We start from the raw sequence: 57,321 nt of genomic DNA on the forward strand, positions 1-57,321 counted from the left end.
CCGCCAACACACCCAACGAGATCCGATCGGTCAACCGAACAGCCGACGAATCAACGACACCACCACGAACCTGCACCACGCGAGCCACCCGAAAACAATAGCAGCTCCTTGCTTAAGTTAGTGGCATTGGGCCGGAGGCGCGCCGAGGTCCATTCTCAGCGGCGGAAGGTGACCTGGAGCGTTGGGGTCGTGGTGCCCGCGAAGAAGTCGTTGCCCTTGTCGTCGACCACGACGAAGGCCGGAAAGTCCTCGACCTCGATCCGCCAGACGGCTTCCATGCCGAGTTCCGGGTATTCCAGGACCTCGACCTTCTTGATGCAGTCCTGCGCCAGCCGGGCGGCGGGGCCGCCGATCGAGCCCAGGTAGAAGCCGCCGTGGGAGTTGCAGGCGTCGGTGACCTGTTTGGAGCGGTTGCCCTTGGCGAGCATGACCAGGGAGCCGCCCGCGGCTTGGAACTGCTCGACGTAGGAGTCCATGCGGCCCGCGGTGGTGGGGCCGAAGGAGCCCGACGCGTAGCCGTCCGGGGTTTTGGCCGGGCCCGCGTAGTAGACCGGGTGGTCCTTCAGGTACTGGGGCATCGGCTCGCCCGCGTCCAGCCGTTCCTTGATCTTGGCGTGCGCGATGTCGCGGGCCACGACCAGCGGGCCGGTCAGGGACAGGCGGGTCTTGACCGGCAGCTCGCTCAGCGTCGCGCGGATCTCGTCCATCGGGCGGGTCAGGTCGATGCGCACGACCTCGTCGGAGAGGTCCCCGCCCTCGACGTCCGGCAGGTAGCGGGCCGGGTCGCGCTCCAGCTGCTCCAGGAACACGCCGTCGGGGGTGATCTTCGCCTTGGCCTGGCGGTCGGCCGAGCAGGACACCGCGACGCCGACCGGGCAGGACGCGCCGTGCCGGGGGAGCCGGATGACGCGCACGTCGTGGCAGAAGTACTTGCCGCCGAACTGGGCGCCGATGCCGAACTCGCGGGTCATGGCCAGCACCTGCTGCTCGAGGTCCACGTCGCGGAAGGCGTGGCCGAGCGGGGAGCCCTCGGTCGGCAGGGTGTCGAGGTAGCGGGCGGACGCGAGCTTGGCGACCTTCAGGTTCTGCTCGGCCGACAGCCCGCCGACCACGATGGCCAGGTGGTACGGCGGGCAGGCGGCGGTGCCGAGGCCGCGCAGCTTCTCGTCGAGGAAGGAGGCCAGCCGCTTGGGGTTCAGGACGGCCTTGGTCTCCTGGTAGAGGAACGTCTTGTTGGCCGAGCCGCCGCCCTTGGCCATGAACAGGAACTCGTAGCTCGGGTCGGTGCCCGGCTTGGTGTTGATCTCGATCTGCGCGGGCAGGTTGGTGCCGGTGTTCTTCTCGTCCCAGAAGGTCACCGGGGCCATCTGCGAGTAGCGCAGGTTCAGCTCCTGGTACGCCTGGTAGACGCCCCTGGCCAGGGCTCGCTCGTCGGCGCCGCCGGTCAGCACGGTCTCGGTGCGCTTGCCCATGACGATCGCGGTGCCGGTGTCCTGGCACATCGGCAGCACGCCACCGGCGGAGATGCAGGCGTTGCGCAGCAGGTCCATCGCGACGAACCGGTCGTTGCCGCTGGCCTCGGGGTCGTCGACGATCGAGCGCAGCTGGGCGAGGTGCGACGGGCGCAGCAGGTGCTGGATGTCCTTGATCGCCTCGCGGGCCAGCAGGGTCAGCGCCTCGGGGTCGATCTCCAGGAACCGGCGCCCCGCGCCCTCGACGACCCGCACACCGTCCGCGCTGACCAGGCGGTACTCGGTGGTGGTGTCCTTGCCGAGCGGCAGGACGTCGGTGTACTCGAAGTTCGTGGTGGCGGTCACGTCAGCGGGCTCCCTTGCGCGCGTCCAGGATTCCGCCAAACGTACCCCCCGCCCCGGCACCCCAGCAGCCGTCACCGCCGTGGTGCTCCCCACGCCCCGGCCCGGCCTGCCACCCCCCCAGCGGGCCTCCACGCGGCCTACCCCCGGCTCCTGCCCACCTCTACCCATGTGGCTTTCATGCGCTCCGCGCATCGCCCTTCCGTCCCCCGCCCACGTCTCCCATGTGGCTTTCATGCGCTCCGCGCATCGCCCTTAGGGCTCTTGTCCGCGTCTCCCAATGTGGCTTTCATGCGCTTCGCGCATCGCTTTCCGGCTCTTGCCCGCGTCTCCCGGTGTGGCTTTCATGCGCTCCGCGCATCGCCGCGCCTTCCGCACCGAGGGGGATTCAGGGGGCTCGGCCCCCGGATGGATACGCCTTCCGGCACTTCGGCGAGTGCGCTCCACGAGCAGGGGGTGGCATGCCGGAAGGTCGGGGCGGCCCCCGGCCGTCCCGACCTCCCGTCGCGGGTGGTGTGCCCTGGTTGCTGACCGCACCACCGAAGTTCGCCGCGCCGCCAACGTTTGTTGGGGACTGCGAGTTCGTGCTGACTACGCTGCCGTGACTGGGGTCACATGTCAACGCCGCTATCAGTGTGACGTCGTCGAGTGGCCGATGTCGGGTTCGGTCCGGTTTCGGTTTGGTTGACCCGGCTCAGCTGGCGTAGGCGCGCAGCTTCTCGGCGCGTTCGCCCTGGCGGAGCTTGGACATGACCTCGCGCTCGATCTGGCGGACGCGTTCGCGGGAGAGGCCGAAGCGCTTGCCGATCTGGTCGAGGGTGCGGGGCTGGCCGTCGTCGAGGCCGTAGCGGAGGCGGATGACGGACTGCTCGCGGTCGTCCAGCGTGGCCAGCACGCGGCGCATGTCGTCCTGCAGGAGGCCGGAGATGACGGCGCTCTCGGCGTCGGTGGCCTCGCCGTCCTCGATGAAGTCGCCGAGGGGGGCGTCCTCCTCCGAGCCGACCGGCATGTCCAGGCTCACCGGGTCGCGGGCGTGGTCGAGCAGGTCGGCGACCTTCTGCGGGGTCAGCCCGGCCTCCTTGGCCAGCTCGTCCTTGGTGGCCTCGCGGCCGAGCTGCTGGTGCAGGTCGCGCTTGATCCGGGCCAGCTTGTTGACCTGCTCCACGAGGTGGACGGGCAGCCGGATGGTGCGGCCCTGGTCGGCCATGCCCCGGGTGATCGCCTGGCGGATCCACCAGGTGGCATACGTGGAGAACTTGAAACCCTTGGTGTAGTCGAACTTCTCCACCGCGCGGATCAGACCCAGGTTCCCCTCCTGGATCAGGTCCAGCAGCGGCATGCCGCGGCCGGTGTAGCGCTTGGCCAGCGACACCACGAGGCGCAGGTTCGCCTCCAGCAGGTGGTTCTTGGCGGTGTGCCCGTCGGCGATCAGCGCGCGCAGCTCGGCGCGGCGCGCGGGCGACAGGTCGGGAGCGGTGTCGAGCATGTGCTGCGCGAAGACCCCCGCCTCGACGCGCTTGGCCAGCTCCACCTCCTGCGCCGCCGTGAGCAGCGCGGTGCGCCCGATCCCGTTGAGGTAGACGCGGACCAGGTCCGCGGCGGGTCCCTGGGCGTCGAGGTCGGCTTCGTAGGTGAGCTGCTCGGGCTCGCGCTGGTGCGGGACCGTCATGGTGCTCCCTCCCCCTGTCACTGTGGTACTGCCTGTCAAACGTCGCGGGGGCGGGATTCGTTCCCGATCCCCACACTGGTGATGACGCCACCCGTGCGGGGATCGTTGCTCAGGTTTACCTGAGCTTTCGCTGAGAAGTCCGGCACCGGTCGCTGGGCCCACGTTCGCAGCGGGGAACGGCCTGGCGCATCAACCTTTGGGTGGACTCGCGTGTCAGTCGTGTGGGTGAAGGCAACCGTCTCACTGCGACTGTCGTTGAGCCTTCCTCGACTAGATGTCGAGCAGCACGGTGAACGGACCGTCGTTCACGCTCTCCACCGCCATCATCGCGCCGAACCGGCCCGTCTCGACCCGGGCGCCGCGGGCGCGCAGCTCGGCGACCGCGGCGGCCACCAGCGGCTCGGCGTGGTCCGGTCGGGCGGCGGCGGTCCACGAGGGGCGGCGACCCTTCCGGGTGTCGCCGTAGAGTGTGAATCGGCTCACTACGAGTAAGGGTGCGTCCGCGCTGGCGCACGATTCCTCGTCGCGCAGCAGCCGCAGTTCGTGCAACTTGCGCGCCATGGTCGCGGCCTTGTCCGAAGTGTCATCGACGTGCACGCCGAGCAGCACCAGCAGTCCCGGCTCGTCGATGCGGCCGACGACCTCGTCGCCGACGGTGACCGTGGCGCGGGTCACCCGCGCCACGACCGCCCTCACGCCAGTTCCTCGGGCAGCAGCATGCCCCGGGTGACCAGGTCGGCCACCACGGGCAGCGCGGCGGCCACCACGGCGTCGGCGGTGAGGCCGTTCGCGGCGGCGAGCAGGGCCAGCAGGTCGGCCAGCGGCAGGTGGCCGCGGCAGCCCGCGAGCAGCGCGGTCACCAGCTCGTCGGTCTCCTGCTGCCAGCCGGGGCCGTCGGTGCGGTGCAGCCTGCGCACGACCTCGCGCCAGCCGTCCGCGGCGGGCTCGGACACCCGCTCCAGCACGACCGTCGGCGGCACCACGAAGGTGGCGGCCAGCAGCCGCTTCGGGTCGGCGTGCGCGCGCAACCAGGCGACCCGGTCCAGCCAGCCGCCCGCCTCCGGGCCCAGCGGGTCGTCGAAGGCGTGCCGCAGGTCCTCGCAGGCCACCTCGGTGTCGGTGTCGGTCGAGCGCAGCGTGACGAAGCCGAACCCGATGCCCTCCACCTCGTGCTCGGCGAACCAGTCGAGCCAGGCCGCGGCCTGCGCCGAGCCCTCGGCCGAGCGCGGGTCGATGCCCGCGTCGCGCAGCCAGGTGCCCACGTACAGGGCGGGCTCGGCCACGTCGCGCTGCACGAACCACGCGTCGACGCCCTCGTCCGGCAACCACGCGGCGACCCGGTCGGCCCAGTCCTCGCCGCGGCGGTGCAGCCACGACGCCAGCAGCTGGCCGACGCCGCCCGGGGCGAGCACGTCGGGCAGCCCGCGGACCACCAGCGCGCTAGCGTCGTCGCCCGCCAAACCGGAGTCGCGGTAGACGTAATCCACCCGCGGCGGCCCCACCACGAACGGCGGGTTGCACACCACCTGGTCGAACCGCCTGCCCGCGACCGGCTCGAACCACGACCCGCGCGCGGTCTCCACCTCGACGCCGTTGAGCCGGAACGTGGCCGAGGCCAGGGCCAGGCAGCGCGCGGACAGGTCGGTCGCGGTGACCCGGGCCGCGTGCCTGGTCGCCTGCAGCGCCTGCACGCCGCAGCCGGTGCCCAGGTCGAGCAGCGTGCCGACCGGCCTGCGCAGCGTCGCCCGCGCCAGGCTCAGTGAGGCGTGCCCGATGCCGAGGACGTGATCGGTGCCGACCGGCGCGCCCGCCTGGTCGGCGTCGAGGTCGGCCACCACCCACCACGAGCCCAGGTCGTCGCCGAAGGGCCGCAGGTCCAACCCGGCGCGGGTGGTGTCGCCGGACACCCGCACCAGCCCGGTCGCGGCGGCCTCGTCGAGGTCGACCCCGGACAGCGCCCGCCGGACCAGGGCCGTGGGCTGCTCGTCGCCGACCAGGAACAGCCGGATCAGCGTCTCGACCGGGGAACCGCCCGCGGTCGCCCGCCGAGCGGGCTCCGGCTCCCCGCGCCCCAACGCCGCGTGCGCGGAGTCGCCGAGCACCGCCACCACCCCGTCGGCGTCGTACCCGGCGGCGGAGAGGGTGTCGCGCAACCGCGCGCAGAACTCGTCAGAGAAATGGGGGATCACGCCCGAATGCTCGCACGCACCTGACTTGGTCACCGCGTTCGGCCTGGGTGGTGTCAGGAGTTGACGTGGTGCGCGGTGTGGGTGGACGACGTCGAGGAAGGGGAATCGCGCACGGCGGAGGGCACAAGAGGTACCGCACCCGGTAGATGACGGCGGCGAGCCAGAACAAGAGAAGGGAAGGGGGAGACGAGTGGAGAGAGAAAGAGCGGGAGAGTGCGAGGTGGGTGCGCTGAAGAGAGGAGACAGGTCGCGGAGGGGACGCGCCTTTGGGGATTCGGTTCGGTGCCATGAACACAGGTTCGCAGCGGAGGTGTCAACCCCGCTCGGAGTTGTCCACAGGCAAGATCAGACCCGGGCCACCAGGTGGTAGTGGCCGGGCAGGCGGTAGCGGGCGACGACCTCCGCGCCCAGCGCGGCGATGGCGTCGCGGGCCTCGGCGGCGGCCACCAGGGGGCCGATCACCGACAGCAGGCCGCCCGCGCGTAGTGGGGCCGTGGCGGCGCGGAGCAGGCTCACCGGGTCCTCGGCGTAGTGCAGCAGGTCGTGGCACAGGACGACGTCGAAGTCGGCCGCGCGGAACAGGTCGGGGGCGTCCTCCGCCGTCGCCTGGACCACGAGCACGGTCACCCCGCGCGTGTAGGCGTGGGCCAGCGCGTCGGCGAGCATCGCGCCCGCGGGGTCGAGGATGGTGACCTCGTGGCCCAGTTCGGCCAAGGGCACGCCGTCGTCGCCCCGCCCGCCCGCGACGTCCAGGACGCGGGACGGGCCGGTCAGGTGCCGGGCGAGGTTCACCCCGGCCAGCAGGTGGCGGGTCGGTGCCTGGGGTCCGTCGACCGCGAATCCCGTCATAACCCTCTTCTTACCGGCTGGTCGCGTGATCTTTGCCCAGATCTACCCGGATGGCGCAGTTGGCCGCCGGAAGTGAGAGGATGGTGGGCGGAGGTGGTGTCGTGAAGGGCTCCGAGCGGGACGACACCCCGGTTCTGATCACCGAGGCCGAGCCGTCGTACGAAGAGCAGTTCGCCGCGCGCAAGCGCAAGTACATGATCATGATGGGGCTGCGGCTGCCGTGCCTGCTGCTCGCGGGCATCTTCTACCAGACCTGGTGGCTGGCCCTGGGCTTCGTGGCGCTGTCGGTCCCGCTGCCGTGGGTCGCGGTGCTCGTCGCCAACGACCGGCCACCGCGCAAGGCCGAGAAGGTCAACCGCTACGAGCGCGAGGCCCGGGCCATCGAGGGCGCGAACCGTCAGGTCATCGACGGCTGAGCCCCCACCCGCCGCACGGCCAGCGCGCCCGCGGCGGTCCCGGCGGCCAGCGCGGCGCGGGGTTCCGCGCCGTCCAGCCACGCCGCGAGCAGCCCCGCGTTGAACGCGTCGCCCGCGCCGGTCGTGTCCACGCACGCCACGACCTCGGCGGGCACGGACACCGACACCGACCGGTCCACCCACCGCGCACCTCCGGCCCCGTGCGTCACGGCGACCGCGCGCACCACTTCAAGGACACGCGCACCACCCAGCGCGGTGAACTCGTCCTCGTTCGGTAGCAGCAGATCGATCTCGCGCACCGCGTCCAGGAACGCGGTCCCGTCACCGACCAGCGCCGCCGACTGCGGGTCGACCGACGTCGTCAACCCGGCCGCTCTTGCGCCGCCAGCACCTCTATGCCCGCTTGGCGCGTCCCGCTGTCCGTGAGCACATAGCCGGAAAGGTGCAGGTGTTGCGCGGACGACAACACCGCCGGTGGGACGTCGGTACTGCGCAAGAGGGCGTTGGTACCGCGGTCGGGGAACATCGTCCGTTGGCCCGTCTCGTCAACCAGGACCACTACGCACCCGGTACCGGCCGTCTCGTCCACGGTGAACTCGCACCGCACCCCGCGCGCGGTCAGCTCCTCCCGGGCCTGCGTGGCCGCCGCGTCGCTCCCCACCCGGGACACCAGCGTGACGGACGCGCCGAGCCACGCCAGCCACGCCGCGGCGTTCGCCCCGGCGCCACCCGCGTGCATGCGGATCCGGGCCAAGGTGTCGTCCCCGCGCGCGATAGGTCCCGAATGTCGGGTGACGACGTCAAGCGCCGTATCGCCGACCACCACCACAGCCGCCATGACACCACCCGGATAAAGGATTCGCGCTCCTGCCGCCATTAGGGTAGAAAACCCAACCGGTCGCCGCGTCCGCGACACGAGCCCCAACCCGCCGAGGAGCAGGTATGCGTGTGCCGCGCGCGCTGATCGTCGCGGGTTTTCGGCGCTACGCCACCTATCGGCAGGCCACGGTCGCCGGGGCCTTCACCAACGTCGTCTTCGGTTTCCTGCGCTGCTACATCCTGCTCAGCATCGCCGAGTCCGCCGGCGGGTCGATGGTCGGCTACGACCCCACCCAGTTGGTGAGCTATGTCTGGTTGGGGCAGGGCATGCTCGCCGTGGTCAACTCCTGGACCATGCTCGACCTGGCCGAGCGGGTGCGCTCCGGCGAGGTGGTGTCCGACCTGCTGCGCCCCATCGATCCACTGTGGACGTACATGTGGACCGACCTCGGCCGGGGTGGCTTCGCGATGCTCACCCGCTTCCTGACCCCGTTGGTGGTCGGTGAGCTCTGCTTCGGCGTCTACGTCCCGGACAACCCGCTGACCTACCCGCTGTTCCTCTTGTCGGTCGTCGCCGCCCTGCTGGTGGGATTCGCCTGCCGCTACCTGATCGGCCTGTGCGCGTTCTGGCTGCTGGACGTGCGCGGCGTGTCGATGATGTGGGTGTTCTTCTCCGGCGCCGCCAGTGGTCTCTACTTCCCGCTGGCCGTCCTGCCGGACTGGCTCGCCACGGCACTGTGGGCCGTCACGCCGTTCCCCTCGCTCATGCAGGCGTCCCTGGACATCGCGGTCGAGCGCGGCGGCCTGGCGCACGGCCTCCCGGCGTTCGGGGCCCAGGTCGTGTGGGTCGTGTTGTCGCTGCTCGCCTGCCGCTGGGTGCAGACCCGCGCCGTCCGGAGGTTGGTGGTGCAGGGTGGCTGAGTTCGCCGCGAAGGTGGGGATCATCGCCCACATGGTCCGCGCGCAGGTGCGCGGCCAGCTCCAGTACCGCGTCTCGTTCGTCATGGAGCTCATCGGCAGCATGATGACCAACGCGCTCGACGTGGCCACCGTGTTCGTGTTGTTCTCCGTCGGGGGTGGCCTCGGCGGGTTCGGTGGTCCCAACGTGCTGCTGATGGCCTCGTTGTCCGCCGTCGCGTTCTCGGGCAGTGACCTCGTAGTGAGCAATGTCGACCGGTTGCGCGAATACGTGCGCACGGGCATGTTCGACTCACTGCTGCTGCGGCCCTTGTCGTCCTTGGCGCAATTGATGGCTATCACATTCGCCCTGCGCCGGGTGGGACGGTTCGCGCAAGCAGCGGTCTTGTACGTCATCGCGCTTTTCGTCGCCGACATCGACTGGACCGTGGGGCGCGTGCTTTTGGCCGTAGTGGCGCCGTTCACCGGTGTTGTCTTCTTCAGCAGCCTCTTCGTCGCGGGCGCCACGGTCGCGTTCTGGTGGGTGGAGTCCGGTGAGGTCGCCAACGCCTTCACCTACGGCGGCCGCGACTTCACCTCGTACCCCATCACCATGTACGGCGGCTGGTTCCGCGACCTGTTCGCCCTGGGCCTCGGTTTCGGCTTCGTCGCCTACTACCCCGTACTCGCACTGGTGGGCCTCCCGGACCCGTTGGGTGTCCCGGTCTGGTTGCACTGGTGCTCGCCGTTGGTCGCCTTCCTCGCCGCCGGGCTCGCCGCGCTGTTCTGGCGCGTCGGCGTCCGCCACTACCGGAGCACCGGATCATGATCATCTCAGCGCGCGGGCTGCGCAAGGACTTCACCGTCACCCGCAAGGTCGGCCGCTTCCGCCGGGAACGCCACGTGGTGTCCGCGGTGGACGGCGTCGACCTCACCGTGGAACGCGGTGAACTCCTCGGCTACATCGGCCCCAACGGCGCCGGGAAGTCCACCACGCTCAAGATGCTCACGGGAGTGCTCTACCCGAGCGCGGGAGAGGTCACCGTGTGCGGTGTGGAGCCGGTGGCCAAACGCACCACCCTCGCCAAGAGGATCGGTGTGGTCTTCGGTCAGCGTTCGCAGCTCTGGTGGGACCTACCGCTCGGTGAGTCCTTCGCGCTACTACGACACATCTACCGCGTCCCCGACACAGACCACGCCGCGCGCCTCACGCGCTGCACGGAACTCTTGGGCCTCGACGAGTTCATCCACACCCCGGTCCGGCAGCTCTCCCTGGGCCAGCGCATGCGGGGCGAACTCACCGCCGCCCTCCTGCACGGCCCCGAGGTCCTGTTCCTCGACGAACCCACCATCGGCCTCGACGTGCTCAGCAAGCAGGCCGTCCGCGACTTCCTCGGCGAACTCGACCAGCGCGGCGACACCACCGTCGTGCTCACCACCCACGACCTCGCCGACATCGAGAAGCTGTGCCGCAGGCTCGTCGTCATCGACCACGGCCGGGTCGTGCACGACGGCACCCTCGACGAGCTGCACACCCGCTACCGCTCCCGCCGCGTCGTCGTCGCCGACCTCGACGCCCCGTGGCCGACCGACCTGACCTTGCCCGGCGCCGAGGTCACCGCCGTGGAAGCTGACGGCCACCGCGTCACCCTCACCCTCGACGGCATCGCCGCCGGTGAGGTCGTCGCCGCCCTCGCCCGGGCCGTCCCACTACGGGACCTCTCCGTGCAAGAACCCGAGATCGAGGACGTCATCGCCCGCCTCTACCGCAGCGAGGCCTGACTCCGCGACAACGCCACCGCGCTCGCAGCGGCCACGCGGGTGTTGTCCGCCACCAACTCCACGTTCGCGGTCAGACTCGCCCCACCGCTACCCGAGTGGAAGTGCGACAGCAGCGCGGGCGTGATCGCCTTGCCCCGGATCCCGCGCTCCCGCAGCATCGCCATCCCCTCCGCGAGCAGCCGGTCGTGCAGCTCCCGGTCGACCTCGTACGCCTCCGGCACCGGGTTGACCACCAGCACCCCCGCCGACCCCGGCACCTCCCGGTGCGCGGCCACCACCTCGGCGACCTCCGAGGGGCTCTCCACCCGCCACGGCACGGAAAAAGCCGTCTCCCGCCGGTAGAACCCGGGGAAGGAATCCGTGCGGTACCCGAGGACCGGCACCGACCGGGTCTCCAGGACCTCCACCGTCGCCTCGACGTCCAGAATGGACTTCACCCCGGAGCACACCACCGTGACCGGCGTGAACGCCAAGACATCCAGATCGGCCGAAACGTCCCAAGAGGCCGCTCCCGTCGGTTCCGCCAAGTGCACCCCACCCAGGCCTCCGGTAGCGAAAAACCCGATACCGGCCTGGTGAGCCAAAGCGGCCGTCGCGGCGACCGTAGTAGCGCCATCACGCTTCGCCACGTACGCGGGCCCCAGATCCCGGCGCGACAGCTTCACCAACCCGGACTCGGCCGCGCACACCCGCGCCAACTGTTCCCCGGTAAGCCCCACCCGCGCCTTACCGTCCAACACCGCGATCGTCGCCGGGACGGCACCCGCCTCCCGCACCACGCGCTCCAGCCGCAGCCCGACCTCATGGTTGTGGCCCGGGGGCAGCCCGTGGGCCAACAACGTGCTTTCCAGCGCTACGACCCCACGCCCCTCGGACAGGGCGTCGGCGACCTCTTCGGACACAGCGAGATAGGTGCTCACCGCACCATCTTCGCCCACTACGGGAAAACTCTCAGTCGAAGATGCCCCGGGGCGCCGCCACCTGCCGCAGCCAGCCCTCGATCCGCTGCTCCCAGTCCGACCGGCCCACCTCGTTGGCCGCCACGATGAAGGACCCGACGGTCGAGACCCCGCGCTGCCCCAGCCCGCCGCCCTTCACCACGCGCACCTTCTTCACCACGTCCAACACCACCCGCACCTGCTGCGGACCGGCCAGGAAGGTGACCGCGACCTCGGTGAACGCCGCCGCGAACGCGGGGGACGGCGCGAAGGTGACCTCCTGGTAGAACGGCAGCTGCTGGTCGACGCCGTCGATCCGCTCGCGCTCGAGGTTCGCGGCGCGGAAGGTGAAGCCCAGCCTGCTCAGCGCGTCGAGCACCCGGTGCTGCGGCGGCAGCGGCTCCACCGACACCGCGTCCACGTCGTGCGGGTCCACCACGGCCCCGGCCAGCTTGAGCTTGGTCTGCAACCCCACCGCCATGCCGGTCAGGTGCTTGCCCAGCACCGAGGTGATCGGCGCCTCCCACGGCAGCCGCACCTCGAACGGCACGGTCAGCCGCGACCCCGCCCGCACCAGCTCCCGCCCGGCCAGGTTCACCTCCTGGAACGGCAGGTCGCGCGGCCCCTCCGGGGTGTCGACGCGGGCCAGCAGGGTCACACCGAGCGAGTCGACCTCTTGGTCGACCTGCCCGCCGATGAGGTGCACCTCGCCGCGCAGCGCGCCGCCGGGGCGGACCGCGTGGTCGAGCAGGCGGGCGTCGACCTTGGCCGCGCCCGCCCCGAACGACGCCAGGACCTTGGAGAACATGCGCGCATCCTGCCGGCCGGGCGTCCTCCCGAGGACCCCTTGGCCGACATCGGTGTCAGAATGGACGGGTGAGCGCACCGACCCAGACTCGTCCGGACGTCGACACTCGGCCCGAGGGCACCGAGACCACGAGTGACGACACGCCCAAGATGTTCCACTACGTCCGCAAGGACAAGATCGTCGAGAGCGCCGTCATGGGCAACATGGTGGTCGCGCTCTGCGGTGAGGTCTTCCCGGTGACGAAGTCCGCGAAGCCCGGTTCCCCCGTGTGCCCGGACTGCAAGAAGATCTACGAGCGCATGAAGGCGTGAGATCCACGCGAGAAGGGGCCGTGCCGGATCTCTCCTCGGCCCGGCCCCTTCTCGCGTTTCAGCAGGTCACACGTGCTGCAGCGTGGGCTCGCCCGCGTCCCGCCGGGCGTGCTTGGCGGCCCGCTTGGCCCGCCGCTTCTCCTTGCGGTTCTCCACCATCGTGTACAGCGTCGGCACCAGCACCAGGGTCAGCAGCGTCGAGCTGACCAGGCCGCCGATGACCACCAGGGCCAGCGGCTTGCCGATGAACCCGCCGTCGCCGGTGATGCCCAGCGCCATCGGCAGCAGCGCGAAGATGGTCGCCGCCGCGGTCATCAGGATCGGCCGCAGCCGCCTGCGACCACCCTCGATGACCGCCTCCCGCACCCCCATGCCGTCGGCCCGGTACTGGTTGACCAGGTCGATCAGCACGATCGCGTTGGTCACCACGATGCCCACCAGCATCAGCATGCCGATCAGCGACGGCAGGCCCAGCGGGGTGCCGGTGGCCAGCAGCAGGCCGATCGCGCCGGTCGCCGCGAACGGGATCGACACCAGCAGGATCAGCGGCTGCACCAGGCTGCGGAAGGTCGCCACCATGATCAGGAACACGATCGCGATGGCGGCCAGCATGGCCAGCCCCAGCTTCCCGAAGGTGTCGGCCTGGTCCGCGCTGACGCCGCCCACGGTGTAGTCGGCGCCGCCGGTCAGCCGCAGCTTGTCCAGCCGGTCGGTCATCGCCTTGGTGACCGCGCCCAGGTCGGACGACGTGGTCTTGGCGGTCACCGTGGTGCTGCGGTCGCCTTCGGTGCGGAACACCTGCACCGGACCGTCGACCGTGGACACCTGCGCCACGTCGCCGAGGGTGGCCCGGCCGGTCGCGCTGGGCAGCGGCAGCGCCTTGAGCGCGGCCACGTCCGCCGGGGCCGACCCGGTGCGCAGCACGACCTGCTGCCGGACCCCGCCGATGGGCAGCTCCGCGACCTGCGTGCCGTGCAGCGCCTGCGCGGCGAACTGGCCGATGGTCTGCGCGCTGAGCCCCCGCGCCGCCGCCTTCTGCTGGTCGACGAGCACCTCGACGCGCGGCGAGCTCTTCGCCAGGTCGCTGGTCACGTCCACCAGGCCGGGCGTGCCCGCCATGGTGTCCTGCACGGTCTTGGCCGCGGTCGCCAGGGTCGCCGCGTCCGGTGCGGTCACCACGACCTCCAGCTCGCTCGACGAGCCCGCGGTCTCCTCGCCGCTGACCTCCAGCTTGCCGTTCTTGGTGCCCACCTTGTCGGTGATCCGCTTGAGCACCGCCGTCCGGTCCACGCCCTCCTTGAGGGTGGCGCTGACCGTGGTGTTGCCGTCGCCGCCGAAGCCGAACCCGGCCAGCGAGTCGTCGGTACCCACCGTGACCTGGTACTTCTCGATCTCGGGGGTGGCCTTGAGGACGGCCTCGATCTCCTTGGCCGCGGCGTCGCGGGCGGCCAGCGAGGTGCCCGGCGCGGCCTCCTGGGTCATCAGCACCGAGGTGCCGTCGCCGCCGTCGATGAAGTTGGTCTCCAGCTTGCTCGCCAGGCCGAAGGTGCCGACCAGGATCAGCAGCGCGACGAGCAGCGTCACCCCGCGGCGCTTGGTGGCGAACCGCAGCACCGGCACGTAGGCGCGCTGCAGCGGGCTGCGCCGCTCCTTCTCCAGCGCCAGCTGCCGGGTCCGCTCCGCCGCGGCCGGGTCGGTGGCCGTCTTCGGGCGCTTGAGGAACCAGAACGCGAGCACCGGCACCACGGTCAGCGACACGACCAGCGACGCCAGCAGCGCCACCGTCACGGTCAGCGAGAACGGCCCGAACAGCTCACCGGCGATACCGCCGACGAACGCGATCGGCGCGAACACCGCCACCGTGGTCAGCGTCGACGCGGTGACCGCGCCCGCCACCTCCTTGGTGCCGGTCAGCACCGCGTGCTGCTTGTCCTCGCCGTACTCCAGGTGCCGCTTGATGTTCTCCAGCACCACGATCGAGTCGTCCACGACCCGGCCGACGGCGATGGTCAGCGCGCCCAGGGTGAGCATGTTCAGCGACAGGTCGCCGGTCCACATCACCAGCAGCGCCACCAGCACCGACAGCGGGATGGACACCGCGGTCACCACGGTCGAGCGGATCGACAGCAGGAACAGCAGGATGACCAGCACGGCGAAGGCCAGGCCCAGCATGCCCTCGGTGGTCAGGCCGCTGATCGCCTTCTCCACCTCGGGGCCCTGCGCGTAGACCACGGTCAGGTCGGTCTGCGCGGCCTTCTCCATGGCGGCGAGCTTGTCGTTGACCGCCTTGGAGATCGCCACGGCGTTGCCGTCGCGGGTCATGGTGACGTTCACGCTCAGCGTCGGCTCGCCACCGGTCCGGGTGATCACGGTCGCCGGGGCCAGCGCGGCGTCCACCGACGCCACGTCACCCAGGGTGACCGGACGGGTGCCCTGGGTCGGCAGTACGAGCGCCCGCAGGTCGTCGACGCTCTTGAGCGGGCCGCCGAACTGCACGGCCATGTTCTTGTCCGCCTCGGTGACCGACCCCGCGGGCAGCGTCGCCCCGGCCGAGGTCAGCGCGCCCGCCAGCGCCTGCGGGTCGATCCCCGCGGCGGCGAGCTTGCCGTAGTCGACGGTCACGTTCACCTGGTGGGCGCGGGCGCCGCCGACGGTGGCCTCGCGCACCCCCGGGATCTCCTCCAGCTCCGGCACGACCTCGGCCTTGAGCCGCTGCGCCGCGGCCGCCTCGTCGGTGCCGGAGGTGCCCGCGAGCACCACGACCGGGATGTCGTCGGTGCTGCCCTGCAGCACGGTCGGTTCGACGTTCTGCGGCAGCTGCGGCCGCAACCGGTTCACCGCCTGCTGCACCTGGCTGACCGCGTTGTCCACGTCGGTGCCGTAGACGAACCGGACCTGCACGGTCGCGGAGCCCTCACCGGAGCGGGTGGTGACCTTCTCCACGCCCGCGATGCCGCGCACCGCGGACTGCAGCGGCTCGGCCACCTGGCTGTCCACCACGTCGGGCGACGCGCCCGGGTAGGGCGCGACCACGACCGCGGCGGGCAGCTGGATGGACGGCAGGAGCTGTTGTTTGATCGACGGCAGCGCGATGGCCCCGAAGCCGATGATGATCAGGCTGAGCAGCCCCACCAGACCTCGGTTGCCCAGGCTCAGTCGTGCCAGGACGGACATGTGACGTGGATCCCCTCGCTGTGGTCAGACACTCACCGGTGGCCCCCGGGCGTTTCCGCACGCCCTCCATCCGGTGGCGGGAAAAGCCTGGCACAGCGCCAGTGTGGGCCGACTCCGTCCGGAGACCGAACCGGTCTCATACGAAAGGATGACCGCGAGCGGGTTTCAGCCCTGGGACGGCGACGCCGGGTGATCACCCGGTCGCGCAACCGGCAGCGCGGGGGTCTCGCCGGGTGCGCGCGGGTCATCCCCGGAGTTGATCCGCTCGGCCGCGCGCTCCATCTCCAGCCGCTGCCAGCGCCGCCGCTGCCGCTTGGTCATCCGCGCGGGCCACATCTCCTGGATGGCGGCGTTGAAGTAGGCGCCGATCACCACCGCGAGCCCGATGAAGAACGCGAACAGCAGGAACGCGATCGGGGTGGCCAGCGCGCCGTAGGTGTAGCCGGTGGTGGTGATCCAGCCGATGTAGAGCCGCAGGCCGATGCTGGAGAGCACGAACACCACCATGGCCAGCACCGCGCCCGGCAGGCCGCGGTGCCACGGCAGCTTGCGCGGCAGCGCCACCTTGTACAGCGTGGCCAGGGCCAGCGCGATCAGCAGCGCGATCGCCGGGTAGTAGGTGATGTCCACCCAGGTGATCACGATCGGCCGCCACGACGCGGGGAACAGGTTCGGCAGCAGGTCCGGGCCCAGCGCCAGCACCGGCAGCCCGACGATCAGCAGCACCAGGCTGACCATGTACAGCAGCAGCGCGAAGATCCGCTGCCACACCTCGTGCCGGACCCCGTATTGTCCGTGTGCGACGGTGATCGCGTCGACGAACGAGGACATCGCCGACGACCCCGCCCACAGCGAGATGAGGAAGCCGACCGACACGATCTCACCACGACCGACCGTGAGTATGTCGGACACCGTCGGCTGGATGATCTGCGTCACGACGTTCTCGCTGAACGCCTTGCGGGACAGGTCGAGGATGTCGGCCTGCACGGCCTTGATCACGTCCGGGCCGAACCACTCCGCCACGAAGCCGAGGCTGCCGAGCAGGCCGAGCAGCAGCGGCGGCAGCGACAGCACCTGCCAGAACGCGGCCTCCGCGGCCTCGGAGAACAGGTTGCCCTCCCAGGCCTTGGCCAGGGTGCGCTTGAGCAGCCGCGACGGCGCGCGACCCCGGGGCCGCGGCCGGGGCCCGTCGGGCGCGCCGTCGCGGCCGTGCTGGGGTCCGGGCTGCTCGGTCATACGCCCCCAAGCATGGTCCATGCCGCCCCGATCGGCTTGATCGCGGGTGTGCCGGGCGGCGGCGTGTCGTGGTCTGGCGGCGATCATGCCCCGGCGGCCGGTATTCTCACGGACGCCCTCCACCGGGTCCAGACCGCCGCGCACTGCTCGCCCGGCGGGAGCCGCTGGGGGCATCGGTGTGTTTGCGGCCGGTGACCGGCCGCGTTGGTGTCCGCAGGGTGGAGAGGAGCTGGGGCATCCCGTGACCCGGGCCGAGGTGGAACCGGACTCCCAGGAGCGAGCCCCGGCGGCGAGACCGCTGCGGGACTGGCAGCGCCGCGCGCTGACCAAGTACCTGGCCAAGCGGCCGAAGGACTTCCTCGCGGTCGCCACGCCCGGCGCGGGCAAGACGGTGTTCGGCCTGCGCGTGGCGGCGGAGCTGCTGGCCGACCGCACGGTGGAGTCGCTGACGATCGTCGCGCCCACCGAGCACCTCAAGCACCAGTGGGCCGCGTCGGCGACCATGGCGGGCATCCCCATCGACCCGAACTTCACCAACTCGATGGGCGCCACCTCCCGCGACTTCCGCGGCGTCGCGGTCACCTACGCGCAGGTCGCCGCGCACCCGAGCCTGCACCGCGTGCGCACGGAGCAGCGCAAGACCCTGGTCATCCTCGACGAGATCCACCACGGCGGCGACGCCAAGAGCTGGGGCGACGCGGTCCGCGAGGCGTTCACCCCGGCTACCCGCCGCCTGGCGCTGACCGGCACCCCGTTCCGCAGCGACGATTCGCCCATCCCGTTCGTGCAGTACGAACCGGACGGCGCGGGCTTCCAGCGCAGCCGCGCCGACCACACCTACGGCTACTCCGACGCCCTGCGCGACGGCGTGGTCCGCCCGGTGATCTTCCTGGCGTACTCGGGCGAGGCGAGCTGGCGCACGAGCGCGGGCGAGGAGTTCACCGCCCGCCTCGGCGAACCGCTGACGGCCGAGCAGACCGCCCGCGCGTGGCGGACGGCGCTGGACCCGACGGGGGAGTGGATCCCGTCGGTGCTGGGGGCGGCGAACACCCGGCTCACCCAGGTGCGCCAGCACGTGCCGGACGCGGGCGGCCTGGTCATCGCCTCGGACCACGAGTCGGCCAAGGCGTACGCGAAGCTGCTGGAGGTCGCGACGGGCGAGGCGCCGACCCTCGTGCTGTCGGACGACCCCAAGGCGTCGGGCCGCATCCAGGAGTTCGCGGACTCCCAGTCGCGGTGGTTGGTCGCTGTCCGCATGGTGAGCGAGGGCGTGGACGTCCCCCGTTTGGCGGTGGGCGTGTACGCCACCAGTGCGTCGACACCGCTGTTCTTCGCGCAGGCGATCGGTCGGTATGTGCGCGTCCGGCAGCAGGGGGAAACGGCGAGCGTGTTCCTGCCGTCGGTTCCGGTGCTGCTCGACCTGGCCAGCCAACTGGAAGCCGAACGCGACCACGTCCTGGGGAAACCGCACCGGGAGAAAGAGGGTTGGGACGACGACCTGCTCGCCGACGCCAACCGCACCAAAGACGAACTGGGCGAAGAGGAAAAGGCCTTCACCTCCCTCGGCGCCTCCGCCGAACTGGACCAGGTCATCTTCGACGGGTCGTCGTTCGGCACGGCGGCGTTCGCGGGGACGGCGGAGGAAGAGGAATACCTGGGGTTGCCGGGGTTGCTGGAGCCGGACCAGGTGCGGGCGCTGTTGAAGCAGCGGCAGGACCAGCAGTTGGAGGACAGGTCCCGGCGGGCGGCGGAGAAGAAGCCGGAAGGGCCCCGACCGGTCCAGTCCCAGTCCGTCCAGGAACGGCTCGCGTCGCTCCGCAAGGAACTCAACGGCCTGGTCGGAATGGCCCACCACCGCACCGGAAAACCCCACGGCATGATCCACGGCGAACTCCGCCGAGCTTGCGGCGGCCCACCGACCGCGTTGGCCACGGTGGAACAACTGGAAGAGCGAATCGCCACTTTGCGCTCTTGGTAGCGTCCGCGCGAGCTTGTTGATCTCGCCGTTTTCCGCGCCTTGGGCGCTTGTCCACATGCATTGGAGTTGTCCACAGCCCTGCTGCGAATGCTGTTAACGCCCCAGCGCTCCCCGATAGAATCAAAATAGGGGTTCCCTTTTGCGGAGGACCCCTCGCGGGCGCTGGGGAGCATTTTGCGATCGGGCGGGATGAGGGCACGCACGGTGACCGGGCTTGGCCGCCGTTCGGGTCTTGATCGAGCCACCTCCGTTCCGGAGGGGTGGTCGGCGGGCATATGTTGTGACTCCCAACATTCTCCTCCGGGAGGGACGCCATGCGTGCCAAGGGACTTCTGCTCGTCACCGCTCTGACACTCTCCGCCTGTGGGGCCAACCAGGCGGCGGAGCCGGAGAACCCAGGTGGGACAACGGGATCCGGTGGGGGGATCAAGGTCGGGGTCATCTTGCCCGAGACCGCCACCTCCGCGCGCTGGGAGTCGTTCGACAAGCCGATGTTGCGGGCGGCCATGGCGGCGGTGGGGTTGGACGCCGACATCCAGAACGCGCAGGGGGATGTGCAGAAGTTCAGTACGTTGGCCGACGGGATGATCAGTCAGGGGGTGCAGGTGCTGGTCATCGCGGCGATCAACAGCGAGGTGGGGGGATCGGTCGCGGACAAGGCGCGGGCGCGGGGGATCCCGACGATCGACTACGACCGGCTCAACCTCGGGGGCGGGTCCGACTACTACGTCTCCTTCGACAACGTCAAAGTAGGTGAGCTGCAAGGGAAAGGGCTCGTCGACGCGCTCAAGGGGAAGGTCGGGGCGCAGGTCATCGAGATCGAGGGCGCGCCGACCGACAACAACGCCACGCTGTTCCACGACGGGCAGCAGAACGTCCTCGGACCTCTCTACACCTCCGGCGCGCTCAAACTCGTGCGCTCCCAACCCATCGACGGCTGGGACAACCAGCGCGGCGGCCTGACCTTCGAGCAGATCCTCACCGGCAACGGCGGCAAGGTCGACGGTGTCGTCGCCGCCAACGACGGGCTCGCGGGCGCCGTCATCACCGTCCTGCGCAAGAACGGCCTCAACGGCAAGGTCCCCGTCACCGGCCAGGACGCCACCGCCGACGGGCTCATGGCCGTCCTGCGCGGCGACCAGTACATGACCGTCTTCAAACCCATCCGCGAGGAAGCCGAATCCGCCGCCAAGCTCGCCGCCGCCCTCGCCAAGGGCGACACCGTGGCCGCCGACAAGGTCGCCACCGACACCAGCGACGACCCCAAGGGCAAGCGACAGGTCAAATCCGTGCTCCTGGAGCCTCAACTGACCACAAAGGACAACGTCAAGGCGGTCGTCGAACAAGGTTATGTCAAGGCGGCCGACATCTGCGGTGGCGACCTCGCTGCCACCTGCGCCCAACTCGGCATCCGGTGAGTGCCGTGCTGCTCGAACTCGAGAAGGCGTCCAAGAGCTTCGGCCCGGTTCGCGTGCTCCACGACGTCGACTTCGCCGTCCGCGCCGGGGAAGTGACCGCGCTGGTGGGGGACAACGGCGCCGGGAAGTCCACTTTGGTCAAGTGCCTGGCGGGCATCCACGCCGTCGACTCCGGCACGATCCGCTTCGACGGCGAACCTGTCGCCATCCCCGACCCGCGCGCCGCGGCCCGGCTCGGCATCGAGGTCGTCTACCAGGACCTCGCGCTGGCCGACAACCTCGACATCGTGCAGAACATGTTCCTCGGCCGCGAACGCGGCAGCGGCTGGCTCCTCGACGAGGCCGCCATGGAGGAAGCGGCCAGGGAAACCCTCGCCTCCCTGTCGGTCCGCACCGTCCGCTCGGTCCGCACCCCCGTCGCCCAGCTCTCCGGCGGGCAGCGCCAGACCGTCGCCATCGCCAAGTCCGTGCTGTGGCGCAGCCGCGTCGTGCTGCTCGACGAACCCACCGCGGCGCTCGGCGTCGCGCAGACCCGCCAGGTGCTCGACCTGGTCCGCCGCCTCGCCGGGCAGGGCCTCGGCGTGGTCCTGATCAGCCACAACCTGGCCGACGTGTTCTCCGTCGCCGACCGCGTCGCCGCCCTCTACCTCGGCCGCATGGTCGCCCAGGTGCCGATCGCCGACGTCACCCACGCCCAGGTCGTCGACCTCATCACCGCGGGCCGGACGGGGGAGCGGCCGTGACCAGGACCGACCCGGGGGTGATCACCGACTTCGGCGTCGACACCACCGCGATGTCCACTCAGGACGCCATGCGCGACTACCTGGCCCGGCTGCGCGGCGGCGACCTCGGCGCGCTGCCCGCGATCCTCGGCCTGGTCGTGCTCGTCGCGGTCTTCTGGCTGCTCTCCGACGGCTTCCTGACCCTGGACAACCTCGCCAACCTGCTCGCCCAGGGCACCGGCAAGATGATCATCGCGATGGGCCTGGTGTTCGTGCTGCTGCTCGGCGAGATCGACCTGTCCGCGGGCACCGCGTCCGGCGTCTGCGCGGCCGTCATGGCCATGCACTACGTCCGCGCGGGCAACCTCCTCGGCGGCATGGGCACGACCGTGTTCGCGGTCTTCGTCGGCGGCCTCGTCGCCGCCGCGCTGCTCGCCCTGCTGACCCGGATCTGGGCGGGCGCGGTGCTCGCGCTGGTCGGCGCCGGGATCGCGCTCGTCGGCGCGCCGCCGAACCCGTGGCTGGAGATGCTGCTCGCGGTGTGCGTCGGCGCGGCCATCGGGGTCATCACCGGCTTCCTGGTCTCCCGGATCGGCATGCCGTCGTTCGTGGTGACGCTGGCGCTGTTCATCACCTGGCAGGGCGTGATCCTGCGGTTCATCGGCGAGGGCGGGGTGTTCGGCATCGACACCCAGCCGACGCTCTTCGCCGTGGCCAACGGGAACCTGGGCGTCGCCGCGAGCTGGGGGCTGTGCGCGGTCGTCGTGCTCGGCTACGCCGCGGCGGTCGGCGGCGAACACCTGCTGAGACTCCACAGAGGACTGGTGACCGCGCCGACCCCGGTGGTCGTCGCCAAAGTGGTCGCCGTGGCCGCCGTCGCCGTACCCGCCACCTCCGCCCTCACCCTCGACCGCGCCACCAACGACTACGCCGACATCCGCGGGGTCCCCTACGTCGTCCCGATCGTGCTGGTCCTGCTCGTCGCGGGCACCTACGTGCTCAACCGCACCCGCTACGGCAGGCACGTGCACGCCGTCGGCGGCAACGCCGAGGCCGCGCGGCGCGCGGGCATCCCGGTCGGTCGGATCCGGGCCAGCGTGTTCGTGGTCGCCTCGGCCACCGCGGCCGTCGGCGCCGTCGTGTACTCGTCGAAGGTGGGGTCGGTCGACCCGCAGGCGGGCGGGCTCAATACGCTCCTGTTCGCCGTCGGCGCGGCCGTCATCGGCGGCACGTCGCTGTTCGGCGGCCGGGGTCGGGTCTCGCACGCGGTGGTCGGCGGTCTGGTGCTCGCCGTCGTGGAGAACGGGCTCGGTCTGCTCAAACAGCCCGCGGCGATGGTCAACATCGTCACCGGACTCGTCCTGCTGCTCGCCGCCACGGTCGACGCGCTCTCCCGGCGCCGGGCGGCCCGCGGCTAGGGCACCTGCCCGCGGAGGGCGCTGGGAGCGATGAGGCAGTGACCGGGACGACCGCCGGTACCCGGCCGGACGAGGCGCGCCGCCACAACCGCACGGCCCTGCTGCGCAGGCTGCACGTCGACGGCCCCTGCACCCGCGCCGCGCTCGCGGGTGAGCTCGGCCTCAACCGCAGCACGATCAAGGCGCTGGTCGACGGCCTCGCGGCGTCGGGGATCGTGCAGGAACGCGTCCCGATGGTGCGCACCGGTGCCGGGCGGCCGTCGCTGCTCGTGCTGCCCCAGCCGCTGGCCGCCGTCGTGCTGGCCGTCGACATCCGGGTCGACCGGGTGTCCACGGCGCTGGTCGGCCTCGGCGGGCAGGTGCTGGGCCGCGACGGCTGGAACCTGCGCGGTCGCGCGGGCGAGCCCACCGAGGTCGTCACCCGGGTCGTCGAGTCGACCAGGGTGCTGACCGAGGAACTCGGCTCCCGCGTGGTGTCCGCCGGGGTGTCCGTGCCGGGCGTCGTCCGGCGGCTCGACGGGTACGTGCACGAGGCGCCGAACCTGGGCTGGACCGACGTCCCGCTCGGGCACCGGCTGACCACCGCGCTCGGCGCGCCCGCGCGGGTCGGCAACGACGCCGAGCTCGCCGCCCTGGCCGAACACCTGCGCGGCGCCGCCCGGGGCGCCCGGGACGCGGTCTACCTCTCGGCCGACATCGGCGTCGGCGGCGGCGTCATCTCCGGCGGCTCCGCGCTGCGCGGCACCGCGGGGTACGTGGGGGAACTGGGGCACATGGTGGTCAACCCGGCGGGCGCCGCCTGCTACTGCGGCAGCCGGGGCTGCTGGGAGACGGAGGTCGGGGAGCAGGCCCTGCGCCGCGCACTCGACCTGCCCGCGCACTCACCCCGGGGCGCCGTCGTCGCCGAACTCCGGCTCCCGGCGGCCCCGGCCCGGCTCGCCGAGTTCACCGGCTGGCTGGCGGCGGGCCTGGTGACCGTGGTCAACGTGTTCGCACCCGAATTGGTCGTGCTGGGCGACCTGTTCACCGCGCTGCCCCGGTCGGTCGTCGCGGAGGTCGCCGCGGCCGTCGCCGAGCGCAGCCTGGTCAGCCGGGCCCTCGGCGGCACCGATCTCCGGGTCTCCACCCTGGGCGCCGACGCCAAGCTCCTCGGTGCCGCCGAACTCGCCTTCGAACCGGTCCTCGACACCGTCTGAAAAGCACAGCGGGCGGGATCCCGAGGGATCCCGCCCGCTGTGGGTGTAGTGGCTACTTTTCGCCCTTCTGCAGTTCCGCGGACATCGCACGCAGGCGCTCCTCGTGGGCGCGGGCGTGGTGGCCGCAGAAGAGCAGCTCGCCTCCGGAGGGAAGTACGGCGCGGACCTGAGCAGCCGCACCGCACCGGTCGCACCGGTCGGCAGCGGTCAGCTCGGGGCGGGTGAGCGTCGTCGTCGTCATGGGAGTTCTCCCTCCGTCCCGGCACCGGGTTACGCCCGGTGCCCTTGTCGGCTGCGGTCACGGAGGGAAACGCTCCGCCGTGTTCGCACTACCTACTCTTACAGACGCTCGGGCCTCCGGCAGTGTTCCCGCGCCCGATGCGCGGGGACACTGGCGATGATTAACCCGGTTGGCCCAGAGCTTCGCGCCGATTCGTGGTGCTAGCTGGGGTTCTACCGGGCGTATCGCCGGGTTGGCCACCCGATGTCCGCCTACGTTGTTCACCATCGGCGAACGCTCGCCGGGCCGTAGGCAAACCGGGTAACCCGATTCGGGCGGGTGGTCGCGGCTACCGCGGGTAGTCACGGGGGCGACCCGCATCTAGGCTGTGCTCGACCGTCTTCCCCACCGGTGAGGTGCCCGGCAATGCCCACTCCCGACTTCCGCCGCGGCGTCGCCCGGTGAAGCCGGACGACTCCCGTCCGGGGCTCTCGATGGTGTCCGGTGGTGGCGAGGCCACCGCCGGGCGTGGGACGCTGCGACTCGTGCCCGCCGCCCCGCCGCCCTGCCTGCCCGGCTGCGAGTACGCCACCCGGCGCGCGCACGACCTCTCCGACCCGATGAACAGCGGCCACACCTGCGTGGTGACCCTCGCCGAGGTCACCACCCTCGGCGACCGGCTGGTCGTGGTCCAGGCGATCCGCTGGGCGGACGCGACCGGGATCAGCGAACCCGGCTTCGTCGAGATCCGCGCCGACTCGGGCGCGGGCATCGATGAGGAGGGCTTCAGCCCCGTCGCCGCGGCCGAACTCGGCGCCGCCTTCGCCGCGGGCGCCACCCTCATCCGCGACTTCGACCGCCCCGCCGAAGCCGCCGACACCCCCTGACGCACCAGGTGCCCGCTGGACGCCACGCCGCGCTCTGCGCCGGCTCGGCCCTCCCTACAGCAGGCCGAGCGCGACCTTCAGGGCGTCATTGACGCGGTTCATCGTCGCCGGTGGCAACGCGCCCAGGTCGCGGGTCACCTCGTCGCGGTAGACCTCGACGACGTCGTCCGCCAGCGCACTGCCGGTCCACGGGCCGTTCCGGTGGTCCAAGTCCACGATGCTGTCGAGCCTCGGCTTGGGGGCGGTGGTGAGCCGGATGGCCAAGAAGGACTCAAGAGCCCCGTTGCGCTGGTTGTTCGACACCGCCAGGTAGTACTTCTCGCCCGGGTTTCCGCCCAAGTCGGCGCCGTAGACCCGACCGCGAACAATCGTGCCCGCTGATCCACTGCTCACGCGTCAGCCGCCCACCTCGCCGCGGCGCGATTCCGTCGCGACGTGACTTCGGCCCGCTGCGCGGTGGCTTCCGCCGCGGAACGGCTCTGGGCCAATTCCGCGTAGCCGATCTCCCGGGCCTTCTCCCGCAGGGTCTCCATGCCGATGGCCAGGACCGCGTGCGCCACCTGGGCTCGCGAGGTACCGACCTCGCCGGTCAGGGCGATCAGGGCATCTCGCAGGACGTTGCCGTTTTCCAGCAACGCCGTCAACAGTCCCTGCTCTTCGGGCGAGACGGGAATGTTCTCACGTCTGGTGGCGGCAGCCATGTTACACATTTTGTCACATCAACCGGGGCACCCAGTGCCGACTTGTGGGTGTCGAGGCCCTGACACGCACGACGGGCTGTCCACTCGTCCGAGTGGACAGCCCTTCGTGGCCGTGTGTGTTGGCTTATTCCAGGTAGTCGCGCAGCACCTGGGAGCGCGACGGGTGGCGCAGCTTCGACATCGTCTTCGACTCGATCTGGCGGATGCGCTCGCGGGTGACCCCGTAGACCTGACCGATCTCGTCGAGGGTGCGCGGCTGGCCGTCGGTGAGGCCGAAGCGCAGGCGGACCACGCCCGCCTCGCGCTCGGAGAGGGTCGCGAGGACCGACTGGAGCTGGTCCTGCAGCAGCGTGAACGACACCGCGTCCACCGCGACGACGGCCTCGGAGTCCTCGATGAAGTCGCCGAGCTGGCTGTCGCCCTCGTCGCCGATGGTCTGGTCGAGCGAGATGGGCTCCCGGGCGTACTGCTGGATCTCCAGCACCTTCTCCGGGGTGATGTCCATCTCCTTGGCCAGCTCCTCCGGCGTCGGCTCGCGGCCGAGGTCCTGGAGCAGCTCGCGTTGGATGCGACCGAGCTTGTTGATGACCTCGACCATGTGCACCGGGATGCGGATGGTGCGGGCCTGGTCGGCCATCGCGCGGGTGATCGCCTGGCGGATCCACCAGGTGGCGTACGTGGAGAACTTGTAGCCCTTGGTGTAGTCGAACTTCTCCACCGCGCGGATCAGACCCAGGTTGCCCTCCTGGATCAGGTCCAGGAACGCCATGCCGCGGCCGGTGTAGCGCTTGGCCAGCGACACGACGAGGCGCAGGTTCGCCTCCAGCAGGTGGTTCTTGGCGCGCTCGCCGTCACGCACGATCCACCGGAGGTCGCGGCGCATCTGCGGCTGCAGCTTCTCGCTCTCCTCCTCGGACTTGCGCACCCGCTCCGCGGCGTAGAGGCCCGCCTCGATCCGCTTGGCGAGCTCGACCTCCTCCTCCGCGTTGAGCAGCGCGACCTTGCCGATCTGCTTGAGGTAGGCGCGCACCGAGTCGGCCGAGGCGGTGAGCTCGGCGTCCTTGCGGGCCTGCCGCAGCGCCTCCGACTCCTCCTCGTCCCAGACGAAGTCGCCCTCCTTGGAGGAGGACTCCTTGGGCTCCTTCTCCTCGGGCTCCTCGACGGGCTCCTCGACCGGCTCGACCTCGACCTCCTCGAGGTCGGACAGGTCGGGGTTCTCCAGGTCCTCGGGCTCCTCGCCATCGGGACCCTCGCCGGGGCCCGCCTTCTTCGGGCCCGCGCCCTTGGCCGGGGCGGCCTTCTTCGGCGCCCGCGGGGCGGCCTTCTTGGCTGTCGCCTTGGTGCCCGTCACTTCTTCGTCCTCGGCGCTCTTGGTCGTCTTGGCGGCGCTGGCCGACGCCGTCGAGCGTCGGGTTGCGGTTCGTGCGGCTGCCACGTACGCCCTTTCACAACAGTCCAACACGGCACGGCCGGAAACAATGCGTTGACCAGGCCGTTGCCGGAGTTCGGGGGAGTGCCCTGAGGCTGTACCGCCGCGGGCTTGCGTTCCATTGTAGCGACGGATCGCGCCGCGGCGGGCGGCGCCAAGGTCGGAAAGTCTACCCGGCGCGCCGCGCGCCCCGGCTCACCCGCCGCTGACCTGCGCCGCGGCGACCGCCGCGCCCACGATCCCGGCGTCGTTGCGCAGCTCGGCGGCGACCACCCGGGTGCGCACGTCGAGCAGCGGCAGCCACTTGTCCGCCTTCTTGCTGACGCCGCCGCCCGCGACGATCAGGTCGGGCCAGACCACGCTCTCCAGGCCCCGGATGTAGCGGGTCACCCGCTTGGCCCACTCGTCCCAGGACAGGTCCTTGACCTCCTTGACCGACGCCGCCGCGCGGGACTCCGCGTCGTGCCCGTCGATCTCCAGGTGTCCGAACTCGGTGTTGGGCACGAGCACGCCGTCGACGAACAGGGCGCTGCCGATGCCGGTGCCGAAGGTCAGCAGCACCACCACGCCGTCCTTGTCGTCCGGCCTGCCGTAGCGGACCTCGGCGATCCCGGCGGCGTCGGCGTCGTTGAGCACCACGACCTCGCCGTCCTGGCGGCCGAGGCGCTTGGTGAACAGCGCGGCCGCGTCGGTGCCGATCCAGGCCTTGTCGATGTTGGCCGCCGAGTGCGCGACGCCCCGCTTCACCACGGCGGGCAGGGTGACGCCGACCGGACCGGTCCAGCCGAACCGCTCGACGATGTCGGCGACCACGTCGGCCACCGCGTCCGGGGTCGACGGCGTCGGCGTCGGGATCCGGGCCCGCTCCCCGGCCAGCGCGCCCGCGACGAGGTCGACCTCGCACCCCTTGATCCCCGAACCGCCGATGTCCACGCCGAAGCCGCGGGTCGCGCCCATCCCCGGGTCCTCTCCTACTCGATTCAGCAGCGTCACCGGCTGACCCTAGCCCGCACGGGCCGCGGGCTCGACCCTGTGGTCCGATAGCCAGGTGGGGACCACAGAGCAGAACCTCGCCGAGATCGCCGTGACCGTCGCCACCGAGGCGGGCGAGCTGGCCAGGGCGACCCGGGGAAACGCGATCCGGGAGATCACCACCAAGTCCACCGCGACCGACGTGGTCACCGCCGCGGACACCGCGGCCGAGGCCCTGATCCGGGACAGACTCCGGCAACTGCGCCCCGGCGACGCGGTGCTCGGTGAGGAGGCGGGCGGCCGCGTGGGCGCGGGCGTCACGTGGGTCGTCGACCCGATCGACGGGACGGTCAACTACCTGTACGGCTACCCCTGGTACGCGGTGTCGGTGGCCGCCCAGGTGGACGGCGTGTCGATCGCCGGTGCGGTGGTCGAACCCGCTTCGGGACGCGTGTGGAGCGCCGCCGCGGGGCACGGTGCGTGGCTGGGCGGGGAGCGGCTGCGGGTGTCGGCGCCCGCGAGCCTGGAGCTGACGCTGCTGGCCACGGGGTTCGGGTACGCGGTCGAGCGCCGCAGGCACCAGGCCGCCGTGGTCGCGGCGCTGCTCGGCCGCGTCCGCGACATCCGCCGCAACGGCTCGGCGGCCCTGGACCTGTGCGCGGTCGCGGCGGGCTGGGTCGACGCCTACTGCGAGCGCGGCCTGTCCCGCTGGGACTGGGCGGCGGGGGCGCTGATCGCCGCCGAGGCGGGCGCGGACGTGCGGCTGCCGGGCGAGGCCCCGGAGCTGGGCGCGGACGCGGTGTTCGCCAGCGCCCCGTCGGTGGCCGAACCACTGCGCGCGGCCTTGGTGGAGAGCGGCATGGGCGCCTTCGACTCCTGACCGCCGCGCCCACTGCCCACCCGCTGAGCCGCCGCCTGACCAAGTCCGTGTCCAGCGCCGGGACGGCCACCTCAGCGCGTTTCGGCCCCAGCGCCCGCGAGGGGTCCCCCGCCATAGGGGAACCCCTATTTGTGACGCTATCGGGGCCGGTGGGCGGGGCGGAAGCCGTCGAGGTCGTCCTGTGGACAACTCCGGGGCATGGGGACCGCGGACCCGGTGCGCCGCCAGTCAAGATCGACTAGCGGTCGGACCGGTGCGGGGATCGGATCGACCAGACCAGGTCGGTGCGCGGGAACGGATCGACCAAGCCGGGTCGGCGTGCGGGGACAGCGTCAGGAGCAGCGGGTGGCGCGCGCGGCCTTGATCAGCGACTCGTCGATCTGGGGGGCCACGCCGTCGGTTTGCAGGCCGCCGCCACCCGGGTTGCTCTGCGCCCACTCGGTCAGCCGCTCCAGCACCCGGCGGGCCTCCGGGGTGGGCTGCAGGTGGTCGAAGTCCTTGCCGATGGCCAGGTCGACGGTGGCGTCCTTGCGCTCGTCCTTGACGAACTCCGCGCACGGCTCCAGCACGCTCAACGTCCGCGCCACGCTCATGCCGCCCTGCCCGAAGCGGATCTGGGCGCGGCAGGCGAGGGTGCCGCCCGGGTAGAGGGAGTCGGTGGTCGCGTCACTGATCTGGGTGAAACCCAGATCGCGCAGGGTCTCGGTGACCGAACCCGCCAGCCCGCGCTGCCCACCCGCGTTCAGCACCCGCACCAGGCCCTCGCCCGCCGGGGCGAGCGGGGTGCGGTCCAGCGCGTCGGCGGGCTGCACTTGGCCCGGCGGCAGCGGCGCGGGCTTGCCGTCCACCGGGGCCTGCGGCTGCGCGGCGGGGCAGGCGAGGTTGTCCGCGCCCGTCGAGTCGCTCTGGATGACCCGCAGCCACACCACACCGGTGACCACGGCCAGCACCGCCATGAGCACGACCGCGGGCAGCGGGCGCCGCCTGCGGTACCGCTGGGCCCTCTGAATCCCTGCTGACACGCGCGGACCCTCCCTACGGACCTTGTCTCGGTCCACCCCCGTGGACGCCGAGTGGGGGTGATAACCCCGACCCGTCTGTCGTCGCTGCTCAGCCTATTCGTTTCAGCGCGGCCCGCAGTACTTGCCCCATCGGGTGAACCACGCCGTGTTCGCGAAGGGGACCGGAACGCCTCCGAAGGGGCAACCGGGTTCCGCCGACCGGGCAGTTCCACCGGTCACCGCGACACGCCGGGGCGGGCCGCCGGACAGGGCAGACACCCCCAGCCGGGTGACGCTGTGCGCGGCCGGGGCCGGCATGGGCTACCCTCTGCCCGCTCCAGTCGCCGAAGACGGCATCCGGAATCGATTCGGAAGCGATTTCCGGGGTCGGTGAAACCTGACGCGGCCTGCGAGACCTCCGTCACTCGATTGGCGGGCACAAACCGGGGCGCTGGAACGTTGTCCAGCGGCACGACCCACATCCTGAAGGACCGCAGGGGTGAGACAGATGGCGACCGACTACGACGCACCACGGCGCAGCGAGGCCGACGACCTGGCCGAGGACTCCCTAGAGGAGCTCAAGGCCCGGCGCAACGAGAACCAGTCCGGGGTGGTCGACGTCGACGAGACCGACACCGCCGAGAGCTTCGAGCTCCCCGGCGCCGACCTCTCGGCGCTCTCCGGCGAGGACCTGACCGTCCGCGTCGTGCCCAAGCAAGCCGACGAGTTCACCTGTTCCAAGTGCTTCCTGGTGCACCACCGCAGCAGGCTGGCCGAGGACAACGGGGGAGTGTTCGTCTGCCGCGACTGCGCGTGACGCGCGGCGCGGCAAAGGCGCCGCGCGGGCTGGGGACAGCCGGGCTGCCCGGGGGCGGGCACCCGGCTGTTGCTGTACCCGGGTACCGGTGCCCGAGAACGGGATAGCGGGCGACGGGATGACGGGAGCGGGCCGAGCGGGGCGACAGCCGTGCCCCGCCCGCGGCGCCCCGGACCGTCAGTCGCCGTCCGACCGGTCGGCGGGGGCGGCCACCGGCTGCTGCTCGCGCAGCGCGGCGACGAGCCGCTCGGGGTGCCTCGTGCTGAACACCCAGTACGGCGTCGGGTCCTCCGGGTCGGTCACCTCGACCCGCACGAGCGGCCGCACCCAGCTGCGGTGCACCAGGAACGCGGCCGGGTCCAGGTGCGGCCCGAGCACGCGGCGCTTGTTCCTCTCGTCGTGCACCGCGATGGTGCCCGCGTGCCGCAGCGGCAGGTGCGCGTCGCCGACCCACAGCTCGCCGTCGGCCACCCGCACCCGGGTGCGCCCGGCGCGCCAGAGCAGCAGCAGGGCCAGCGGGATGATCACCGCGTACGGCAGCCAGGCCCGCACCCCGGGGTAGCCCATGTGGATCTCCGCGGCCAGCAGCCCGGCGGCCAGCAGCGGCAGCGGCCACAGGTACCAGGTGAGGTGGAGCCGCTCGCGGTACTCGCCTGGGGCCGGACCGCCCGCGCCTGAGGTGTCGCTCACGGCCCCAGGGTAGTCTCGCGGCTCGTGCCCAGCGTGGAGGTCCTGCTCACCCGATTGGACCCGGGTGTCCCCCTACCCGCCTACGCCCGCCCCGGCGACGCAGGCGCGGACCTGGTGACGACGACCGACGTGGTCATCGCCCCCGGCGAGCGGGTAGTGGTCGGCACCGGTGTGGCGGTCGCGCTGCCGGAGGGGTTCGCCGGGTTCGTGCACCCGCGCTCCGGCCTGGCCGCGCGCTCGGGGCTGAGCGTGGTGAACACGCCGGGCACCATCGACTCGGGCTACCGGGGCGAGATCATGGTGTGTCTGATCAACCACGACCCGAGGGAACCGATCAGCCTGCGCCGGGGCGACCGGATCGCGCAGCTGGTGGTCCAGCGGGTCGAGCACGCGGTGTTCCGCGAGGTGACCGAGCTGGGGACGTCCCGGCGCGGCACCGGCGGGTACGGGTCGACCGGTGGGCACGCGCTGCTCGCCGGGGCGGCGGGGTCGGGACGCGAGACGGAGGACTAGTGGCACTGTTCGGGCGCAGACGCAACCGTGACGAGGACGAGGAGCCGACCTCGGTACCCGCGGACGCCGATGCCGACGAGGGCTTCCCGGTACCCGTGGAGGCCCCCGACGGCCCCTACGACGAGGAAGACGAGCCCGACGACGAGCAACCGCGCCTCGACCTGGGCTCCATCCGGGTCCCCGTGCCCGACGGCGCCCAGTTGCAGGTCGAGATGGACCCGGCAGGCCCGGTCCGCGCCGTGCACGTGCTGACCCCGGTCGGCCAGATCACCCTCAACGCCTACGCCGCGCCCCGCTCGGGCGGCCTGTGGCGGGAGGTCTGCGGCGAGCTGGCCGAGCAGCTGCGCGGCGACGGCGCGTCGGTCCGCAGCCACGCGGGCGACTGGGGCCAGGAGTTGGGCGCCACACTGGGCGAGGCCACGCTGCGGTTCATCGGCGTGGACGGCCCCCGGTGGATGCTGCGCGGCGTGGTCGCGACCCGCCCGGAGCTGGTGGACCCGGCCACGGCGGCGCTGCGGGACATGATCCGCGGCACGGTCGTGGTCCGCGGCGACTCGCCGATGCCGGTGCGCACCCCGTTGCAGATCGACCTGCCGCGGGCCATCGCGGAGCACATCGCGGCCCAGAACGCGGAGCAGCAGCAGCAGTAGCACGGGCGTCATCGGGCGAGCGGCAGGCGGCTGCTCGCCCGATGTCAGCCGCGGCGCGCGGTCGCGGTCAGGAACGCCCCCACGGCGGCCCGGCCCAGCGCCTCCGGGTCGACCGCCATCACCGCCAGCCGGGTCGTGCGCAGGCACCCGAGCGGGACCGCGTCCACCCACTGCCGCGCGACCTCGTCCGGGTGCACCGGGTCGTCCACGCAGCAGCCGATCCCGACGGGAACCTGAATCCCGCTCAGTTCTTGCGCGGATGGCCCCGGTGCGGCGGCCCCCGCGTCCAGCGAGTCGGCCAGCGCGTCCCCGTACCGCCGCCACGACCGGCGCAGTTCGTCCCCCAACCAGCCCGGGACGTCCGCCACGACGGCCGCCACGCCCCGAGCGCGCACGTCCGCCGCGCTGGCCCGCGCGAGCACCGAGGCGGGCGCCGCGCCGGGTTCCCCGGTCCACGCGGGCAGCGCCAGGAGCAGGCCCGAACACCGGTCCGGGTGCCGCGCCGCCCACAACGCCGCGACGTGCGCCCCCAGCGACACCCCGCCGACCACCACCGGCCCGTTCCCGCACGCCTCGTCGAGGGCGGCCACATAGCCCTCCACCAGGCGTTTCCCCGGTTCGGGGGCGGGTGCGAGCAGCTCCAGACCAGCCGCGCGAAGCGGACCGGAGAACACGTTCCGCACGAATACCTCATCGGAGCCCGTACCGGGCAGGATCACGGCCGTGGCAAGGGATGCAGCCGGGTGGGTCACACTCACGACCTGATCCTTGTCCAGCTCCCACCCGGCGCGGTTACCCTGGCTGCGAATGGGCTGGGTGTCGGGGCCCGCCCCCACGAAGGAGACGCTGCGCTATGGGCACCAAGGGGGACGGTTATTGGCACCGTCTCGTCAAACGGCTGACCACTGATGTGGACCAGCTCGACGCGGACGACCTGTCCACGCACGCCGAGGCGCAGGGCGCGCGCCGGGCCTGCGACTGCCGCTCCGGCGAGGAGGTGACCGTCTTCGGCCGGTTACGGACCGTCGAGCTGTGCCCCCGCGACGCGGCCGCCACCCTGGAAGCGGAGTTGTTCGACGGGACCGAGGGCGTGACACTAGTGTGGCTCGGGCGTCGTCGCATCCCGGGTATCGAGCCTGGCCGGACCGTCAAGGCCCAGGGCCGGATCGCGGTCCGGGACGGGCGCAAGGTGCTCTACAACCCGTACTACGAGCTGCAGCAGACGGCTCCTTGACGAAACCGGTGCCATGACGGCCGCTGAGGTCCACGAGTCGGGCGACCCCGACGAGCGCAAGCCAGCCCCCGGTCAACCCGACGGCAAGGAACCCGACGACAAGCCGGAGCCGACGCTGCTGGAGCAGATGGGCGGCGTCAGCGGCCTGGTCTACTCGTCGGTGCCGGTGCTGGTGTTCGTGCTGACGAACGCGATCTGGAAGCTGCAGGTCGGCATCTGGAGCGCGATCGGCAGCGCGGTGGCCATCACCGTGATCCGGGTCGTGCGCAAGGAGCCGCTGCAGCCTGCCATCTCGGGCTTCTTCGGGGTGGCCATCGCCGCGTTCATCGCCTACCAGACCGGGTCGGCCAAGGGGTTCTTCCTCTTCGGCATCTGGACCAGCCTGGTCTACGGCGGCGTGTTCGCCCTGTCGATCCTGCTGCGGTGGCCGCTGGTCGGGGTCATCTGGTCGGCGCTCAACGGCCACGGCCAGGGCTGGCGCCAGGACAAGCCGTCGCGGCTGGCCTACGACCTGGCCACGCTCTCGTTCGTGGTCATCTTCGCGGCGCGGTTCATCGTGCAGAAGTGGCTCTACGACGAGGACCTGACCGGCTGGCTCGCCTTCGCCCGCCTGGCGATGGGCTACCCGCTGTTCGCGCTCGCGCTCCTGGTGACCGTGTGGGCGGTCCGCAAGGCCCAGCGCCGCCAGCGGGAGCAGGAGGAGACCGGGGCCGCCTCCGACGAGGCCGTGGAGGCCGCCCTCCGGGCCAAGTACTCCGGCGAGGACGTCGCGGCGGAGGACACCACGACCGAGGACGCCACCAGCGAGTCCCGGCGGTAGGTCCACCGAACAACGGACAAGGCTCCCGTGAACCCAGGGTTCGCGGGAGCCTTGTTGCTCTTGCTCTCCTCAGCCCATCTGTGACCGCTGCGTGGTCTCAGCCCTGTACCCGCGCGTCGCTCTTGCTCTCCTCAGCCCGCCCGTGACCGCCGCTTGATCCCGCGCCGCCCCCAACGCAACGCGCCCCCACCAACTCCTCGATCGGGCGGATTTGCTTTGTGTGGGGGGACGGACCTGCCAAGCTCCCCGCGGGTCGGGTGGGCTTGCCCATCCCACCCGGCTTCTCGCCCCACCGCAGGTTCGTAGGGGCCCCGCGCAAAGCGGATCCGCCCGATCGAGGCCGACCCCATATTCGCGTAGGGCTAGACCGCATCAACCCGCATCGGCGGCCTCCGGCGGCCGGGGCGCCACGGCTCCCACCACGGGCACCGGCCCGACCCAGCGTGGTCCCGTTCTCCCGGGCTCCAACGCGAGAACCGAGCGATGCTCGGTGAGGTGAATTGCCTTTGTGCGGGGCCCCTACGAACCTGCGGTGGGGAAGAGCGGTGGGAGGGGCAAGCCCACCCACCTGCCGGGAAGCTTGGCAGGTCCGTCCCCCCACACAAAGGCAATCCACCCCACCGAGCAGTGAGCAGGAGCGCGGCGCCTTGAGTGGGTGGATGGGTTGGCACACGTCGAGGGGCGGCGGGTGCGGCTTGGCGGGGCGGAAGGAAGTGAGGGGGCGGGTGGGCTGCCGGGGCGGGGTGCCTTGGCCGGGGTGTGGGAAATGGGCGGTTCGGTCAGGCGGGTGCGGCCTGGCGGGGTATGGGGGAGTGGGGGGCGGGTGGGCTGCCGGAGCGGCGTGCCTTGGCCCGGGCGCGGGAACAGGCGGCTCGGTCAGGCGGGTGCGGGGCGTGAGGGGACGGGTGGTCTGCGGGGCCGTGTACGACCTCGGCGCAGGTGGACAGATCCGAGGTCGCCGATCACGGCAAGACCCACAAGGCGGCTAGTGCCCGAGCGCCTTGCGGATCTCGCCCTCCACGTCCGCCGACGCCACGAACAGCAGCTCGTCGCCCCCCTCCAGCGAGTCGTCCGGCTGGGGCACGATCACCCGCCCGCCGCGCAGGATGGTCACCAGGGCCGCGTCGCGCGGCAGCCGGACCTCCCGCACCGGGCGGCCCGCCCACGGCGTGTCGTCCGGCAGGGTCATCTCCACCAGGTTCGCCTGGCCCTGGCGCAGGGTCAGCAGCTGCACCAGCCCACCGACGCTCACCGCCTCCTCGACCATCGCCGCCAGCACGCGCGGGGTCGAGACCGCCACGTCCACGCCCCACGCGCCGGTGAACAGCCACTCGTTGGCGGGGTCGTTGACCCGGGCGACCACGCGGCGGACCGCGAAGACCGTCTTGGCCAGCAGGGAGACCACCAGGTTGACCTTGTCGTCGCCGGTGGCGGCGATGACGCAGTCGCACAGCTGCAGGCCCGCGTCCTCCAGCGACGCCAGCTCGCACGCGTCGGCCAGCACCCACTCGGCCTGCTCGACGGTGTGCGGCTCGAACTGCCCGGCCTCCCGCTCGATGAGCATCACCTGGTGCTCACCCGCGACCAGCTCGGCGGCGATGGAGCGGCCCACCGCGCCCGCTCCGGCGATGGCGACGCGCATCAGTGCCCCTCCTCCGGCGCCTGCACGGCCGCCGCTGTGACATCGCTGAGCGTCCCGGACAGGGCCGCCACGTAGACCTGGTCGTCGGCCTGGATCACGGTCTTGGCCGTGGGCAGCACACCGGTGCCGAACCGCATGATGAACGCGACCCGGCAGCCCGTGGCGCCCTGGAACTCCTTGACCGTGCGCCCGACCCACTCCTCGTGCACCGGCACCTGGAGCACGGCGACCTTGCCCGTGGGGTCGCGCCACGCCGACGACACGCCGTCGGGCAGCAGCGTCCGCAGCAGCCGGTCGGTCGTCCACGGCACGGTCGCCACCGTCGGGATGCCCAGCCGCTCGTAGACCTCGGCCCGCTTCGGGTCGTAGATGCGGGCGACGACGTGCTCCACGGCGAACGTCTCCCGCGCGACCCGCGCCGAGATGATGTTCGAGTTGTCCCCGCTGGACACCGCCGCGAACGCGCCCGCGCGCTCGATCCCCGCCTCGACCAGCACCTGCCGGTCGAACCCGGTGCCCACCACCTGCTGGCCGTGGAAGTCCGAGCCCAGCCTGCGGAAGGCCTGCGCGTCCTTGTCGATGACGGCCACGGTGTGGTCGAGCCGCTCCAGCGCCGCGGCCATCGAGGCCCCGACGCGGCCGCAGCCCATGATCACAACGTGCACGACCAGCCTCCTCGTTCCGGTACGCGAGATCGGGCCACCTGGTCGGCCGGGTGACCCGATCGTCGTGTCTGCCGCGAACCTACCGGTGGCCGCGCCCGATCGGTGATGCGACCGCCTACGCTGTGCGTCCGTGTCCAAGTTCTCCACGGCGGCGAAACGCCTCCTGGTCGGGCGGCCGTTCCGCAGCGACCGGCTGGCGCACACCCTGCTGCCCAAGCGCATCGCGCTACCGGTGTTCGCCTCCGACGCTATGTCCTCGGTGGCCTACGCGCCGGAAGAGATCTTCCTCATGTTGTCGGTCGCGGGTCTGTCGGCGTACGCCTTCGCCCCGTGGATCGGCGTCGTGGTGGTCCTCGTGATGCTCACGGTCGTCGCCAGCTACCGGCAGAACGTGCGCGCGTATCCATCCGGCGGCGGTGACTACGAGGTCGCGACGGTCAACCTGGGCAAGCAGGCCGGGTTGACCGTGGCCAGCGCCCTGCTGGTCGACTACGTGCTGACCGTCGCGGTGTCCATCGCGTCCGCGGCGGCCAACATCGGCTCGGCGATCCCGTTCGTGGCCACCCACAAGGTCGAGTTCTCGGTCGTGGCCATCATCGTGCTCACCGCCATCAACCTGCGCGGCATCCGCGAGTCCGGCGCCGCGTTCGCCGTGCCCACCTACGCCTTCATGGCGGGCATCATGCTGATGATCGCCTTCGGACTGTTCCGCGGCCTGGTCCTCGGCGACGACATGCCCGCCGAGAGCGCCAACCTGCAGATCAACGCCGAGCACGGCGACCTGGCGGGCCTGGCGCTGGTGTTCCTGGTGCTGCGCGCCTTCTCCTCCGGCTGCGCGGCACTGACCGGTGTGGAGGCCATCAGCAACGGCGTGCCCGCGTTCCGCAAGCCCAAGTCCAAGAACGCGGCGACCACGCTGCTGCTGATGGGCGTGATCGCGGTCGTGATGCTGATGGGCCTGATCGTGCTGGCCCAGCTGACCGGGGTGCGCATCGCCGAGGACCCGGCGACCCAGTTGGTCAACGCCCCGCCCGGCTACGAGCAGAAGACCATGGTCGCCCAGGTCGCGGAGGCCGTGTTCAGCGGCTTCCCGGCGGGCTTCTTCTTCATCACCGCGGTCACCGCGCTGATCCTGGTGCTGGCCGCCAACACCGCGTTCAACGGCTTCCCGGTGCTCGGGTCCATCCTGGCCCAGGACCGCTACCTGCCCCGCCAGCTGCACACCCGCGGCGACCGGCTGGCCTTCTCCAACGGCATCGTCGGCCTGGCCGGGTTCGCCGTCGTGCTGGTCATCGCCTTCGACGCCGAGGTCACCCGGCTCATCCAGCTCTACATCGTCGGCGTGTTCGTCTCGTTCACCATGAGCCAGACCGGCATGATCCGGCACTGGAACCGGCACCTGGCCACGGAGACCGACCCGGCCGAGCGCCGCAGGATGCGCCGGTCGCAGGCGATCAACGCGTTCGGCCTGGCCATGACCGGCTCGGTGCTGGTCGTGGTGCTGATCACCAAGTTCCTGCTCGGCGCGTGGATCGCCATCGCCGCCATGGCGGTCATCTACCTGCTGATGACCGGCATCCGCAAGCACTACGACCGGGTCGCCGACGAGCTGGCGCGCGCGGAGAGCGAGAGCTCGTTCGTGCTGCCGTCGCGGATCCACACGATCGTGCTGGTGTCCAAACTGCACCTGCCGACCCGCCGCGCGCTGGCCTACGCCCGCGCGACCCGGCCGGACGTGCTGGAGGCGATCACGGTCAACGTGGACGACGTGGACACCAAGCGGCTGGTCGCGGAGTGGGACAAGGAGAACTTCTCGGTGCCGCTCAAGGTCGTCGAGTCGCCGTACCGGGAGATCACCAAGCCCGTGCTGGAGTACGTCCGGCGCGTGCGCTCGGACAACCCGCGCGACGTGGTCACCGTGTTCATCCCCGAGTACGTGGTGGGCCGCTGGTGGGAGCAGGTGCTGCACAACCAGAGCGCGCTGCGGCTCAAGGGCAGGCTGCTGTTCCAGCCCGGGGTGATGGTGACCAGCGTGCCGTGGCAGCTGGAGTCGTCGGAGAAGGTGGCCGAGCGCGACCTGGTCGCCCCCGGCGCGATCCGACGTGGACTGACCGGCAAGGACCCGATGAAGGACGCGCGCAAGTGACCGACTGGACCGGACGGCGTTTCGAGGTCGAGGTGGGGGCCGTCGCGCACGGCGGCCACTGCGTGGCGCGCGCCGAGGGGCGCGTGGTGTTCGTCCGGCACGCGCTGCCGGGGGAGCGGGTGGTCGTGGCGGTCACCGAGGACAAGGGCGGCTCGTTCTGCCGCGGCGACGCGGTGGAGGTGCTCGACGCGTCACCGTCGCGGGTGGACCCGCCGTGCCCGCTGGCCGCGCCCGGCGGCTGCGGCGGCTGCGACTGGCAGCACGCGTCGGCCGACGAGCAGCGGCGGCTGAAGGCTGCCGTGGTGACCGAGCAGCTGTCCCGGCTGGCCGGGCTCGAGTGGGACGTCGAGGTCGAGGAGCTGGCGGGCGGGCTCGCGCACTGGCGCACCCGGACCCGGCTGGCCGTCGACCGGCGCGGCAAGGTCGGGTTCCGCGCGCACCGCAGCCACCGGGTGGTGCCCGTCGACGAGTGCGTCATCGCGGCCCCGGGGACCGTGGACGCCCTGGCCGGTCGCGAGTGGACGCCGGGGGCCGAGCTGGACGTGTCCGTCGACGCGACCGGCCGCACGCACGCCAGCGAACTGCTGCCGGACCGGGGCAAGCTGCGCAGCGGCAAGCCGGTCCTGCGCCCCCACCGCGTGCTGGGCTCGTCCGTGGCCGTCGAACAAGCCGCCCGCCGCGAATGGCGGCTCGCGGCGCACGGGTTCTGGCAGGTCCACCCGGACGCGGCGGACGTGCTGGCCGAGGTCGTCGACGAATGGGCCGGGCTCACGGCCGGGCAGGTCGCGTGGGACCTCTACGCGGGCGTCGGTCTCTTCGCCGCGGTGCTCGGCGCCCAGGTCGGCGCGGAGGGCACGGTCGTCGCCGTCGAGTCGGCCCTCCGCGCCGCGGAGGACGCCGCCGACAACCTCGCCGACCTGCCCCAGGTGCGCGTGTTCGCGGGCAAGGTCGAGGACGTCCTGGCCGACGGCGGCCTCCCGGACCCGGACGCGGTGGTCCTCGACCCACCCCGCAAGGGCGCGGGCCGCGCCGTCGTCAACGCCATCGCGGCCCGTGCACCGTCCCGGCTGGTCTACGTCGCCTGCGACCCGGCGGCCCTGGCCCGCGATGTCGCGACCTTCGCCGACCACGGCTACCGGCTCAGCGACCTGCGGGCCTTCGACACGTTCCCGATGACCCACCACGTGGAGTGCGTGGCGTTGTTGTCGCGGTGAGGGGTTACGGCCAGTCGCCGGGGTTGCAGTAGTAGGAGTTGCTGCCGGTGCGTTGGTGGCCGAGGGAGTCGACGGCTACGAGGGTGACGGTGGCGCCGCCGGGGGTGCAGGAGAAGAGGCCGGTGCTGAGGAGGCCGTCGAGGGCGGGTTGGTGGTAGCCGTTCACCGACCACCGGGCCGAGGAGTAGGGGGCGACCCCGCCGGGGGACGCGCCGCAGGCGAACTGGCTGCCGCCGCTGTCGCAGTAGATGGTGAAGTCGAGGGCTGCGGCCGGGGTGGCCAGGGCCGTGAGGGCCGCGCCTGCGAGCGCGACGGCCGCCAGGGCGGGTTTGAGACGGGTCACACGGGCCTCCGGGTCACGGTGGGTACGGGCAACCAGCCGACCGTAACGGGACGCGCTCACCTGCGGGAAGACCCGTTGAGACCAGTTCCCCTGCGCTCAACGGGGTGGGGCTGGCGGGTTCGATTGCCTGAGCAGACGCGCCTGGTGGGTGGTTATGGGGTCTAGGAGGCGGCTCGTGCCACGTTCTCGTTCAACTGGGCAAGTCGAGCCGTGATTCGGGTTGATCGGACGTCGGTGAGTGCTTCGCTTGCCTGGAGTGCGAGCGAGTTGGCCTGCTCCTGTTCACCCGTTGCCGTGTAGACCTCGGCCAGGTCGATCATCCGTCCGGCGCGGCCGCGAAGTCGGTCGGTGCCGATGCGGGGTAGGAGGTCTTCGAATCGTCTGATCGCTTCGGCGTGTTCGCCTGCTGCGGCTAGTGCCTGGGTGGTGATGGAGTTGAGGTGATCTTGTGTTAGGAACCCCGCCCACTCGGGCGTTCCGCCCCCGCGAGCGGCCAGCGTCTCGGCCTCACGGATGTGCCGCAGCGCCGGTTCTTTCTCGCCTGATTTCGCTAGGTGTCCGGCCAGTCCGGCGTGCAGGTTCGCGCGCTCCAGCGTGCACACGCGGCGGTCGGACAAGGCTGCGTCGACCAGGCCGACGGCTTCGGATGGGAGCGCTTCGCCGACTTGAGCGGCGATGTTCAGCAGGACGTGTGCGCGGAGATCGGGGTCTGCGCCCTCGTCGGCGGTGCGTAGCGCGAGCGTGGAGAGTTGACGCGCGGAGTAGGTCCGTCCGGCGTCGAAGTGAGTCCACGCGGTCCGGTCCGCGAGTGCTCCGACGGCTGCGCTGAGTGCGATGCGGGTGTCGTCCCGCATCGGTGCGTCCAACAGACTCACGGCCCACCTGAGAGCGCCGGTGGACAGGTCTGCGGCGACCGCGCCGCCGAATCGGAGGTCCATCGTCGTGTAGACCGCCGTGGCCTGCTGGACGGCCTCGACCTCGGACCGGCCGACCTGCCCGGGGTGGTCCGCCGTGGCCAGGCCGTCCAAGAGTCGGGCGAGAGGGTCGGGGGCTTGGCTGCCTGCGAGCACCGCCGCAGCCGCCGCCAGTAGTTCCCGTCGGTTCACATCCTCACCCAACCCCTGAACGCCCAGCGTTCGCTCGTATGCGGCTATCAGGTCCGGTGTCGCTGTTCGTTGTCCGGTCTCCACCATGCCAAGCGTCGACTTGCTGTAGTGAACGCGGCTCGCCATCGTCGCCAGGCTGAGTCCGGCGTTCTCCCGCGCCGCCCTCAACACCCGCCCCGTCTCGTGCACGCGGACCGCTCCCCTGGGTTGTGGACGGCTGTGGACGCCCGAGTCCTTCCGATGACACTCCGCGACGGTCACGCTACTACCGAGGCATAAGCCTCCCGGAAGGGTTGGGGATGAATATCCCCCGAATGTCGTCCCCAACCTCCGGCCAACTGCCTGGTTTCGTCAGCGCGCTTAGGGGTCAACTGTCATGCCTGTGTCATGAATAGCGAAACAGAGGGCTCTGCGGACCGCTCGTCGCAATGTTCGGCACTTCTGGCCGTGGGTGGCAATGGGATGTGGGTCCAAGTTGCGCGGGTCGTGCTTCGGCAGGCGGTTATGCCAGGTGGCATCGGGATGTCGCCCGGTGAAGTCGTGCAATGGGTCGATGCTTTGGTCGATGTGGCCGATAACAGTCTCTTATCCGATATGCATAGTGAATCAAGGGAGAGTCATGACGCTCGCTAACGTGCGGAACCCGGCGGACTCGATCTCGCGGGATCTCCACCGCCGCCTGGTGGGTCAACTGATCCGTGAGCACGCCGGGATGACAGGGGACGAAGCGGTCCGCATCGTGAACGCCACCGTCGCGTTCCTGACCATCTGCGCCGAGAACCCCGGCACGCGGTTCCGTCCGAGCAAGCGCGTGGACCTGGGCTGGCACGCTTTCATCCTCAACACCCGCGACTACGCCGAGTACTGCGCGGAACTGGGCGCCGGGTTCCTCCACCACGTGCCCGACGAGTTCACCCGCCCCACGACCACCCGCACCGCCATGCGCGCGGCGCTGGCCCCTACGGTGGAGGCCCTGACCGTCGCCGGGTTCGAGATCGACGCGGAGTTGTGGGGAACGGACGCGGGCGACTGCTCGCAGTGCCACGCCGGATGCACCGACTGCGGTCAGGGTGGCGACGACGGCAGCTTCTGCCGCTAGAACGAGGGATGTGAATGACGACCCGTCGTGAGTGGAACGACCTACCCGTACAGGTGAGGCACGCGGTGGAGGAGCGCACCGGCCCCGTCCTCAAGGCGGAGTCCGCGACCTCTGGCCGAAACTCGGAATTGGCCGCCACGTTGCGGACGCCGCAAGGGCCGATCTTCTGCAAGGGAATCACGACGGCGTCGTCGTTGTCTGTCATGCATCACAACGAGATCAGCGCTAGCCCATTCCTGCCCGGGGAAATTGCGCCGCGCTTGTTGTGGCATGTCGAAACAGGGGGGTGGCTGCTGCTCGGGTTCGAGCACGTGACCGGGCAGCACGCCAACCTCACTCCCGGATCACCTGACATCCCGCTGGTGGCCGACGCGGTAAATGCCATCGCCCGAGTGCCGGTGCCGTCGGAGACGGCCGGTCGCCGCGCGATGGCCGCGCAATGGACGCGTGCACTCAAATCCGAGATCCACGCGGACCCGCCCGAGAAGGCGTCCGCCTGGTCGACCGACAACGCGGACAAACTCACGCACTGGGCAGCGCGCGCACCGGAACACATGGACGGCACGACCCTCATCCACACCGACCTGAACCCGGCCAACTTCCTCGTAGCCGACACCACCCGGGTGATCGACTGGGCGTGGTGGCGGACCGGCGCCGCGTGGATCGACCCGGCCTTCGTCCTCATCCGGCTCATCGCCGCCGGACACACGCCAGCCCAAGCAGAAGAGTGGGCGAACCGGACGCCCGGCTTCCAAGCCGCGAGCCCCGACGCCCTGACCGCCTTCGCGGCGTCCGTGCTGCGCCTATGGGAACGCAAGTTCGCCACCACCGACGCGACAGCGGCAGCCCGCGCGTGGGCGCGACACAGACTCGGATAGCCGTACTCACGACCGGGTAGTGATCGAGCACACATGAGGACTATCGAGGCGGGCCGAAGCCGTCCTGGGGTGGGCGGTACGGGCCGTTCGCGTGGCGGCCGGGGCCCGTTGACGGGGGCGGGTTCTCCCACGGCGGGGGTGGTGCCGCGTGGCGGCCGCCCGGTGGCGGCTGGTGCGGGCCGCGTGGCGGCGTGCCGGGCGGAACACCTGGACCGGCGGGCAGGGGCGCGCCCTGCGGCGGTCGGGGTGGTTGGTCACCGGTTTGGGCGGGCATCCCACGAACGGGCGTCCCCTGAACAGGGGGCGCGGGAGGGGGTGGCGGCGCGTTTTGGGGCTCCGGTGGGGACAGCGGCGGCAGGCCCGCGCGCGCTCGGAACCAGTCCGGGACGTACTCGTCCGCGCGCGGGAAGGACCGCAGTTCGTCGGTGAAGCCGATGGGCGGCGGCACCCGCCGCCAGGGGGGTTCGCGGTCGGGTTCGAACTCGCACGAGAAGGTGCCGGGGGGCTCGATCTCGTAGACCGCGCCGATCCACGTGCCCCGGCCCGGTCGGTACATCCCCGCCCGCAGCCGACCCAGGCCGTCGACGACCTCCGTCGGTGGGCGGACCGGTCGTGGGACCTCGTCCGGGCCCGTGACCAGCAGGTCCACCTCAATGTGCCTGCCGACCGCGCGGTACTCCGCGCGCACCCGGCGCCACTGCGGACCGGCCGCGCGCACCATGGCGCGACCGACCTCCTTGGTGATCCGGTCCAGCTCCGCCTGCGCCAGCACCGGCTGGGGCTCCCCCGTCGTCACGACGATCCCCCACCCCTGGCCGCTTCCCGCGACACTGCCACCTTCCCCCTGTTCCTACGCCCCCTCCGCGTGTCGGGAACCCTACCGGCCGCCGGGTGCGCGCAGGGTCGAGTCGGACAGGAACAGCCAGTCACCAAAGGACCCGGATGGGGGATGTGCGTCACTTGGCCGGGTGCCGATACCGGAAATCAGTGGCGCCGGAACACTCGTAGACTGGTCCGAACCGGCGCGTGGGCAGCGGATCCCGGCCGTGACTCCCAGGAGACCAGCCATCCACGACAGGACGAGGTGACGACGCGGTGACGCTGCTGGATTCGGTGCAGGGACCGGCCGACCTGAGGCGCATGACCCCCGAGGAGCTGGACCGGCTGACCGTCGAGATCCGGTCCTTCCTGGTGGACAAGGTGACCAGAACGGGCGGCCACCTCGGCCCGAACCTCGGCGTGGTGGAACTCACCATCGCCCTGCACCGGGTGTTCGACTCCCCGCGCGACCCCATCATCTTCGACGTCGGCCACCAGGGCTACGTGCACAAGATCGTCACCGGCCGCCGCGACGGCTTCGACGACCTGCGCCAGCAGGGCGGCGTCTCCGGCTACCCGTGCCGCGACGAGAGCGAGCACGACCTCGTCGAGAACAGCCACGCCTCCACCGCCCTGTCCTACGCGGACGGCCTGGCCAAGGCCCACCAGCTGCGCGGCGAGAAGCGCAGCGTGGTCGCCGTCGTCGGCGACGGCGCGCTGACCGGCGGCATGTGCTGGGAGGCGCTCAACAACATCGCCGCGGGCACCGACCGCGGCGTGGTCATCGTCGTCAACGACAACGGCCGCTCCTACTCGCCGACCATCGGCGGCCTGGCCGACCACCTGGCCTCGCTGCGCCTGCGGCCCGGCTACGAGCGCGCGCTCGAAGGCGGCAAGCGGGTGCTCCAGGGCACCCCCGTCGTCGGCAAGCCCATCTACGCGGCCCTGCACGCGGCCAAGCGCGGCATCAAGGACGCGCTGAGCCCGCAGGCGATGTTCGAGGACCTGGGCCTGAAGTACCTCGGCCCGGTCGACGGCCACGACATCGAGGCGCTGGAGGCGGCGCTGCGCCGGGCCCGCGACTTCGGCGGCCCGGTGATCGTGCACGCGGTCACCCGCAAGGGCAACGGCTACCCGCTGGCCGAGAACGACGAGCTCGACCAGATGCACCAGACCGATCCGATCGACCCGGTCACCGGCAAGCCCCGCAAGTCCAAGGGCACCGTGTGGACCTCGGTGTTCGCCGAGGAGCTGGCCGCGATCGGCGAGGAGCGCGAGGACGTGGTGGCGATCACGGCCGCGATGCTGCGCTCCACCGGCCTGGCCCCGTTCGCCGAGCGCTTCCCGCGCCGCTGCTTCGACGTGGGCATCGCCGAGCAGCACGCGATCACCTCGGCCGCGGGCATGGCCATGGCCGGTCTGCACCCGGTGGTCGCGATCTACTCGACGTTCCTCAACCGCGCCTTCGACCAGCTGCTGATGGACGTGGCGCTGCACAAGCAGCCGGTCACGGTCGTGCTCGACCGCGCGGGCATCACCGGCCCGGACGGCGCCAGCCACCACGGCATGTGGGACCTGTCCATCCTGGGCACCATCCCCGGCATCCACATCGCGGCCCCCCGGGATGCGGCGACGCTGCGGGAAGAGCTGCGCGAGGCCGTCGCGATCGACGACGCCCCCTCGGTGCTGCGCTTCCCGAAGGCGACCGTCGGCGAGGACATCCCGGCCGTCGAGCGCCGCGGCCCGGTCGACGTGCTGCGCCGCGACGAGGACCAGGACGTGCTCCTGGTCACCGTCGGCTCCTTCGCCGAGCTGGGCTTGGCGGCGGCGGAGCGGCTGGCGGCGCAGGGCATCGGCGTGACGGTGGCGGACCCGCGCTGGGTCGCCCCGGTGCCGACCGAGCTGGCCGAGCTGGCGCGCGCGCACAAGCTGGTCGTCACGGTCGAGGACTCCGGCCGCCACGGCGGTTTCGGCTGGGCGCTGGCGGCGCTGCTGCGCGACCACGACGTGGAGGTCCCGCTGCGGGACCTGGGCATCCCCAACGAGTTCCACGCGCAGGGCACCCGCGCGGAGGTCCTGGTCCGCTTGGGACTCACCGCGCAGGACATCGCGCGCCGGGTCACCGGTTGGGCGTCGGACCTCATCGCGTCCCCGACCCGCGAGGAAGCGGTCGACCAGGCTCGCTGAGCCCCGCGGTTGCCCGGTGCGGTCGCGCACCGGGCAACCGAGCGGTGCCCCGCCGCGTCAGAGCGGCATGAAGCGATCTTGGTGGCCGGTTGCCCTGGCCGCGTTGGTGTTGTCCGGCTGTGCCGCGCGGGACACCCCGTCGACCACCGCGACCACGACGGCGGGCCCGGTCAACGCCTACTCCGCGACCGAGGTCTGGGACGCGTCCGCGGGCTGGAAGGCGCCGCCCGCGGCGCCGGTGGCCGTGCCGAAGGAGAAGTGGCGCACCACCTTCCCGCAGGGCGGCAAGACCGAGATCAGCGAACACCTGATCATCTCCCTGGACGCGGGCGCGGTCCGGCGGCTGCACTCGGAGACCGGCGCCCAGGTCTGGCAGGTGCCCGCGCCCCAGGGCGCCCGGCTGTCCATCCACAAGGGACTGGCGGTGCTCAAGGGAGCCACCGAACTGGTCGTGCTCAACGGCAACAACGCCGAGGAGCTGCTGCGCGTCCCGATCGCGGGCGTGGAGAGCGTCGACGCCGACGAGAAGTTGCTGCTGATCAACCTGGGCACGCAGACGGCCGCCGTGGACCGCGCGACCCGCAAGGAGATCTGGCGGGTACCGGGCGCCATCTCGGTGCTCGGCGGGCGGTTGATCGGCACCCGCACCGAGGACGGCGGGGCCTGGTGGGTCCAGGTCGACCCGGCGACCGGGGCGGAGAACTGGCGGGTCCCGTACAACTCCGGCAGCGAGGCGACGGTCCTGTCCTGGGGTTTCGCGGTCACCGCGCTGGAGAAGGTGAACGTGTACTCGCTGGACACCGGGGCCAAGACCTGGGAGTCGAAGGTCGCCATGCGCGGCAAGTTCAAGATCCTGCCGTTCGACGAGAACACCCTCCTGGTCCACGACACCAGCGCGGCCTACCTGCTCGACCGCGGCAAGCGCAGCCCCAAGCTCGTGGGAACGGGCGTGACGGTGGTCGGTGTCTTCCGCGTGGACAAGTCGGCGCGCGTGCTGACGACCCGAGGCCGCGAGGTCTACCTCTGCGACGCGACCCACACGGACTCCGACTGTCCCAACGCGACAGTGCCATCGGCCGCCGCGGTCACCGAGGCGGGCGGCGCCCGCTACCTGCGCTCCGGCCAGAACCTCTTCGCCATGCGCCTGCCCGACCTCGGTGCCCAGTGGGGCCTGACCCTGCCGCACACCCGCGGCGAGGTCCTCGCGATCCCCAAGGGGTTCCTGCTCAGGGAGGGCAACGAGGTCGTCGCCTACCAGGGGTGATCACACCGGCCGGGTGGTGCCGTAGGCCGTGGCCGTGACCTGCCGCTCGTACTCGTCGCGCTGGGCGCGGTCCAGGGTCCGGGGCGTGCCCAGCGAGGACGCGCGCCAGTACAGCTCGCAGCCCCATTCCAGGAGCAGCGTCCGGGTCACGGCGGTGTCCAGGTCGGCGCCGTGGGTGATGCCGCCGTGGTTGGCCATCAGGGCGGCCGTGTGGCCTTCGAGGGCGTCGAGCACCGCCTCGGCCAGCTCCGGTGTGCCGAAGGTGCGGTAGGGGGCCACCGGGACGGTCCCGCCCAGCTCGACGAGCTGGTAGTGCACGCACGGCAGCTCGTCGAGCACCAGGGACATCGCGGTGGCCATCGGCGCGTGCGTGTGCACCACGGCCCCGGCCCGGAACCGGCGGTACACGCCCAGGTGCAGGTCCAGTTCCGAGGTCGGCGCGAGGGTGCCGTCCACGACCGCCCCGGCGGGGTCCACCACGGTCACCTGCTCGGCCCGCAGCTCGCCGAGCCGGGCGCCGGTCGGGGTGACCGCGATCAGGTCGCCCTGCCGCGCGCTCAGGTTGCCCGCCGTGCCCACCACCATCCCGGCGGCCGCCAACCGCCGGGCCTGCCCCGCCACCTGTTCCCGCAACGACCGCAGCATCATGGCGCTGATCATGCATGGCCCGGGCCGCCGCTGTCCCCGCCCTGACCTCACAGGTTGGCTCGGAAGGGCGTGTGGCACCGTGATGGGGTGCGGATTCTGATCGTGGAGGACGAGCAGCCCCTGGCCGAGGCGGTCGCGCGCGGGCTGCGCCGGGAGGGCATGGCCGTCGACGTCGCGTTCGACGGCGACGAGGGCCACGAGAAGGCCTCGGTGACCCGGTACGACGTGGTCGTGCTGGACCGCGACCTGCCCGGCATGCACGGCGACCAGTTGTGCCGCGAGATCGTCGCGTCCGGCGCGCTGACCAGGGTGCTCATGCTCACCGCCAGCGACGCCGTCGCCGACCGGGTCGAGGGCCTGTCCCTGGGCGCCGACGACTACCTGGCCAAGCCGTTCGCCTTCCCGGAGCTGGTGGCCAGGGTCCGGGCGCTGGCCCGCCGGGCCACCCCGGTGACCCCGCCGGTGCTGGTCGCGGGCGACGTCGAGCTGGACCCGGCGCGCCGCACGGTGGCCCGCGCGGGCAGGCCCATCGAGCTGACCCGCAAGGAGTTCGGCGTGCTGGAGGTGCTGCTCGCCGCGCGCGGCTCGGTGGTCAGCAGCGAGGAGCTGCTGGAGCGGGTCTGGGACGAGAACGCCGACCCCTTCACGACCACCGTCCGGGTGACCGTGATGACCCTGCGCAAGAAGCTCGGTGATCCCGGTGTGATCGACACGGTGGTGGGCTCCGGCTACCGCGTGCCGGTCAACGAGGGGTGACCGCCCCGCGCAGGCGGGGTCCCGGCCTGCGGGCCCGGGTCACGCTGCTGGCCACCGGCCTGGTCGCGGTGGTCAGCGTGCTGCTGCTGTGGCTCGCCTGGCTGCTGGCCGGTGGGGTCGGCGCGTCGGTGCCGTCGTTCCCGGCGGGCACGACGGTGATCGTCGGCGGGGTGCGCGTCGAGCCGGAGCGGCTGGCGGAGGCGCTGTCGGCGGAGGCCAGGAACCGGGTGCTGCTGGCGGGCGCGGTCGCGTTCGTCTGCGTCGTGCTCGCCACCGCGCTGCTGTCGTGGGCGATCACCGGCCGGGTGCTGCGCCCGCTGCGCGAGGTGACCGCGACGGCGCACCGGCTGTCGGTGGAATCGCTCGGCGAGCGGATCGGCCACCACGGCGCCCGCGACGAGGTGGCCGAGCTGGCCGACACCTTCGACGCGATGCTCGACCGCCTCCAGGCCGCGTTCTCCGCGCAGCGCCAGTTCGTCGCGAACGCCAGCCACGAGCTGCGCACCCCGCTGGCGGTGATCCGCACGGAGCTCGACGTCACGCTGTCCGACCCGGACGCCGACGCCGCCGAGCTGCGCCGCATGGCCGACGTGGTGCGCACGGCGACGCTGCGCGCGGGGGACCTGGTCGAGGCGCTGCTGGTGCTGGCCCGCACCGACGGGCTCGGTGTCGGCGCGACCGGTCCGGTGGAGCTGCCGGTCGTCGTGGCGGGCGCGTGGCGCTCGACCCGCGCGGACGCCGAGCGGCGGGGCATCACGGCCCGCTTCCACGACGGGCACGCCACCGTCGTCGGCGATTCGGCGCTGCTGGAACGGGTCGCGGGCAACCTCCTGGAGAACGCCGTGCGGCACAACGTCGACGGCGGCTGGATCGACGTCCGCACGCTGTGCGGTCCACAGTGGACAACGCTGGAGGTGGCCTCCTCCGGTCGCGCGATCCCGCCGGAGCGGGTGCCGGAGCTGTTCGAACCCTTCCGGCGCGGCATCGTCGACCGCACGTCCCACAACGGGACCGGTCTCGGCCTGTCCATCGTGCGCGCGGTCGCCCGGGCGCACGGCGGCACGGTCAGCGCCGAACCCGTGCCCGGCGGCGGTCTCCGCGTCACCGTCGCTTTCCCGGCGGTCTAGCGCCGACTAGGCCGTCCGGGGCACAAGCGTGCGCGGAGTGATCAACCTTGCCACCCTGGACCCGTGGCGATCAGGATCGGCACGTCCGGCTGGGCCTACGAACCATGGCGCGGGAACTACTACCCGCGTGGCTTACCCGCGCGGGAGGAGCTGGGCTACCTCGCGCGGCGGGTGGACACCATAGAGGTCAACAGCACCTTCTACGGGCCCCGCAAGGCATCGGACTACCTGCGGTGGCACGACACCGTGCCCGACGACTTCGTCTTCGCCGTCAAAGCGCCGCGGTTGATCACCCACTCCAGCCGCCTGCGCGACGCGCGGGCCAGGGTCGACGAGTTCTTCGACTCCGGCCTCGATGACCTCGGCGCCAAGCTCGGCCCCGTCCTCTGGCAGTTACCCGGGTCCCTGCACTACGACCCCGCGCTGCTGCGCGACTTCCTCCCCCTCCTCCCACCCGACCGCCGCCACGCCGTCGAGGTGCGGCACGCCAGCTTCGCCGACGACCGGTTCATCGACCAGCTCGCCGAGCACCGCGTCGCGCTGGTCGTCGCCGACAGCCCCCGGGTGTGGCCGAGCCTGCTCGCCGACACGACCGACTTCGCCTACCTGCGGCTGCACGGCGACACCGAGCTGTACACGAGCGCGTACCCCGACGACGCCATCGACACCTGGGCCGCGCGAGCCGTGGAGTGGTCCGGCGGCGACCGGGACGTGTTCGTGTACCTCGACAACACGATGGTCGGGAACGCGCCGAAGGACGCCGAACGCCTCGCCCGGCGGGTGCGCGCGCTCGTCTGAGGGGGCGACCGGTGGCACGGGGTGGGCCAAGGGGAGCAACGCGCCGGTACGGCGCACGACTCACCCCGACAGATTAGCCCGATTGAGTGACACTCGCGGGCATACTTGCGCGGTGCCGGAGATCCACAACGAGGTCAGTGGGACGGTACACGGCGCCATCATCCAGGCCCAGACCGTCGCGGTGACCACGTCGAACAGTCACCGACGGCCCGTGTGGATGGTGCCGGAGCCCGGCCGGGCACCGGTGGACCGGCCCGGGGTGGCCGACCGGTTGGCCGCGCTGGTGCGGTCCGGCGCCCCGGTCGTCGGCGTCGTCGGCGCGGGCGGGTTCGGCAAGACGACCCTGGCCGCGCAGGTCTGCCACCGGGTGCGCGACCGGTTCCCCGGCGGCGTGCTCTGGCTGACCCTCGGTGAGCACGTCCCCGACCCGCTGCTCGCCGACAAGGTCAACGACCTCACCGAGGTCCTGACCGGTCGCCGCCCCGCGCTCACCGACCCCCTGACGGCGGGCCACCGCCTCGGCGAGGTCCTCGCGGAGGCGCCGCCGACGCTGCTGGTCGTCGACGACCTCTGGGCCGCCAGCAGGCTGGCGCCGTTCCTGCGGGCCCGCGCCTGCCTGGTCACCACCCGCACACCCGGCGCGCTGCCGTCGGACGCCGAGGTGGTGATCGTCACCGCGATGAGCGCGGTGGAGAGCCGGACGCTGCTCACCCGCGGCCTGCCGGACATGGCCGCCACCGACCGCCTGCTGCGCCTGACCGGGCGCTGGCCGCTGCTGCTCGCCCTGGTCAACAGCACGATCCGCCGGTCGGTCGCGGACGGCTCGACGGCCGCCGCCGCTGCCGACTCGGTCGCCGAGCAGCTGCTGGAGGACGGCCCGGACTGCCTCGACCTCGACAGCGCCGACCGCCGCGACCAGGCCGTGCGCGCGACCGTCGAGGCCAGCACCGACCGGCTCGGCGACGCCGACCGCGACCGGTTCCGCGAACTGGTCGTGTTCCCGGCCGACACCGACCTGCCGGGCGCGGTCCTGCACGTCCTCTGGCGCGGCACCGCCGGGTCGGACGAATCGCGGACCCGCGCGCTGTGCCGCCGGTTGGTGGACCTGTCGCTGCTGAGCCGGGTCGGCGACGCGTTCCGGCTGCACGACGTCCTGCTCGCGTACCTGCGCAACGCCGTGGGCGCGCGCAGGCTCACCGAACTCAACGGCCACCTCGTCGACGGGCTCGTCCCGGCCGACTGGGCCGAAGCCGCCCCGTACGCGCGAAGGCACCTCGCCGCGCACGCCGCCGCCGCGCACCGCGTCGACGAGCTGCTGACCGACCCCGGCTACCTCCTCGCCGCGGGCCAACCCGGCCTCCTGCCCCACCTCGACGCGGCCACCGGCGCCGACGCGGTCCGCGCGGCGGCGGTGTACCGGCGCGCGGCGCACCACCTGCGCGACCACGACGTCGAGCAGCGCCCCGCCTACCTCGAGTTCGCCGCCCGCCGGGCCGGTGCGGACGACCTGGCCGCGCGGACGGCCCGGCACGCCACCGGGTCGGCTTGGCGGTGCTCGTGGACGGCCTGGGAGCCCAGCGTCGAGCACAAGGTCCTGATCCGCCACCAGCGCCCGGTCGAGGACGTGGTCGTCGCGCCGCTGCGGGGCGGGGTGACCTGGGTGATCAGCCGCGACGACAGCGGGGTCGTGCGCGTGGTCGACCTGGACACCAACGAGACCGTGCAGCCGCCGTGGCTGGACCGCGACGAACGGGTCGGCGCGATCGCGTGCGTACCGCGCCTGGGCGCCGGGCCGCTCGTGCTGCTGGACGCGGGGTCGGGTCTGCGGGTCCGCGACTGCGCGACCGGCGACCCGGTGCCCTGGGACGTCGACGAGCCCGACGCGGGCGTCGCCCAGATCGTGTCCACCCGCGCTCGCGCGGCGATCGTCACCTACACCGACGGCACCGCTCGCACGTGGGACGCCGACACCGGCGCGCGGATCGGCCCCACGGCCGCGCTGCGGCTCGACGCGGGTGCCGACTGGCGCGTGGCCGCCGCGACCCTGAACGACGACGTGCCCGCGGTGGCCGTCATGGGGTCGCGGCACAGCGTCATCCGGGTCATGGACCTGGCGGCGGGGACACCGGTCCGGCAGGGGTTCGACGCGGTCATGGCGGCCCCGGAAGCCCTGGTGTGCACGCGGCGGACGGTGCTGGCCCTGTCGCGGAACCAGGTACTGCGGTGGAGCCTGAGCCCCGGGGAGGTGATCGGGGCGCGCGCCAACCCCACCGGGCGCCGCCCGACCGCGCTGATCACCGGTGACCTCGCCGACGGCCGGGAGGTGGTGCTCAGCGGTGACGAGGCGGGGCAGATCTGCGTGTGGGACGCCGACACCGGCGCGCCGCTGGCCGAACCGCTCGCCGCGCACGGCGACGAGGTCGGCGCGCTGTCGTGCGCCCGGCTCGCCGACGGCCGGGTCGTGGTCGCGTCGGGGAGCGCGGACAACACCGTCCGGCTGTGGGACACCCGTGACGTGCTCGCGCCGTCCACCCGGGCCGTGGCGGGCCCGGTCGGGGTGACGGGTGTCGTGGCCGCGGCCGGGTGGCGGGTGAGCGGCCACGCCGACGGCCGGGTCCGCTTCTGGTCGGGCGCGGAGACCGAGGTCGCGGGGCCCGCCCCGGTCGTCGAGGTGACCAGGGCGGGGGAGTTCGCGGTGTCCCTGCACGAGGACGGGTCGCTGCTGGTGTTCGACGGCGACGGCCGGGTCGGCGCGCCCGCGGCGCGCCCGTGGGCCGGTCGCGCGACGTCGGTGACCGGCACCCTCCTGGACGGGCGGCCCGTGGTCGTGATCACCGGTACCGCCAACCTGCTGGAGGCGCGCGCCCTGCCGGACTGGGAACCCCTGTGGCGGCTGCGGCCCCCGGGCAGGCTGCGCGTCGCGCCGGTCGACGGCGCGGAGCTGCTGGCCGCCACCACGTCGGCGGGCTACCTGCAGGTGCGCGACCTGGCGACCGGCCGGGTGGTCGGCGATCAGATCGCCATCCAGTGCCACAACCCCACGACGGCCCTGGCCACCCTCGTCCACCCCGACGGCGGCGTCCTCGCGGTCAGCGGCAACGCGCGCGGCCAGGTGGTGGCCTGGCGCCTCGGCGACCACAACGCGCCGGTCTGGATGTCCGGCGACGCGGGCGACCCCGTCCGCGCGGTCGTGTGCGCCGTCCTACCCGGCGGTACCCCGGTCGCCGTGACCGCGGGCACCGCCCTCCGCGCCTGGCGGCTGGACGAGCCCGTGGCCGCGCCGTGGACACCGACCTGCGAGATCGACCTCGACGCCCCCATCACCGCCCTGGCCGCGCCCACCCCCGGCGAACTCCTCGTCGGCACCCGCCACGGCCTGGCCCGCCTCCACCTCCGCGACCCGGCAGGCGAACCGGCGGTGTGACGGTCCACCATGGCCGGGTGACCGGTGACGTACGAGTCGGGACGTCGGGCTGGGTCTACCCGCCCTGGCGCGGTGAGTTCTACCCGAAGGGGTTGGCGCGGAAGCGGGAGTTGGAGTACCTGTCCCGCCGGGTCAACTCGGTCGAGATCAACGGCTCGTTCTACGCCCTCCAGCGCCCAACCAGCTTCCAGCGCTGGCACGACGACACCCCGGACGACTTCGTCTTCGCCGTCAAGGCGCCCCGCTTCGTCACCCACATGAAGCGCCTGCGCGACATCGACTCGCCCCTGGCCAACTTCTTCGCCTCGGGCCTCCTCGCACTCGGGCCGAAGCTGGGCCCGGTCCTGTGGCAGCTGCCGGAGAACTTCACGTACGAACCCCGGGTCCTCGCCGACTTCTTCGACCGGCTACCCCGGACCACCGCGGCCGCGGCGGCGCTCGCGGGTGACCACGACGAGCGCCTCGAAGGTCGCGCGTGGACGAAAACCGACGCGGATCGGCCGGTGCGGCACGCGATGGAGGTCCGCAACCCGGCCTTCGCGGTCCCGGAGTTCGTGGACCTGCTGCGGGAGAAGGAGGTCGCACTGGTCGTCGCGGACACCGCGGGGAAGTGGCCCCACCTCGACGACGTCACGGCCGACTTCGTCTACCTCCGCCTGCACGGCGACAAGGAGCTCTACGCGAGCGGCTACGCACCCGACGCGCTCGACGCCTGGGCGACGAAGATCCGCACCTGGCGGTCGGGGAAGAACGTGCGTTCGGAGCACGTCGTCGGCAAACCCGCTCCCTACCGCAAGACCGGCCGCGACGTTTACGCCTACTTCGACAACGACATGAAGGTCAAGGCGCCCGGCGACGCCATCGGGCTGATGGGTCGCCTCTAGCGGGCCCGGGTGGATCGCCTCGGCAGGCGACCCACCCGGTTCACCTCACGCCGTCGGGACCGAGGCGACCCCGGAGGCCAGGAACGGCTTGCCGTTGACCCGTTCCGAGATGCCCTCGCGGTCCAGGTACGGGGTCACGCCGCCCAGCCAGAACGGCCAGCCCGCGCCGAGGATCATGCACAGGTCGATGTCCTGGGCCTCCGCCACGACGCCTTCGTCCAACATGATCCGGATCTCCTGGGCCACGGCCGCCAGCACCCGTTCGCGGACCGCGTCCGCGGTCAGCACCGAGGGGCCGAACTCCCACAGGGCCGCGACTTCCGGGTCCACCGACTGGTTCCCGGCCGCGTCCCACGTCCACACCGCCGACTTCCCGGCTGCCACGAACCGCCGCATGTTGTCGCTGACGGTGAAGCGGTCCGGGTAGGCGTTGTGCATGGTCGTCGCGACGTGCAGCGCGACCGGTGGGCCCACCAGTTGCAGCAGCACCAACGGGCTCATCGGCAGGCCCAGCGGGTCGGTCGCGTGGTCGGCCACCTCGAACGGAGTGCCCTCGTCGATCGCCTGGACGACCTCGCCCATGAACCGGGTCAGCAGTCGGTTGACGACGAACGCGGGCGCGTCCTTCACCAGCACACAGGACTTCCGCAGCGCCTTGCCCACCGCGAAGGCGGTCGCCAGGGTCGGGTCGTCGGTCTTCTCCGCGCGCACGATCTCCAGCAGCGGCATCACCGCGACCGGGTTGAAGAAGTGGAAGCCCACGACCCGCTCCGGGTGGCGCAGGCCCGCAGCCATCGCGGTGATCGACAGGGACGAGGTGTTCGTCGCCAGCACGCACTCCGCGCTGACGTGCGCCTCCACCTCCTCGAACACCTTCTGCTTGACGACCAGTTCCTCGAACACCGCCTCGATCACGAAGTCCGCGTCCGCGAACGCCGCCTTGTCCAGCGACCCGGTCACCAGCGCCTTGAGCCGGTTGACGCCGTCCGCCGACAGGCGCCCCTTGGCGGCCAGCTTGTCGATCTCGTCGTGCACGTACCGCACGCCCTTGTCGACGCGTTCCTGGTCGACGTCGGTCAGCACCACCGGCACCTTCAGCTGGCGCGCGAACAGCAGCGCCATCTGGCTCGCCATCAGGCCCGCGCCGACGATGCCGACCTTGTTCACCGGCCGCGCCAGCGACTTGTCCGGCGCCCCGGCGGGCCGCTTGGCGCGCTTCTGCACCAGGTTGAACGAGTACAGCCCGGCCCGCAGCTCGTCGGACATCAGCACGTCCGCGAGCGCCTCGGTCTCCGCCGCGTACCCGGCGTCGAGGTCTCCGGAACGGGCCAGTTCCAGCAATTCCACCGCCTTGAGCGCCCCCGGCGACGCGCCCTTCGTCCGCCCCTCGACGATCCCCCGCGCCCGCGCCACCGCCGCGTCCCACCCGGCACCCCGGTCGATCTCGGGCCGGTTCACCGCGGTCTTGCCGTTGATGACGTCCGCGGCCCACTGCGACGACCGCTCGAGGAAGTCCGCCGAGCCCAGCAGCACGTCCGTGATACCCAGGTCCGCGGCCTGCTTCGGCTTCAGCATCCGGTTCTGGCTCAGCGCGTTCTCGATGATCACCGTCACCGCCGCGTCCGGCCCGATCAGGTTCGGCAGCAGCTGCGTGCCGCCCCAGCCCGGGAACAGCCCCAGGAACACCTCGGGGAACGCGATGGCGGCGGTGTTGTCCGACAGCGTCCGGTAGTGGCACGACAGCGCCAGCTCCAGACCGCCGCCCATCACCGCCCCGTTGACGAAGGCGAAGGTCGGCACCCGGGACTCGGTGAGCCGCCGGAACACCTCGTGCCCACTGCGCGCGATGTCCAAAGCGGACTCACGCGTCGCC

The 57,321-nt window shown here is 71.9% G+C and carries 52 protein-coding genes and 1 pseudogene (1 of these 53 only partly in view); 28 read left to right on the forward strand and 25 right to left on the reverse strand.

The genetic code is table 11. The annotated features are described in order from the left end of the window. Positions 1–155: 155 nt before the first annotated feature. The 5 genes from CLV40_RS26410 to CLV40_RS26430 form a co-directional block, all read right to left on the reverse strand. On the reverse strand, positions 156–1,817 hold the full coding sequence (locus CLV40_RS26410; RefSeq protein WP_104481698.1) for a fumarate hydratase: 1,662 nt from the start codon (positions 1,815–1,817) through the stop codon (positions 156–158). A 691-nt stretch (positions 1,818–2,508) separates the two neighbouring features. Beyond that, complete coding sequence (locus CLV40_RS26415; protein WP_104481699.1) at positions 2,509–3,483, reverse strand: sigma-70 family RNA polymerase sigma factor; 975 nt, start codon at positions 3,481–3,483, stop codon at positions 2,509–2,511. 270 nt (positions 3,484–3,753) lie between these two features. Beyond that, positions 3,754–4,179 carry a D-aminoacyl-tRNA deacylase gene (gene dtd, locus CLV40_RS26420; protein WP_104481700.1) on the reverse strand — a complete coding sequence of 142 codons (426 nt, stop codon included), beginning with the start codon at positions 4,177–4,179 and terminating at the stop codon, positions 3,754–3,756. Next, positions 4,176–5,672, reverse strand: coding sequence for a DUF7782 domain-containing protein (locus CLV40_RS26425; protein ID WP_104481701.1), 1,497 nt, complete (start codon positions 5,670–5,672; stop codon positions 4,176–4,178). The genes dtd and CLV40_RS26425 overlap by 4 nt, the downstream gene beginning before the upstream one ends. 345 nt (positions 5,673–6,017) lie before the next feature. Beyond that, positions 6,018–6,521: a class I SAM-dependent methyltransferase gene (locus CLV40_RS26430; RefSeq protein ID WP_104481702.1), complete on the reverse strand. Its 504-nt coding sequence runs from the start codon at positions 6,519–6,521 to the stop codon at positions 6,018–6,020. Between the two features lie 80 nt (positions 6,522–6,601). Here CLV40_RS26430 and CLV40_RS26435 point away from each other — a divergent pair, with 80 nt between their 5' ends. Then, a complete protein-coding gene (locus CLV40_RS26435) occupies positions 6,602–6,937 on the forward strand; it encodes a DUF3099 domain-containing protein (RefSeq protein WP_104481703.1) in 336 nt (111 codons plus the stop codon). Here the strand turns inward: CLV40_RS26435 and CLV40_RS26440 are convergent. Beyond that, positions 6,919–7,775, reverse strand: a pseudogene (locus CLV40_RS26440) (carbohydrate kinase family protein). The gene CLV40_RS26435 and the pseudogene CLV40_RS26440 sit on opposite strands and share 19 nt — an antisense overlap. Positions 7,776–7,879: 104 nt before the next feature. Here CLV40_RS26440 and CLV40_RS26445 point away from each other — a divergent pair. From CLV40_RS26445 to CLV40_RS26455, 3 genes are read left to right on the forward strand one after another with little or no spacing between them, the layout of a single operon-like run. Beyond that, a complete protein-coding gene (locus CLV40_RS26445) occupies positions 7,880–8,677 on the forward strand; it encodes an ABC transporter permease (RefSeq protein WP_104481704.1) in 798 nt (265 codons plus the stop codon). Further along, positions 8,670–9,482, forward strand: a complete 813-nt coding sequence (locus CLV40_RS26450) for an ABC transporter permease (protein ID WP_245931585.1) — start codon at positions 8,670–8,672, stop codon at positions 9,480–9,482. The genes CLV40_RS26445 and CLV40_RS26450 overlap by 8 nt, the downstream gene beginning before the upstream one ends. Next, positions 9,479–10,435, forward strand: a complete 957-nt coding sequence (locus CLV40_RS26455) for an ABC transporter ATP-binding protein (RefSeq protein WP_104481705.1) — start codon at positions 9,479–9,481, stop codon at positions 10,433–10,435. Before CLV40_RS26450 ends, CLV40_RS26455 begins: the two co-directional genes overlap by 4 nt. On the opposite strand, the gene CLV40_RS26460 is transcribed toward CLV40_RS26455, so the two are convergent. Both CLV40_RS26460 and CLV40_RS26465 read right to left on the reverse strand, forming a co-directional pair. Further along, a complete protein-coding gene (locus CLV40_RS26460) occupies positions 10,417–11,355 on the reverse strand; it encodes a pseudouridine-5'-phosphate glycosidase (RefSeq protein WP_104481706.1) in 939 nt (312 codons plus the stop codon). The genes CLV40_RS26455 and CLV40_RS26460 overlap by 19 nt on opposite strands. Positions 11,356–11,386: 31 nt before the next feature. After that, the gene (locus CLV40_RS26465) at positions 11,387–12,181 is read right to left on the reverse strand and encodes a sporulation protein (RefSeq protein WP_104481707.1); all 795 of its coding nucleotides are present in this window, start codon (positions 12,179–12,181) and stop codon (positions 11,387–11,389) included. Between the two features lie 68 nt (positions 12,182–12,249). Between CLV40_RS26465 and CLV40_RS26470 the strand changes: the two genes are divergently transcribed. Continuing rightward, complete coding sequence (locus CLV40_RS26470; RefSeq protein WP_104481708.1) at positions 12,250–12,492, forward strand: DUF3039 domain-containing protein; 243 nt, start codon at positions 12,250–12,252, stop codon at positions 12,490–12,492. 66 nt (positions 12,493–12,558) lie between these two features. Here the strand turns inward: CLV40_RS26470 and CLV40_RS26475 are convergent, their stop codons facing one another. Together CLV40_RS26475 and CLV40_RS26480 are read right to left on the reverse strand one after the other, a co-directional pair. Further along, positions 12,559–15,666 (reverse strand): efflux RND transporter permease subunit, encoded by a 3,108-nt coding sequence (locus CLV40_RS26475; protein WP_104481709.1) that lies wholly within the window; start codon positions 15,664–15,666, stop codon positions 12,559–12,561. 165 nt (positions 15,667–15,831) lie between these two features. Further along, positions 15,832–16,902, reverse strand: coding sequence for a YihY/virulence factor BrkB family protein (locus CLV40_RS26480; RefSeq protein WP_245931586.1), 1,071 nt, complete (start codon positions 16,900–16,902; stop codon positions 15,832–15,834). A gap of 241 nt (positions 16,903–17,143) precedes the next feature. On the opposite strand from CLV40_RS26480, the gene CLV40_RS26485 reads away from it, so the two are divergent. The 5 genes from CLV40_RS26485 to CLV40_RS26505 all read left to right on the forward strand — a co-directional run bounded on the left by CLV40_RS26485 (position 17,144) and on the right by CLV40_RS26505 (position 23,634). Next, positions 17,144–18,880, forward strand: coding sequence for a DEAD/DEAH box helicase (locus CLV40_RS26485; RefSeq protein WP_104481710.1), 1,737 nt, complete (start codon positions 17,144–17,146; stop codon positions 18,878–18,880). 314 nt (positions 18,881–19,194) lie between these two features. Then, positions 19,195–20,298 carry a sugar ABC transporter substrate-binding protein gene (locus tag CLV40_RS26490; protein ID WP_104481711.1) on the forward strand — a complete coding sequence of 368 codons (1,104 nt, stop codon included), beginning with the start codon at positions 19,195–19,197 and terminating at the stop codon, positions 20,296–20,298. Further along, positions 20,295–21,041 (forward strand): ATP-binding cassette domain-containing protein, encoded by a 747-nt coding sequence (locus tag CLV40_RS26495; RefSeq protein WP_104481712.1) that lies wholly within the window; start codon positions 20,295–20,297, stop codon positions 21,039–21,041. The genes CLV40_RS26490 and CLV40_RS26495 overlap by 4 nt, the downstream gene beginning before the upstream one ends. Positions 21,042–21,091: 50 nt before the next feature. Continuing rightward, positions 21,092–22,438: a sugar ABC transporter permease gene (locus CLV40_RS26500; protein WP_104481813.1), complete on the forward strand. Its 1,347-nt coding sequence runs from the start codon at positions 21,092–21,094 to the stop codon at positions 22,436–22,438. A 38-nt stretch (positions 22,439–22,476) separates the two neighbouring features. Beyond that, complete coding sequence (locus CLV40_RS26505; protein WP_104481713.1) at positions 22,477–23,634, forward strand: ROK family protein; 1,158 nt, start codon at positions 22,477–22,479, stop codon at positions 23,632–23,634. Positions 23,635–23,686: 52 nt separating this feature from the next. Here CLV40_RS26505 and CLV40_RS26510 read toward each other — a convergent pair whose 3' ends face one another. Beyond that, complete coding sequence (locus CLV40_RS26510) at positions 23,687–23,875, reverse strand: DUF7455 domain-containing protein (protein ID WP_104481714.1); 189 nt, start codon at positions 23,873–23,875, stop codon at positions 23,687–23,689. Between the two features lie 440 nt (positions 23,876–24,315). Between CLV40_RS26510 and CLV40_RS26515 the strand changes: the two genes are divergently transcribed. Then, positions 24,316–24,741 (forward strand): hypothetical protein, encoded by a 426-nt coding sequence (locus CLV40_RS26515; RefSeq protein WP_104481715.1) that lies wholly within the window; start codon positions 24,316–24,318, stop codon positions 24,739–24,741. Between the two features lie 54 nt (positions 24,742–24,795). Here the strand turns inward: CLV40_RS26515 and CLV40_RS26520 are convergent, their stop codons facing one another. The 4 genes from CLV40_RS26520 to ppgK all read right to left on the reverse strand — a co-directional run bounded on the left by CLV40_RS26520 (position 24,796) and on the right by ppgK (position 27,828). Next, positions 24,796–25,134: a type II toxin-antitoxin system PemK/MazF family toxin gene (locus CLV40_RS26520; protein ID WP_219824122.1), complete on the reverse strand. Its 339-nt coding sequence runs from the start codon at positions 25,132–25,134 to the stop codon at positions 24,796–24,798. Then, positions 25,131–25,442 (reverse strand): hypothetical protein, encoded by a 312-nt coding sequence (locus CLV40_RS26525; protein WP_104481716.1) that lies wholly within the window; start codon positions 25,440–25,442, stop codon positions 25,131–25,133. The genes CLV40_RS26520 and CLV40_RS26525 overlap by 4 nt, the downstream gene beginning before the upstream one ends. A 124-nt stretch (positions 25,443–25,566) precedes the next feature. Continuing rightward, entirely contained in the window at positions 25,567–26,877 is a 1,311-nt protein-coding gene (locus tag CLV40_RS26530) for an RNA polymerase sigma factor (RefSeq protein ID WP_104481717.1), read from the reverse strand. A 189-nt stretch (positions 26,878–27,066) separates the two neighbouring features. Then, positions 27,067–27,828: a polyphosphate--glucose phosphotransferase gene (gene ppgK, locus CLV40_RS26535; RefSeq protein ID WP_104481718.1), complete on the reverse strand. Its 762-nt coding sequence runs from the start codon at positions 27,826–27,828 to the stop codon at positions 27,067–27,069. A gap of 91 nt (positions 27,829–27,919) precedes the next feature. On the opposite strand from ppgK, the gene CLV40_RS26540 reads away from it, so the two are divergent. Then, the gene (locus tag CLV40_RS26540; RefSeq protein ID WP_181043751.1) at positions 27,920–28,723 is read left to right on the forward strand and encodes an inositol monophosphatase family protein; all 804 of its coding nucleotides are present in this window, start codon (positions 27,920–27,922) and stop codon (positions 28,721–28,723) included. Positions 28,724–29,055: 332 nt separating this feature from the next. Here the strand turns inward: CLV40_RS26540 and cei are convergent, their stop codons facing one another. Further along, positions 29,056–29,745 (reverse strand): envelope integrity protein Cei, encoded by a 690-nt coding sequence (gene cei / locus CLV40_RS26545; protein ID WP_146108255.1) that lies wholly within the window; start codon positions 29,743–29,745, stop codon positions 29,056–29,058. 487 nt (positions 29,746–30,232) lie between these two features. Between cei and CLV40_RS26550 the strand changes: the two genes are divergently transcribed. Then, a complete protein-coding gene (locus tag CLV40_RS26550; RefSeq protein ID WP_075973168.1) occupies positions 30,233–30,541 on the forward strand; it encodes a DUF4193 domain-containing protein in 309 nt (102 codons plus the stop codon). A gap of 177 nt (positions 30,542–30,718) precedes the next feature. Here the strand turns inward: CLV40_RS26550 and CLV40_RS26555 are convergent, their stop codons facing one another. Next, on the reverse strand, positions 30,719–31,231 hold the full coding sequence (locus CLV40_RS26555; RefSeq protein ID WP_104481721.1) for a DUF3093 domain-containing protein: 513 nt from the start codon (positions 31,229–31,231) through the stop codon (positions 30,719–30,721). 24 nt (positions 31,232–31,255) lie between these two features. Between CLV40_RS26555 and dut the strand changes: the two genes are divergently transcribed. Both dut and CLV40_RS26565 read left to right on the forward strand, forming a co-directional pair. Next, a complete protein-coding gene (dut, locus tag CLV40_RS26560) occupies positions 31,256–31,744 on the forward strand; it encodes a dUTP diphosphatase (RefSeq protein ID WP_104481722.1) in 489 nt (162 codons plus the stop codon). Further along, positions 31,744–32,394 carry a DUF3710 domain-containing protein gene (locus CLV40_RS26565; protein ID WP_104481723.1) on the forward strand — a complete coding sequence of 217 codons (651 nt, stop codon included), beginning with the start codon at positions 31,744–31,746 and terminating at the stop codon, positions 32,392–32,394. The genes dut and CLV40_RS26565 overlap by 1 nt, the downstream gene beginning before the upstream one ends. A gap of 44 nt (positions 32,395–32,438) precedes the next feature. Here CLV40_RS26565 and CLV40_RS26570 read toward each other — a convergent pair whose 3' ends face one another. Next, positions 32,439–33,152 carry an alpha/beta fold hydrolase gene (locus CLV40_RS26570; protein WP_245931587.1) on the reverse strand — a complete coding sequence of 238 codons (714 nt, stop codon included), beginning with the start codon at positions 33,150–33,152 and terminating at the stop codon, positions 32,439–32,441. Between the two features lie 95 nt (positions 33,153–33,247). On the opposite strand from CLV40_RS26570, the gene CLV40_RS26575 reads away from it, so the two are divergent. Both CLV40_RS26575 and CLV40_RS26580 read left to right on the forward strand, forming a co-directional pair. Further along, positions 33,248–33,628: an OB-fold nucleic acid binding domain-containing protein gene (locus CLV40_RS26575; RefSeq protein ID WP_104481725.1), complete on the forward strand. Its 381-nt coding sequence runs from the start codon at positions 33,248–33,250 to the stop codon at positions 33,626–33,628. Between the two features lie 13 nt (positions 33,629–33,641). Further along, entirely contained in the window at positions 33,642–34,448 is an 807-nt protein-coding gene (locus CLV40_RS26580) for a DUF3159 domain-containing protein (protein ID WP_104481726.1), read from the forward strand. Between the two features lie 985 nt (positions 34,449–35,433). Here CLV40_RS26580 and CLV40_RS26585 read toward each other — a convergent pair. Beyond that, a complete protein-coding gene (locus CLV40_RS26585; protein WP_104481727.1) occupies positions 35,434–36,090 on the reverse strand; it encodes a potassium channel family protein in 657 nt (218 codons plus the stop codon). Beyond that, entirely contained in the window at positions 36,090–36,755 is a 666-nt protein-coding gene (locus CLV40_RS26590; RefSeq protein ID WP_104481728.1) for a potassium channel family protein, read from the reverse strand. Before CLV40_RS26590 ends, CLV40_RS26585 begins: the two co-directional genes overlap by 1 nt. Before the next feature lie 130 nt (positions 36,756–36,885). Here CLV40_RS26590 and CLV40_RS26595 point away from each other — a divergent pair, with 130 nt between their 5' ends. Both CLV40_RS26595 and CLV40_RS26600 read left to right on the forward strand, forming a co-directional pair. Continuing rightward, positions 36,886–38,901 carry an APC family permease gene (locus CLV40_RS26595; protein WP_104481729.1) on the forward strand — a complete coding sequence of 672 codons (2,016 nt, stop codon included), beginning with the start codon at positions 36,886–36,888 and terminating at the stop codon, positions 38,899–38,901. Continuing rightward, positions 38,898–40,115, forward strand: a complete 1,218-nt coding sequence (locus CLV40_RS26600; protein ID WP_104481730.1) for a class I SAM-dependent RNA methyltransferase — start codon at positions 38,898–38,900, stop codon at positions 40,113–40,115. Before CLV40_RS26595 ends, CLV40_RS26600 begins: the two co-directional genes overlap by 4 nt. A 4-nt stretch (positions 40,116–40,119) precedes the next feature. Here the strand turns inward: CLV40_RS26600 and CLV40_RS26605 are convergent, their stop codons facing one another. Both CLV40_RS26605 and CLV40_RS26610 read right to left on the reverse strand, forming a co-directional pair. Continuing rightward, a complete protein-coding gene (locus CLV40_RS26605; RefSeq protein WP_104481731.1) occupies positions 40,120–40,458 on the reverse strand; it encodes a hypothetical protein in 339 nt (112 codons plus the stop codon). A 161-nt stretch (positions 40,459–40,619) separates the two neighbouring features. Then, positions 40,620–41,753 (reverse strand): helix-turn-helix domain-containing protein, encoded by a 1,134-nt coding sequence (locus CLV40_RS26610; RefSeq protein ID WP_181043752.1) that lies wholly within the window; start codon positions 41,751–41,753, stop codon positions 40,620–40,622. 430 nt (positions 41,754–42,183) lie between these two features. Between CLV40_RS26610 and CLV40_RS26615 the strand changes: the two genes are divergently transcribed. After that, positions 42,184–42,663 carry a glycine-rich domain-containing protein gene (locus CLV40_RS26615; RefSeq protein ID WP_104481733.1) on the forward strand — a complete coding sequence of 160 codons (480 nt, stop codon included), beginning with the start codon at positions 42,184–42,186 and terminating at the stop codon, positions 42,661–42,663. Between the two features lie 65 nt (positions 42,664–42,728). After that, complete coding sequence (locus tag CLV40_RS26620) at positions 42,729–43,541, forward strand: phosphotransferase family protein (protein WP_181043753.1); 813 nt, start codon at positions 42,729–42,731, stop codon at positions 43,539–43,541. A 40-nt stretch (positions 43,542–43,581) separates the two neighbouring features. On the opposite strand, the gene CLV40_RS26625 is transcribed toward CLV40_RS26620, so the two are convergent. Continuing rightward, positions 43,582–44,337 (reverse strand): ferredoxin, encoded by a 756-nt coding sequence (locus CLV40_RS26625; protein WP_146108256.1) that lies wholly within the window; start codon positions 44,335–44,337, stop codon positions 43,582–43,584. A 299-nt stretch (positions 44,338–44,636) separates the two neighbouring features. Between CLV40_RS26625 and dxs the strand changes: the two genes are divergently transcribed. Both dxs and CLV40_RS26635 read left to right on the forward strand, forming a co-directional pair. Next, entirely contained in the window at positions 44,637–46,547 is a 1,911-nt protein-coding gene (gene dxs / locus CLV40_RS26630) for a 1-deoxy-D-xylulose-5-phosphate synthase (protein WP_104481736.1), read from the forward strand. A gap of 67 nt (positions 46,548–46,614) precedes the next feature. After that, on the forward strand, positions 46,615–47,811 hold the full coding sequence (locus CLV40_RS26635; RefSeq protein WP_146108257.1) for a PQQ-binding-like beta-propeller repeat protein: 1,197 nt from the start codon (positions 46,615–46,617) through the stop codon (positions 47,809–47,811). Here the strand turns inward: CLV40_RS26635 and CLV40_RS26640 are convergent, their stop codons facing one another. Beyond that, positions 47,812–48,459: a class II aldolase/adducin family protein gene (locus CLV40_RS26640; protein WP_104481815.1), complete on the reverse strand. Its 648-nt coding sequence runs from the start codon at positions 48,457–48,459 to the stop codon at positions 47,812–47,814. It lies immediately after the preceding gene. A gap of 87 nt (positions 48,460–48,546) precedes the next feature. On the opposite strand from CLV40_RS26640, the gene CLV40_RS26645 reads away from it, so the two are divergent. From CLV40_RS26645 to CLV40_RS26665, 5 genes are all read left to right on the forward strand, one after another. Next, positions 48,547–49,215, forward strand: coding sequence for a response regulator transcription factor (locus CLV40_RS26645; RefSeq protein WP_104481738.1), 669 nt, complete (start codon positions 48,547–48,549; stop codon positions 49,213–49,215). Beyond that, positions 49,212–50,342, forward strand: a complete 1,131-nt coding sequence (locus tag CLV40_RS26650; RefSeq protein ID WP_104481739.1) for a sensor histidine kinase — start codon at positions 49,212–49,214, stop codon at positions 50,340–50,342. Before CLV40_RS26645 ends, CLV40_RS26650 begins: the two co-directional genes overlap by 4 nt. Before the next feature lie 63 nt (positions 50,343–50,405). Next, positions 50,406–51,140, forward strand: coding sequence for a DUF72 domain-containing protein (locus CLV40_RS26655; protein ID WP_104481740.1), 735 nt, complete (start codon positions 50,406–50,408; stop codon positions 51,138–51,140). Between the two features lie 112 nt (positions 51,141–51,252). Continuing rightward, the gene (locus CLV40_RS26660) at positions 51,253–54,564 is read left to right on the forward strand and encodes a WD40 repeat domain-containing protein (protein ID WP_104481741.1); all 3,312 of its coding nucleotides are present in this window, start codon (positions 51,253–51,255) and stop codon (positions 54,562–54,564) included. A 17-nt stretch (positions 54,565–54,581) separates the two neighbouring features. Beyond that, positions 54,582–55,448 carry a DUF72 domain-containing protein gene (locus CLV40_RS26665; protein ID WP_104481742.1) on the forward strand — a complete coding sequence of 289 codons (867 nt, stop codon included), beginning with the start codon at positions 54,582–54,584 and terminating at the stop codon, positions 55,446–55,448. Between the two features lie 45 nt (positions 55,449–55,493). Here CLV40_RS26665 and CLV40_RS26670 read toward each other — a convergent pair whose 3' ends face one another. After that, positions 55,494–57,321: the 3' portion of a 3-hydroxyacyl-CoA dehydrogenase NAD-binding domain-containing protein gene (locus CLV40_RS26670; RefSeq protein ID WP_104481743.1), read on the reverse strand. 281 nt of this gene lie beyond the right edge of the window; 1,828 of the gene's 2,109 nt are visible here — the last part of the coding sequence; its start codon lies beyond the right edge, outside the window — the gene reads right to left on this strand; its stop codon occupies positions 55,494–55,496.

This window comes from Actinokineospora auranticolor (assembly GCF_002934265.1).
In the GTDB taxonomy this organism is placed as follows: Bacteria; Actinomycetota; Actinomycetes; order Mycobacteriales; family Pseudonocardiaceae; genus Actinokineospora; species Actinokineospora auranticolor.

What these genes read in the sequence shown, in the direction of transcription:
- CLV40_RS26430 (WP_104481702.1), bottom strand. Translation starts at nt 6,521, where the DNA reads ATGACGGGATTCGCGGTCGACGGACCCCAGGCACCGACCCGCCACCTG.
- CLV40_RS26615 (WP_104481733.1), top strand. Translation starts at nt 42,184, where the DNA reads ATGACGCTCGCTAACGTGCGGAACCCGGCGGACTCGATCTCGCGGGAT.
- CLV40_RS26475 (WP_104481709.1), bottom strand. Translation starts at nt 15,666, where the DNA reads ATGTCCGTCCTGGCACGACTGAGCCTGGGCAACCGAGGTCTGGTGGGG.
- CLV40_RS26445 (WP_104481704.1), top strand. Translation starts at nt 7,880, where the DNA reads ATGCGTGTGCCGCGCGCGCTGATCGTCGCGGGTTTTCGGCGCTACGCC.
- CLV40_RS26580 (WP_104481726.1), top strand. Translation starts at nt 33,642, where the DNA reads ATGACGGCCGCTGAGGTCCACGAGTCGGGCGACCCCGACGAGCGCAAG.
- CLV40_RS26640 (WP_104481815.1), bottom strand. Translation starts at nt 48,459, where the DNA reads ATGATGCTGCGGTCGTTGCGGGAACAGGTGGCGGGGCAGGCCCGGCGG.
- CLV40_RS26465 (WP_104481707.1), bottom strand. Translation starts at nt 12,181, where the DNA reads ATGTTCTCCAAGGTCCTGGCGTCGTTCGGGGCGGGCGCGGCCAAGGTC.
- CLV40_RS26635 (WP_146108257.1), top strand. Translation starts at nt 46,615, where the DNA reads ATGAAGCGATCTTGGTGGCCGGTTGCCCTGGCCGCGTTGGTGTTGTCC.
- CLV40_RS26435 (WP_104481703.1), top strand. Translation starts at nt 6,602, where the DNA reads ATGGTGGGCGGAGGTGGTGTCGTGAAGGGCTCCGAGCGGGACGACACC.
- CLV40_RS26510 (WP_104481714.1), bottom strand. Translation starts at nt 23,875, where the DNA reads ATGACGACGACGACGCTCACCCGCCCCGAGCTGACCGCTGCCGACCGG.
- CLV40_RS26490 (WP_104481711.1), top strand. Translation starts at nt 19,195, where the DNA reads ATGCGTGCCAAGGGACTTCTGCTCGTCACCGCTCTGACACTCTCCGCC.
- CLV40_RS26550 (WP_075973168.1), top strand. Translation starts at nt 30,233, where the DNA reads ATGGCGACCGACTACGACGCACCACGGCGCAGCGAGGCCGACGACCTG.
- CLV40_RS26415 (WP_104481699.1), bottom strand. Translation starts at nt 3,483, where the DNA reads ATGACGGTCCCGCACCAGCGCGAGCCCGAGCAGCTCACCTACGAAGCC.
- CLV40_RS26500 (WP_104481813.1), top strand. Translation starts at nt 21,092, where the DNA reads ATGTCCACTCAGGACGCCATGCGCGACTACCTGGCCCGGCTGCGCGGC.
- CLV40_RS26575 (WP_104481725.1), top strand. Translation starts at nt 33,248, where the DNA reads ATGGGCACCAAGGGGGACGGTTATTGGCACCGTCTCGTCAAACGGCTG.
- CLV40_RS26585 (WP_104481727.1), bottom strand. Translation starts at nt 36,090, where the DNA reads ATGCGCGTCGCCATCGCCGGAGCGGGCGCGGTGGGCCGCTCCATCGCC.
- CLV40_RS26455 (WP_104481705.1), top strand. Translation starts at nt 9,479, where the DNA reads ATGATCATCTCAGCGCGCGGGCTGCGCAAGGACTTCACCGTCACCCGC.
- ppgK (WP_104481718.1), bottom strand. Translation starts at nt 27,828, where the DNA reads ATGGGCGCGACCCGCGGCTTCGGCGTGGACATCGGCGGTTCGGGGATC.
- CLV40_RS26525 (WP_104481716.1), bottom strand. Translation starts at nt 25,442, where the DNA reads ATGGCTGCCGCCACCAGACGTGAGAACATTCCCGTCTCGCCCGAAGAG.
- CLV40_RS26480 (WP_245931586.1), bottom strand. Translation starts at nt 16,902, where the DNA reads ATGACCGAGCAGCCCGGACCCCAGCACGGCCGCGACGGCGCGCCCGAC.